Source organism: Shewanella sp. SM20 (assembly GCF_025654545.1).
Lineage (GTDB): Bacteria > Pseudomonadota > Gammaproteobacteria > Enterobacterales > Shewanellaceae > Shewanella > Shewanella oncorhynchi.
Window position 1 is genome coordinate 1 of sequence record NZ_JAKKRK010000023.1, and the last position, 57,671, is coordinate 57,671.

Here is a 57,671-nt window from a genome sequence, read left to right on the forward strand (position 1 = left end):
TGAAAGAGATTGCACGATAGATTGTCCTGTATGAGCTGCAAGTTGAGCCGCCAACTGTACAAGCCGTTTGGTCCTTCGTACATCCCCTAATTGTGCGCGCTGAAAAATGCTTTGTGCCCAGAGTGATGGTTCACTTAAAAACATGGTATGTGGTATCTGAAACAAAAGGTCAGGATCAGATCAGGGTAATTGAAAATGGTTCAAAAAAATCCCTCGGGGCAAACCGAGGGATTTGTGTAGAAGAGACAGGCAGGAATACAGGGCTTAGGCTTAGGCTTGGATTTAGAATTAGCTCAGTGCGGCAGATTTAACAAATTACGCGATCTGGCCGAAACGCCCTTCTTGGTAATCGCGAATCGCCTGCTGAATCTCCGCTTGGGTGTTCATCACAAAGGGACCCATCTGGACGATTTTTTCACGGATAGGTTTACCCGCAAACAGTAACATCCCAGCGCCACGCTCATCGGCTTTAAGCTTAAGCACACTTTGGCTATTGAGCACTAAAAACTCGCCCTGATGATGTTGATTTGAAGCAGATGACCACTGTGAATCTTCACCTTTACTTAAGTCACCTTGGTACAAGTACAAGGCGACAAACTCATGTTGAGACAAATCGAGCGTGGCCTCAGCATTTGGCGATAGACTTAAATCAGCAATAGCAGCCTCACCCGCCAATCCTTGAATAGCTGCACTAATAAGCGGTTGATCTTTAAAGCCCCAATCACCCGCTAAGGCTTTTAAGCTAGCACCTGTATCATTGGCCACTTCAACGTTTGCGCTACCCGCAGTATCTTGATACTTCGCTGGACGCAGCTTGTCTTTGGCGGGCATATTGACCCAAATTTGAAATCCATGCAGACCATCAACCGCATCGGCCAGCGGCATTTCAGAGTGCACGACCCCGAACCCGGTACTCATCCACTGCACATCGCCGGCACGAATCGCCTTCACATTACCCATTTGGTCGCGATGCTCAAAACCGCCCTTACGAATATAAGTGAAGGTCTCCATCCCGCGATGGGGATGTGCGGGGAAGCCACCGATAAAGTCTTGTTCATCATCGGATTTTATTTCGTCGATCATCAAGAAAGGATCAAATTTAGTCGTCACAAAATCGGCGACACGGCGAATATTGACCCCATCGCCATCCATCGCGGCTTTGGCGGAAAACTGACTTAATACTTTCATTGCTGCTCTCCTATCAGTTGAGCAAAGCGATACGTGAAACGCCAAGATCATACGGCTAACACAAGACGCAAACGCTTTGCTGATGGAGGCAGAATAACAAGGAAGTTTACAAAAGAATAACGCGAAATCACGACCTAAACATTCGAAAAAATAGAACGGTATGCAGGAAGGAGCGAGTAACCTAGTGTTATAACTGGATAATAAAATAGTGGTTTAGTTGCCAAATCTCGCACTTCGGATTTGAACTCGTGGCAATCAAAAATAGCGTTAACATAAAAATCAAACCTTAAATCTGAATGAAATAACTTCCATTCATTAAAAATGTATTTCCGCACACTGTATACGAATACAACCAACACAAAAAATACTATAAAAATCTAATTTAGTTCATTTAGAAACAATGAGGATTTAACAATAATCACTGTTTACCAAGTAAAATACATAGCGAATTACTGAAGTCTAATAAGAAATAATAAATTATTACATTTGTTTCAATATAAACTTACAGACATCTGTCTACTTATCGGGAGACCATACGAAATAAATAAAAATCAAAACATTTACAATTAGCAACCAAATCTGTTACTTTTAGCGTTCATGGATTAATGTGATTACAGGAAGTACAATGAAACGCTTATTTATACTTTTAGCTTTACTCATTTCCACTACAGCATCTAGCGCAGACGAAACCCATGGTTTCTCTGCAGGCTTGGGTTTAGGCTTAACAGAAGACTATGGGGGGATTACCCATTATGACTTTGCCTATCGCTATCAATTCACCCCAGATTGGGGAGTAGAAGTAGGTTACACACCATTTCAAAGTGAGCCTTTTACCGCAGCAATACATGGTGTTTTTGACGATTACGTGTTGGAGAACTCTTATTCCTCTCGGCTTGCTGGCACATATACATACCAAATATCAGCAAGACATAATGCGATATTTAAGGCCGGATTATCTCAATCTAAAGCTAATTATCAATTGAATGACTACGGAAATAGTAGTGATGATGTTATAACTATAGAGGAGTATTCAGACGATGGATATGGCTTATATGCCGCATTAGGTTGGCGTTGTCGTTTTTATAATGGCTTCGAAATTATGACAACATTAGCCTACCAGGATTCTGGAGTATTTGAAATGACGAGCTTCACTGTAGGAATAGGCTACAGTTTATAAAGCTATAAATTTAAAACCTTAATGCCAGTAAATACTGGCATTATGTTCCCAATAAAAATTTAATTTAGAATTCTAGAAAAAATCCATTTTTATCATAATTAATTACGTTATTTCTATTAACGCTATATAAAACTTATAGCAAATGCTGAAGAAAAATATCCCATTCCACAGCTGATTAAACTATATCCTATAACTATATCTCCTAAGAATAGTCATCTTATATTGACTGAAGACACTATTTTAAGAAAATACCTACACATAAAAAACGCTATTGCAGATTGGCAATAGCGTTATATTTGAGATGACAAGTTAATAAGTCTAAAGTCTCATCATTATTCTATGGGTCATCGAATTTATTTTTAGTAACTTACTCCGCCCATTTACCCATAGTGCATCTGTCATTACTGCCAAAGTCTCGCACTGTAGCGACATTCTCATAGCCCAGTTCAATAAGCTTAGCTCTGAGTTTCACAGCCTGCTCAAAACCATGTTCGAGCAGGATATAGCCGTTAGGCTTTAAGTAATCTCGAGCTGTGTTGGCAATATAATAAAGATCGGCAAAGCCTTCCTCGGCGGCGGTTAACGCGCTTTGGGGCTCGAAACGCACGTCACCTTGGTGCAAGTGTTCGTCAGCTTCATCAATATAAGGCGGATTTGAAACGATTAAATCAAAGTCCCGCGACTTTACGGCACTGAACCAGTCACTCTGGAGAATTTCGACCTGTGGCAGCTTTAAGTTCTCGCGATTCGCGATAGCCAAAGCCACGGCATCATCGACTTTATCGACCGCGGTGATTTGCCATGACTCACGCTCAGACGCCAACGCCAGCGCAATTGCCCCAGTACCAGTGCCTAAATCGAGCACTTTGGCGTAGGTGGAAAGCGGCATGTTCAAGGCGGTTTCGACCAGAATTTCCGTATCAGGACGAGGGATCAAAGTCGTGTCGTTGACGATAAAAGGCAGCGACCAAAATTCGCGTTCACCGACAATATGTGCCACAGGCACGCCCTTTTGGCGTTTCTGTACCATTTGCTGGAAACGTTTCCACTGCTCAACCGTCAGGGATTTTTCAGGCCAAGTATATAAATAGCTGCGACTTTTATTGAGGCAATATAACAACAAAACCTCTGCATCCAGATGAGCGGATTCAGAGGTTGATGCTAACTGCACATAAGCCCATTGCAGGGCTTCGGCTATGCTAGATTGATCTGACAAAACTACCCCTGCTCGTCAGCCAGTGCGGCTAACTGATCGGCTTGATGCTCTTGCATCAGAGGCAATAAAATAGCATCGAGATCGCCTTCCATCACTTCGTTCAAGCGATATAAGGTCAAGTTAATGCGGTGTTCGCTCACGCGGCCTTGCGGGAAGTTGTAAGTACGTACACGTTCGGAGCGATCGCCACTGGCAACCAGACTACGACGGGTCGATTCTTCGGCGCTACGGCGTTTTTCGTCTTCAACAGCTTGAATACGTGCGGCCAGTACACTCATGGCTTGGGCACGGTTCTTGTGTTGCGAACGTTGATCTTGGCATTCCACCACGATCCCAGTTGGAATATGGGTGATTCGAATAGCTGAGTCAGTTTTGTTAACGTGCTGACCACCTGCACCTGATGAACGATAAGTATCAACTTTCAGATCGGCTGGGTTGATTGAAATCGCTTCAGCTTCAGGCACTTCGTGAAGTACCACTACAGTAACTGCTGAAGTATGCACACGTCCTTGGGATTCGGTTTCTGGCACACGCTGTACACGGTGGCCGCCGGATTCAAACTTAAGTTTGCCGTATACGCCGTCACCACTGACCTTCATGATCACTTCTTTAAAGCCACCATGTTCACCTTCGTTACAACTCATGATTTCGATCTGCCAGCGATTCGCTTCAGCATAACGGCTGTACATGCGGAATAAATCACCGGCAAAAATAGCCGCTTCATCGCCGCCTGCACCAGCGCGGATCTCAACGAAGGCGTTTTTATCGTCGTCAGGATCTTTTGGCAATAATAGAATTTGCAATTCGTCTTCGAGCTGCTCGAGTTTGGCCTTAGCGGCTTTCATCTCTTCCTGCGCCATTTCACGCATTTCAGCATCGTCTTCTTCCAGCATTTCTTTGGCAGAATCGAGATCGGCCTGCGCTTGCTGATAGGCTTTAAAGCCAGCAACAACGTCTTCTAACTGGGCATATTCTTTCGATAACGCACGAAACCTGTCTTGATCAGAAATGACGCTAGCATCACCCAGCAAAGCCATGACTTCTTCATTGCGCTCGAGCAAGCCTTCCAGCTTGCGGATAACGGATTCCTTCATTTAACTCGCTAACCTTAGTTTTTATCTAATCCAAGCGCTGATCTTAACTGACTGAGAGTATTCAAATCGCCCTGACGACTCGCTGCCGTGAGGGCCTGTGTCGGTGCGTGGATAAGTTTGTTGGTCAGGCGATTGGCTAGTTCAATCAATACCTGCTCAGTGTCTGAGCCCTGAGCTAATTTATTCAAGGCGCGTTCCACTAACTCATCTTTTACCGCCATGCTCTGGCTGCGATACTCGCGAATACTGTCGACCGACTCTAAAGAACGGATCCAATCCATAAATAGGAAAGATTGTTCTTCAGTAATTACTTCAGCTTGCTCGGCGGCTTCTTTTCGAGAAGCCATATTCTGTTCAATAATGCTATGCAGGTCGTCCACTGTATACAGAAACGCGTCATCCAAATCGGCGACTTCCGGCTCAATATCCCGGGGAACTGCTATATCAACCAATAACATAGGTTGATGGCGACGCTGCTTTAGCGCTTTTTCGACCATGCCTTTACCTAGGATAGGCAGAGGGCTGGCGGTAGAGGATATCACGATATCGGCTTTTGGGAGATAATCTGGTATCTGCGCCAGTGTAATTGCTGTTGCGCCAAACTCCTCGCACATGCCTTGGGCACGTTCTAACGTCCGATTTGCTACGACCATTGAAGCCACGCCGTTATCTTTAAGATGCTTCGCAACCAGTTCTATGGTTTCACCTGCGCCAATCAACAGTACTTTAGTGGTCGATATCGATGAGAAAATATGTTTCGCCATGCTTACCGCGGCAAATGCCACAGAAACTGCAGCGGCGCCAATTTCAGTGTCAGTGCGGACTTTCTTAGCGACTGAAAAAGTGTTCTGAAAGAGTCTATCTATGGTTAGTGCAACCGTACCAGCCTCTTTGGCCTTAACAAACGCTTGCTTTACTTGACCGAGAATCTGCGGCTCACCCAAGATCAACGAATCGAGCCCAGAGGCCACACGCATCAAATGCCTTACGGCATCTTGACCGTGATAATTATAGAGACAAGGTGCTACATCCTCATGATCTAGGCCGTGATATTCTTCAAGCCACGCAATAATGTCGGCCTCATCGCCGTTGTTGCAATACAACTCAGTGCGATTACAGGTTGAGACAATAACGGCTTCACCCGAGCGTGTACGACTGGCCAGACTCTTCATAGCATCATGAATTTTGTCCGGAGAGAAGGCAACTTTCTCACGCAGGTCTACCGTGGCTGTTTTATGGTTAATACCGATTGCTACAAGGCTCATCTGACTCTTTCTAGATTCTTGGCGACTCTCTTAATAAGGGCATTCTACTGAATTGGCCCAACTAAAAACAGAATACGCTTAACAAAACCGAATAAAGGTCTAACTTCTTACCTAAATTTTCTATCAATAATAGGTAAGGCAAAATTTGCCCCAAGGGAGCAAATCTAAGTGACCGCCGATGGAAATTTTACGTTTGGCATTGGTATTCTTTCCAAGCCCTCGTATCATAAGGACTTTGGTATATCAGTCATAGATGAATAATTTGAAGCGCCTCACAAAAACCATTTTCTCTTGTTTTACCTTAAGCGCCCTACTCTTGCTGGCGGGGTGTGAAACCTTGCCGCCGATGACTGACTTAAGCCCAATCACAGTCAATGATGCGCGCCAAGCCAAAGCTTGGGAATTACAGGGAAAACTAGCGATAAAAACTCCCGACGATAAACTCAGTGCCAATATCTACTGGCGCCACAGTGAAGATCGCGATGAACTCACACTCACGACTATGCTAGGTACAACTGTGTTGACGCTTAATTCAACCTCGAACTCTGCCCATTTACATATCGATGGCAAAGATTTTCGCGACGATAACGCCCAGCGTTTACTCGAGCGTGTCAGCGGTTGGTCCATCCCCTTGGCCGATTTACCTTTATGGATCACCGGCCAAGTTGGCCCGAATGATCAAGTACTTGAAAGCGATAGCCAAGGCAAACCTAAACAGCTCACGAACACTCAAACCCCACCGCCTTGGCAGGTCACATTTTTGAGTTGGCAATCCCAGAGCGGCGCCAACGTGCCCCATCAATTAAAGCTTGAGCGTGGTGACTTACAACTCAAACTACAATTGAATCAATGGCAAGCCCTCGGCAAGCCTGCAATCATACTCGAAGAGAAACCTTAGCATGCCCGCAGCAATTTCACGCCATTGGCCAGCACCAGCCAAGCTTAACTTATTCTTACACGTGAATGGTCGCCGCGCAGATGGTTATCATGAACTGCAAACCTTGTTTCAGTTTATTGATTACTGTGACATGCTCGATTTTAAGGTCACTGAAACCGCAGAACTGATTTTGCACTCCAATATCTCTAATGTTGTCGCCGATAGCGATAACTTAATTCTGCGAGCCGCAAAATCATTACAACAAATCACAGGCTTTACTGGCGGCGCCGAAATCTGGTTGGATAAACGTCTACCCATGGGCGGAGGTTTAGGTGGCGGCTCGTCAGATGCTGCCACCACCTTAGTGGCACTGAACACGTTATGGAACACCCAATTATCGACCGAAGAACTGGCTAAAATCGGCCTTAAACTTGGTGCCGATATTCCTGTTTTTATTCATGGTTTCGCCGCTTTTGCCGAAGGTGTAGGTGAACGCTTGCAAGCGGTAAATCCGAGTGAGCCTTGGTACTTGATCATCGCACCCGATGCCCATGTTTCCACCGCTGAAGTATTCCAAGATCCACTTTTACCACGTGATACCCCGAAACTGGCCATAGATACCTTAATGAACCAACCTTGGGCAAATGATTGTCAAAAACTAGTCGTTTCTAAATACCCTCAAGTTGCCAAGGCATTAGGCTGGCTGCTAGAATATGCGCCGTCGAGAATGACAGGAACAGGCGCATGCGTGTTCGGGGAATTCACACAAAAGCAACAAGCTCTCGCAGCCTTGGCGAAATTACCGTCTGAAATGCAAGGATTTGTTGCACAAGGGATGAATCTTTCGCCGCTCATCACGCGACTCAGTCACCCTTAAACTACTTTCTTCTAGAGTAACCACTTAACGATAACGCCTCGGGTTCCTCCCGTCCCTACATCGTCGTTACTCTAGCCACTAAAATATAAAGCAAACGCCTGAGGTTCATACAGTGCCCGACATCAAGCTCTTTGCTGGGAACGCCACCCCCAGTCTCGCTAAAAAGATAGCCGATCGTCTATTTTGCAAACTCGGAGACGCAGTGGTTGGTCGTTTCAGCGATGGTGAAATCAGTGTCCAAATTAACGAAAATGTACGTGGGGCCGATGTGTTCATCATCCAATCCACTTGTGCGCCGACAAACGACAACCTGATGGAACTCATCGTGATGGTTGACGCGCTGCGCCGTGCATCTGCTGGCCGTATCACAGCTGTTATTCCTTACTTTGGTTATGCTCGTCAAGACCGTCGCGTTCGTAGCGCCCGTGTACCTATTACTGCAAAAGTGGTTGCCGATTTCCTGTCTAGCGTGGGTGTTGACCGCGTTCTGACCTGTGACCTGCACGCTGAGCAAATCCAAGGTTTCTTCGACGTTCCTGTTGATAACGTATTTGGTAGCCCAGTGCTACTAGAAGATATGTTAGCGAAGAACTTAGATAATCCAGTCGTTGTTTCTCCAGACATCGGTGGTGTTGTTCGCGCTCGCGCAGTAGCAAAACTGTTGGATGATTCTGATTTAGCGATCATTGATAAACGTCGCCCACAAGCGAACGTTGCGCAAGTTATGCACATCATTGGTGATGTTCAAGGTCGTGACTGCATTATCGTTGACGATATGATCGACACAGGCGGCACTCTGTGTAAAGCGGCTGAAGCCTTAAAAGAACATGGTGCGAACCGCGTATTTGCTTACGCAACTCACCCAGTGTTCTCTGGCAAAGCGGCTGAAAATATCGCTAACTCAGTGATTGATGAAGTGATTGTGACTGACACTGTTCCTTTAAGCCCAGAAATGTTGAAAGTGGCTAAAGTAACTCAGTTAACTATGTCTGCGGTACTGGCTGAGGCAATTCGTCGCGTAAGCAACGAAGAGTCTATTTCTGCCATGTTCCGTCACTAATAGTTCCGTCACTAATAGTTCCGTCACTAATAGTTCTGTTACTGAACGTTCTGACTAATCTGAGCGGTTCCAATGCACAGCTTGCTGTTTTAACGAATCACTAAGCTTGCAGAGCTAATTACTCAGACATAAAAACGCACTCCTCGGAGTGCGTTTTTGTTAGTGTATTTTTTAAGCCAGCTTCTGATCATCAGATGTAAACTGGCTTCTACGCATTAGATTTTAAAATTACTCACCGCACGGAATAAGAACTCAGCCTGCGCCTTAAGCTCATCCGATGCGGACGCATTTGCATCTGCCGCATGGGATGACTCCTCAGCGATATCGCGGATCACCACCACGTTCTTGTTCACTTCAGCCGCCACCATACTTTGCTCTTCAATAGCCGCCGCAATTTGAGTGCTCATGTCCATAATATTACGCACGTCGTTATTGATAAGCTTCAATAAAGCGCCAGCACTTGCCGCTTGTTCAGCGCTTTCAACGCCTTGTTTTTGGCTAGATTCCATCAATTGCACAATCGATCGGGTACGCGTCTGCAGGGTTTGAATGATGTTAGCAATCTCTTGGGTTGACGATTGCGTCCGCATCGCTAAGTTACGTACTTCATCGGCAACCACAGCAAAACCACGGCCCTGCTCACCCGCACGCGCCGCTTCAATCGCGGCGTTCAAGGCTAAAAGATTGGTCTGCTCAGCAATGCCGCGGATCACATCTAACACGCTACCGATAGTCTCGCTGTCACGTTCCAATTCATTAACGACCGCTGCTGAGCTATTTAGCTGCTCAGCAAGTGACTGGATTTTATGTATCGTTTGCTCAACCTCTAATTGACCACTTTGAGCATTATCGTGGGTCTGACCCGCTTTTGATGCCGCTAATTCGGTTGTTTTAGCGATTTCCTCAATCGTTGCGCCCATCTCAGTGATTGCTGTTGCGACCATGTCGGTCTCATTAAGTTGTTGACCCACACCTTCGGAGGCGAGCATGGCATTTTCTGAAACACGTTTACAGGAAGTGTTAATCGTTGCGACCGACTCAATCACTTGCTCAATCAGCTGTTGGAAGCTACTCACCATGCTATTGAAATGCTGTGCAATTTCACCGAGTTCATCTTGGGTAGAAGCATCACACCTCAATGTCAGATCTTTACTCACCTCAATGCGAGAAATGATCTGCGTGATACGCTCAACAGGCGCGATAATACTGCGGATAATCAAGTAGGTAATGATTGATAGTAGTAACGCAATAAAGATAAACACAGTAATACCGACATTAACACTACTACTCTCAGCATCATCAATGGCCTTAAGCGCTAGGTTATGTAAGTCATTCGCACTACTTTCAGTTTCTAGGTTAGCAGCGATAAGACGCGCCATAGTGCCATCCTTCTCTGTCAAACCAAGCTGCTGCTCCTTATTAATTAAGCTTTTGAAATCTTTCTGATACTGAGTAATAAGCTCTTCAATTTTCCGTTGAGTATCAACATCAATACTCGAAGCATGGAGCTTGTCATTAAACTTACCAATATTGGTATCGAAGGTTTCAACATAACTTAACTCACGACGCAGCATAAAATCCTTTTCGTTACGCCTAAGTTGTAGCATAGCCACTTCGAGTGCGGGCTGATCAAATTCCTTCAGTAACGTTTCAACATTATGTACCGCAGTACGCAATGTGCCGTACAAACCTGTTTTAGGTGTTAAGCCAATTTCCTGCTGTAGTAACACCACTTCAGAGAAAGCGGCTTGATACTGATTTAAATTACTGTCGAAACTTTCAAGCGATGCCGTCGACATACCGTAGTCTTTAAACACTCTCTCTAACTCGGGGACAATACTGTCGATTGCCATGTGGCTTTGCTTATGCAGCTCGACATATTTTAAATCCTTACGAGCGAAGAAATCCTTTTCGTTTTTACGCAGCATCAAAACATCGCGCTCTAACTCAAGCACACTTTGAGCTGCATGAGAGAGTTCCGAATCAACCGAATTTGAATAGAGTTGTAATCCAAACATGGCAATTAGTGCCGAAATAGACACTGCAGCACTGAGTAACAACTTTGAGCGGATTAACATAGAAAGTCCCCGAATATATAATCTATCTTAAAAAGATAGCTGGAAATTAAGCCTTTAACAGCGCAAACATAGCAATACATTAAAAGTTCACATCAAATACTTTGATAGCTTGTCGATTTAAGCTCCCATACTGTGAGTAGCGCATTATTTTTAACTTATTTTTAGCTTGGTGCTTCAGGGTGATACCCTATCGTTCCTACAAAGTATTTCGTTTTAATTACGTTAAATATACCGTCTCAAAGCAGATGTAAGTGTCATAATATCAATTGATATAAAATTAATTACTTCATTAGCTTAGCTGTACTTTCTCGATGGGATTCTACTACAAATAACAAAAATATTACGCTGGATAATTAATCTAAATAAAATATATTTTTTAAGGTTCCAAACCTTTTGTAGCGCCCACAGCGTCAAAACTACAACACTCAATCATTATGGCAGGAAATTACAGTGACAGCAGGGATCCTCCCACTCAATGGCTCAATGTCTGACTTTGAACTGGTCACCTTAGCGAGCCAAGGAGACAGAACTGCCTTCAAGTTGCTTTATCAAAGCCATTACCAACGTATTTACGCCCTATCACTGCGCCTTTGCGGCCATAGCGCTATGGCCGAAGAAATTACCCAAGAGTGTTTTATTTTAGTGTGGCAGAAGTTGCCACAATTTCGAGGTGAGAGTCAGTTTTCCACTTGGTTACACAGTATTTGTGTCAATCAAGCATTGAGCAGCATTCGTAAACAAAAGTCCTTTTGGTCACGATTTATTCCGCTGGAACAAGAAACTGAACCCTTAAGCTCTGATAGCAGCTATAGCGGATTAGATAAGTTAATTTTCAAACTGCCAGAACGCGCTCGCATGGTTTTCGTACTCTGTGCAATCGAAGGTTATCAACATGATGAAATCGCTGACTTACTTGGCATTGCCGTCGGCACCAGCAAGACCCAATACCATAGAGCTAAGCAACTACTACAGGAGATGCTGTAATGACGTTAACGCCGCTTTCCCGTGAACAACAGCTTGAGCAATTGATCAATAGCGCGCCCAAAGAGATGTCGCCTACACATGATCTGTGGCAAGGCATTGAAAAACGCATGGATAAAACGCTGATACCCCAAACGTACAAATCCCAGAAGAGTCACACTTGGGCGATAGCGGCTTCGTTTATTATTCTAGCGGCATTGGGATATACCCAATTGCCCTATTTCAACTCATTAATAATACAGCAGACAGAGCTTGCCCAGAACCAAGCTATGCCAGAGCAACCAGGGGATGCGGCCTTACATTTATTACTCACCCAAATTGCAACATCACACCAAGCGCAAGTGGACAACCTAGAACAGGCGCCAAATGCGCTAATGTGGCAAACGAGCAGCTTCAGCGCACCCGTGGAGCAAGGTTTAACTGAGCTAAGGCTCGCGGCAACACAAATTTACCAAGCTTTACAAGCAAATCCAACCGATAAACAACTTTGGCAACTCTGGCTTTGGGTGCAGCAGCGTGAGCTCGACCTATTACAACAGGGCCAAAAATTACCCATTAGAAACTCGACACAAGGAAACACCCTATGAGTAACCTCAATCTCACTAAAGCTAGCATATTGGTTTCGACACTCTGTTTAGGCTTAATGGGCAATGTGTTAGCAGCACAAAGCGTTGATAAACAGTTAAGTGTCAGCAGCGACACTCAACTGCAGATCAAAGTCCAACGCGGTGATGTGACCATTCAAACATGGGACAAGAGTGAAGTGAGTGTCACTGGCACATTAGATGAATTGAGCGAAGGCTTTGTGTTTGAGCAACAGGGAAATAGTCTCAATATCGAAGACAAAATGCCTCGCCACTATAATGGCAATAATGACAAAGGATCACAGCTCACCATTAAAGTCCCAAAAACGGTTAAACTCAGTGCAGATACCATATCTGCCAATCTGCAAGTTGCCGAAACTCAAGGTGAACTAGATTTGAATACGGTAAGCGGCAATATCAACGCCAACAACTTAAGTGGTAAACCTGAGTTACATACAGTCTCTGGTGATATCACGACCAAAGCTCTTGATGGAAAAATCAAATTAGAAACCGTATCCGGCACGATTCAGGACACTGACAGTAAAGGAGAAATGAATTATCGCCTCGTTAGCGGTGACTTAAAAAGCCACACTCAAGCAGAAAAAGTCACGATTGAACAAGTCTCAGGTGAAGTGAATGCTAACTTTAGTGTCACCAAGGAAATCGAGCTCAGAACCGTCAGCGGAGATTCACAAGTGTCACTCGCTAAAAACTTCAACAAAGCGAATTTAGAAAGTGTGAGTGGCGATATTACCGTGATCTTTAATGATGTTCCCGATGCAAGCTTCAACTTAGATGGTGGTCCTGGTGGAAAAATCAACAACGGTTTAACCCAAGATGTACCGCAAAAACAAAAATATGTACCAAGCACAGAGTTATCATTCCAAACAGGCTCTGGTGCAGCCAACGTGAAGATGAATACCATCAGCGGTCATCTGATTTTAAAGAAACAGTAATAAAAGCTATTTAGCACAAATAAAAATGCCGCCAAAGTAAAACTCGGGCGGCATTTTTTATATCAAACTCATCAGACTGAAGCTATCTCTTCAGCCGTCAAATATCGCCATTCACCCAGTGCTAAGGTGGGGTCTAATTCAATTTGCCCTACACTTTCACGATGCAACCCTTGCACATGATTGCCCACAGCGGCAAACATACGCTTCACTTGATGATACTTACCTTCGGTGATGGTTAATCGCACTAATTGTGGTTCAATAATCTCCAGTAACGCTGGCTTAGTTAGACCATCTTCACCGCGCAATTCAACGCCAGCGGCAAATACCGCAATCAAACTAGCATCCACAGGCTCAGCGAGTTGCACTAAATAGCGTTTGCCACATTCTTTCTTCGGTGAGGTGATCTTATGCGACCATTGGCCATCACTGGTAATCAACACGAGACCTGTAGTATCGGCATCTAAACGACCAGCAATGTGCAAAGTTTCTGGCTTAGGCACATCCACTAAGCTCAATACCGAAGGGTAGGTTTCATCTATCGTCGAGCAAATAGTGTCTACCGGTTTGTTAAGCATTAAATAACGCTCGCCCACTAAGACAATCGGCTCGCCTTCAAGGCAAACACACATACCTTCAGTCACTTTAAAACCCGAGTCTTTAACGACTAAGCCATCACAAGTAATATCACCGCGGTGCAGGGCTTTTTTCGCTAATGAGCGAGTCAGCGAGGTACTCTCACAGATAAATTTGTCTAAACGCACGTTAATACTCAACTTCAATAAAGAAAACTGCCGTATTATGAAGCCGACCAGTTCAAAGGGCAAAGAATTGCTGCTCAACGCGAGCTGTGTTTCTATTTAGCCCTTACGTATTGACAGTAATCACCATAGGGAAAGATGCTATGACTGAATTCCAAAAGATGATCACAGGCCAAGAATATGATTGTCTTGACAGCGAACTCTTAAGTTTAAGAACACAACAGCAGCGACTGAATCGACAATTAAATCAAACGATTGCTCAAAATAGCACTGAGTACACCCAACTCTGCCAACAACTTCTGCCCCTTAAATCGCCTGCTGCAACTATCTCCACGCCGATTTTTATCAGTTATGGCATCAATCTCACTCTTGCTGACAGAGTGTTCATCAATGTCAATGTCACCTTGCAGGATAATGCCCCCATTTTTATTGATGAACAGACTATGATTGGTCCCAATGTACAGTTTTATACCTCAAGTCACCCACTTGATGCCGAGCTACGTTGCTCAGGTTTGGAAACCGCTAAAGCGATTCACATCGGTAAACGGGTATGGATTGGCGGCGGCGCAATCATAATGCCAGGAATCAATATTGGTGATGATGCCGTCATTGGTGCTGGCGCCGTAGTAACTAAAAATGTCGCAGCCAAAACAGTGGTTGCAGGCAACCCTGCAAAACTAATTAGGCAACTGAGTTAACCCTATTTTAAAATGATAAATCGAAGTGCTCGCTTACCTGAAAAGGCCTGCATACGGTAACTTTACAGCTACTGACTTAAATATGCTAACTGGTAACCTTTAGTTACATATCACTCAAGATAAATCCACGATAAACACTGTAATGACCTTGTTTCGATTCCTAGTAAGGCATTAACATAGTTCATTGCGCCTGAAGCAATCCCATTTTGCCAAAATAACAGCCCCAATAATGGGCACAATAATAAACTCGAAGGAAACAACATGAGAAAAGTACTCATTGGGGGACTGTGTGCCTCACTTATCGCAGGCCTGACTGCCTGTAATGACAAGGCTGCCGAAGTTAAAGCACCTGAAACTGCTAAAACAGCCACCGCAGCGGCAGTGACTCAAGCACTAGGTTCTGGAATTGAATTTGCTAATTTTGATAAAGCGATTCGTCCACAAGACGATTTCTATAAATACGTTAACGGCACTTGGCTAAAAAACACTGAGATCCCAGCCGATCGCACTAGCATTGGCGCTTTCTACGATTTACGTGAAAAATCACGTGACGACGTAAAAGCCATTATCGAAGAAGTGGCTGCAACACCCAACCTCGCCGTTGGTACAGATGAGCAAAAAGTGGCCGATTTATATCGTTCATTTATGGATACTGAGACACTCAATAAACTGGGAGTCACACCAATCCAAGGCGAATTCGATGCTATTAATGCCTTAAAAGATAAGAATGAATTAGTGAAGTACTTCGCCCACAGCCAAATCGCTGGCGCGGGTACCCCAATAGCATTTTATATCGATATCGATGCGAAAAACTCTAGCCGTTACGCAACACATCTCTATCAATATGGCCTAAGCCTGCCAGAGAAAGACTACTACTTTAACGAATCAGAACGCTTCGTTAATATCCGTAAGGCATATGTCGCCCATATCGAAAAAATGTTTACCCTTGCGGGTCTTGCTAACCCTAAAGCCAGTGCTGAAGCTATTTTAGCCTTAGAAACGGCGATTGCTGCTAAGCATTGGGATGTGGTTGAAAATCGCGACAGCACTAAAACCTACAATCTATATCAAGTCAAAGATCTGCCAACACTGGCACCAGATATCGATTGGGCAGGCTACTTAGCCGCTCTTGGCGCTGACAAGCAAACCGATATCATAGTTAACCAACCTAGCTATATCCAAGGGTTAAACGAAGTTTTAAAAACGACTGAGTTAGCCACTTGGAAAACCTATATGCAATGGCAAGTGCTGACGCACGCGGCGAGCAATCTGAGTGAAGCGTTAGACAATGAAAACTTCGCTTTCTTCTCTAAGACATTGAATGGTCAAGAAGAACAAGAACCTCGTTGGAAGCGTGGCGTTGCAGCCGTCAATGGCGTTCTTGGTGAAGTTGTGGGTAAAGTGTATGTCAAACGTCACTTCACTCCAGAAGCCAAAGACCGTATGCAAGCACTGGTTGAAAACCTGCGTGGTGCTTACGGCGACAGCATCAAAGAATTAACTTGGATGAGCGACAGCACTAAAGTGGCTGCGGCGGATAAGTTAGCAAAATTCAACCCGAAAATCGGTTACCCGAACAAATGGGAAGATTACAGTAAGCTGACCATCAAGGCAGACGACTTAGTCGGTAACGCTATGCGTGCCAGTGAAGTTGAACATGCTAAATCATTAGCCAAACTGGGCGCGCCAATCGATAAAGACGAATGGCACATGACGCCACAAACGGTTAACGCTTACTACAACCCAACCATGAATGAAATCGTGTTCCCTGCTGCCATTCTGCAACCACCATTCTTCAATTTGGCGGCTGACGATGCAGTCAACTACGGTGGTATTGGTGCGGTAATCGGCCACGAAATGGGCCATGGTTTTGACGACCAAGGCGCTAAATTCGATGGCGAAGGCAATATGCGTGATTGGTGGACAGAGCAAGACTTGAAAGAGTTCTCTGCTCGCGGCAAAGCGCTAATCGCGCAGTACGATGGTTACGCAGTGTTTGATGATCTGCATGTCAACGGCAGCTTAACCTTAGGCGAAAACATTGGTGACTTGTCAGGTGTGACTATCGCTTATCGTGCTTATAAGAAATCGCTTAACGGTAAAGATGCACCCGTTATCGATGGCTTAACGGGCGATCAACGTTTCTTCATCGGCTTCACGCAAATTTGGCGCGCAAAAGCTAAAGAAGAAGCAATGCGTAACCGCGTAGCGACCGATCCACACTCACCTGCGGAATTCCGCGCACTGGGTGCACTATCTAACATGCCTGAGTTCTACACTACGTATGATGTAAAACCTGGCGATGCCATGTATATCGCACCAGAGAAACGCGTAAAAATTTGGTAAGCCAAATTTAAATCACTGTTCAGCGGCATAAGCTGGCCAACAATGGCGCTCACTGTTAAAAGTGGCGCCATTTTTATTTCCTTAAACCACTGAGTTATGAATGTGAACCCATGCGCAAGATGAACAAGTCTTCATGGTTGGTTCAGCTTTAATTAAGCAATAGAAGCCTATGGTGGATGCGTGACCTGAATAACTCACCCATAAGGAAGTAGGCCGCATGACTAAGTTATTTCGTACCTTTTTTATTTTTCTACTCTTATTATCGAGCCGCGCTGGTGTAGCAAATCCTATCGACATCAGTGACAGTAAAGCAGAACGTGGTAATTACAGTGCAAGACAGGCATCAAGCCATGACCTACAAGGTCTATATGCACTCAGCAGTCAGACCTTCGATGCGCCTCATCAATCCTCGAATGACTTATCCGTGCTCCATCACCAAGCCTATGATGCACAAGCTGAGCTCGCTCAATTACTCACCAAGATTGCCCATTATTCACAGGCACAAGTGATTGTTCCGCCAGTAAAGAGTTACCAAAGAGCAGCCGATAAAGTGGCCACAAAATTTAACGGTGATGCCAGCCAAATTACCGACCTTGCAAGGGCAAGTATTGTGACCGACAGCATTCAAGATCTGATGCAGGCCTACCAAACTTTGAATGAGCACACCCAAGTTGTGAAACAAAAAAACCGCTTTGCTGAACCTAAAGCCTCCGGCTATCGCGATCTCAATCTACTGGTACGCTTACCCCAATCAGGCATGATTGCTGAAGTGCAATTACACCTACAGGATATCGCTGATATTAAAAATGGTCCTGAACACAAGGTATATGAAAAAGTACAGAGGATTGAGGCCAATGCTCGTAAACAACAACGTTCACTAAGTGAGTTTGAACTCGCGCAGATTGCCCAATTACGTCAAGAATCACATAAGTTGTACCACAAGGCATGGCTTAACTATAAACGGGTTGATGAAGCCAGTTTATTAAGAGCCTCAGTCGCTTAACTAAAAAGCTTCCACTCTTGCGCTGGTTATCTGTAAAGGTACCAGCGCTTTTTTATATTTTACAGCGCCTGAAACATCATCTTAATAAGGTGTAAAAAAGCACTCTCTCGCATCAAAGTGCCATTTGAGTATATAATCCCGCGCCATAGCCCTATCAGCAGGAAATGCCATGCACGACATTATTGAGCAACTCCAAGAACGCAGCGAAACTGTTCCTGTACCACTCGAATTACCCACATTTGAGCAGCTCGTCGAAGTCGAAGAGCAAATCCTGATTTCATTGCCAAGGGAGCTAAAAGAATACCTGTTGTATGCCAGTGATGTGATTTACGGCACGATAGAGCCAGTAACAGCATCAGATCCCTACTCGCACACCTACCTGCCCGAAGTGACTTGCTATGCGTGGTCCATCGGTATGCCAAGGGACATGATTGCCATTTGTCAGCAGGGTGATGCTTTTTACTGTATCGACCAAGATGGTCAAGTACATTTCTGGAAAAACGGCGACTTTACCGATATCTATTGGGAGTCGTTTTGGGAATGGGTTGAAGAAATCTGGTTAAAGATCAAATACTAATTTTACTTTTATTGCATTGAGAACACGATTATGTCTAAGAACATTGGCTTGAATGCCATCGAAATGAGCTACTTACGCCAGTCACTCAGCTTAAGCGCGGCTCAAGTTGGTGCTCTGACTAACCATAGCGAAGCCGATGTACTCGCCTGGGAAAGCGGTGAACAACTGGCACCTGAGCTGGCACAAAAGAAACTGCTTGATATTGATGACATCATTGAGATGCAAGTGCTCAACACCTGCGATGGTATCGAAGAACTATTTAAGAAAGAACCTAAACGTCACTTAGCCTTCGTGGTCTACCCCACTCAAGCGGTTTACACACAATACAACCCCGAATTCTTAAGTTCACTGCCTTTTACTGAGCTGTACAACACGGCCGCTTGGCGCATTAAGAAAGAGTGCAAACTGGTCCTAGAAGTCGACGTCAGCCTAGTGGCTCTCGACGTGGAGGCCTACAAAGCCTTCCGTGAACCAACCAAAATGAGTGAAAGCCGCGAAAGTCGCGCAAAGTGGGCAGCGACTCAGTTATAAACTCAACCGTCACAAGTTTAACCCTATAAAAATAAAGGCCAATATCATTATTGGCCTTTTTTATTAGAGATCACACCACTCATCATAAATGACGCGCCATTCCGAATGAAATGACGCTAAGCGGTAGTTAGAAGTTCATCGTGAATTTAGTGTAAATGTAGCGGCCCATAGGATTATGTACTGAAATAACATAGCCGTAGAGATCCGTATCACCGTCACCGATAGCAAATGGTGGCTCTTCATCAAATACGTTGTTCACGCCTAGTGTCAGCTTGAACATTTCATTGAAGCGATAAGTACCAGACATGTCGACCAATAATTGAGAGTCGATCATACGAGACTTATTACTTTCAAAATCAAGTACACCATCGAAATTGATATCTGGGGTATCTTCAAATTCACCGATGTAACTCAAATTAATATTGGCGGCAAAATTATCCATAGTCCAGTTAGTGGTGAGTAACCAGCGATGTTGAGGGAACTTATACTCACCCGTGTAATCCAGACCGTCTTTCTCAAAATTATGTAAGTAGCTGTACTCTAAGCCAAACTTCAAATCCCCATAGCTATCTAACTCAAAACCATAATGACTAGAGACATCCATCCCTTGTACATCTTGAGAGCTTAAGTTGATAAAGCTTGAATGGATAATACTGATCGGACCTAAAGTTTGACCTAGCTGTGGCGCTAAGCGCTCGCACACAGTGCTATTTTGATCGTTACAATTTGCAGTATAGATATCGCCTAATGGCTGTTTATCAATTTTGTTGTCTTGCGTGATGCTAAAGATATCAAAACCCACATCAAACGTCTGACTCGGCGCCCAGATCATACCGACGTTCCAAGTTTCGGATTCTTCAGCATCCAGCTCAGAGTTACCTTCAAATTCAGTGTTGTAATCTAAGGCTTCACAGTCAACATTATCGGCAGCGCAACGGTAAGTATCGACAAAGAAACTACTTTCGCGAGATGGACCAAGACCTATCTGCGCTAACGAGGGTGCACGGAAGCCCGTAGACCAAGACGCGCGCGCCGTTAGCTCGTCAGTCACTCCCCATTGAAAGGCGACTTTAGGGTTAGTCGTTGAACCAAAATCGCTGTAATGATCATACCGACCAGCGAGTTGCAACTCGAAGTTATCCGTGACTGGAATAGATAATTCCATATAAGCGGCATATTGCTCACGGGATGCCGCAGCAGAGACAGCTTCAGTACCAAAAATCAATCCACGTTGGAATTGCTCATCGGGCACATCACTGACATCTTCTTCGCGATATTCAGCTCCCGCCGCCATCATGATGTCGCGACCGGCCAAGGTAAATGCTTGACCAGATATGTTAGCCGCATAAGATGTCATGTTTGACAAACCTTGGCGTACTAAACTGGTGGTAATAGCGTCAATGACCTCTTGTGAGTTCATCGTGCCGCCGAAAGGATTGTAACGACCCGCATCAATTTCACGTTGCAAATAATCTGTTCTTACCCAGCCTTGGCTGCGATCACCCGTTTGAGTCGACTCACTGCGACCTTTTTGAACAGAAGCTTCCCAATTCCACTCTTTTACTACACCGCGTAAACCAGCAACTAAACGTAAACTATCGGATTCAATATCCCAACGTCGCGCCCCTGCATCAACGGTACGGAAGCGACCAATTTCAATATCTTTCCCCCAAGGATTATTCGGGTGAGATCCAGGTACAGTTAAACCAGCATCCTCGTCAAGTGGTGTCGGTGCTCCACCTGCGATTGAAGTATTGTGCTGCGCCGCTAACTCTAAAAATGCTGTTAAATCATCATTAAAATGATAGTCAAATTGGCCAATAGCCCCTACGCGCTCCGCAGCCGGCGCAACAAAATTGTATGAGCCGTATTCAAATAAACAACTTCCACTCGCGGTTGCACTATCAGCAGGACAAGCAGGGTCGATAGTTTTAACACCATCAACATAGAAATACCCAGGAAAACCACGGGAAGAACGAAAATCTTCACCACCATAAGGTGATTGATTTGAAACACCAAAACGTCCTAAATCAGTCGCAGCTAAAGTATCATTTTTGAAATAGTCGAGGATAACGGAAGCACTGCCCTTATCGGACTTCATCCCCCACACCATATTCGCTGTAGTTTCATCGTAGCCAGTGCCTGAAGCATCACCGTAGCCAAGATTGACCTCAATGCCTTCAATATCTTTTTTCAGAACAATGTTAACCACACCCGCGATCGCATCAGAACCATAAATAGCCGATGCACCGTCCTTCAGTATGTCGATACGTTCAATAGCTGATACCGGAATATTATTGATATCAACAAAGGAATTAGTGATACCTTCGGCAAAAGCACTCGCCGCAACACGACGACCGTTAATTAACACTAAGGTCGCGTCTGGGCCTAAACCACGTAGGCTGATAGATGCGCCGCCGTTGGCGGTTGAATCTTGACTGTTTCCTCGGGTAGAAAACGCGCCAGCACCATTGGCAGGCATGCGTTCAAGTAATTGCTGCAGGTTATCAAATCCCATATTGGCAATATCGTCTTTACTGATCGATTGAATAGGGGAAGGGCCTTCAATATCGGTACGTTTAATACGGGAACCCGTTACTTCAATACGTTCAACTTTTTCTGCACCTTTATCGGCAGCATGGGCCACTGTTGGCGCACATGCCATAGCAATTGCGATTGCACAAGCACTGGGTAGAATCTGAGGTCTGTTCATACATTTCCCTTGTTTTATTTATCTCATTAAAATTATTTTAACAATAAGAAAACCCTAAATTAACAATACACAAGGTAATGAGTTACAAACCAAAGTCAATGGCAGAGAAATAAAAGTTAAACTTTTGTTACATTTGAGGCAGTGTATTTTCCTCATACGAGAATCAAAGAAGGTCTAAGCACTAAAAATTCAACCTACAAGACAAGTCGCAGTATTTGAATATCAGAATTTAAGGAAGAAAGATGGAAGACAAGATTATTTATCAAGCAGAGTTTGAAACCCATTTAGGTTGGTATTGGTTGCTTTCAGGCGCCGCCTATTTCAGCCTAAGCATAATAGGTATTCCCTTGTTATTACTTTGGTTTCCAATCGGGCTCTGGGGGACTCGCCGCTATATTCGCAATATGAGTGCGCAGCTCACCAGCAATAAACTTATTGTCAGGAGGGGCATATTAACTCGTACTGAAAACACAGTGCCTTTGGACAAAATTACCGATATGGCATTGATCCAAGGCCCAATTATGCGCCTATTTGGTCTGCATAAACTCACGGTAGAAACCGCAGGGCAATCGGGCGCAGGCGCATTGATAAGCTTAGTCGGCATAGTCGATGCGCCTCGATTTAGAGCCCGCGTATTAGAACAAAAAGAACGGCTTACCCAACCCTTGCACCCAACAATCCCATCGGCACAGCCAGATAATACGCTGTTACAAATCGTAGTCGAAATGGCTGCAAGCTTAAAACGCATTGAAACTTTACTCAGCCAAAAATTAAACAGATAAATTGAATAAAACGACTTTTAGTTCAATCACTTTACCTTTAATGTTGAGCCACTCACTTAGCGTTAGCGCAGCTTTTACATGAGCGCAGCCTTCGCATGAGGGCTTATTCGATTCCCCAGATTAATTTTCAACAGGCATTTTTAATAACGACATGACAGAACCTTCAGTAACTTCTCCTTCATCCCCTTGGATGACACACCTAACTCTCGGCATTAAAGCCATGGGCCCAGGTGTACTTATGGCCGCCGCGGCGATTGGCGCATCCCATTTAGTCGCCTCGACTCGGGCGGGCGCCGAATTTGGTTGGCAACTGGCTTGGGTTATTCTTGGGGTGAATTTACTTAAGTATCCCTTCTTTGCAGCTGGCGCACGCTACACAGCTGCCACAGGGGAGAGTCTACTGCACGGCTACCAAAAACAGGGCCGAGGTTACTTACTGCTGTTTACTGGGCTCAATGTGATCGCCGCCATTGCCAGTACAGCAGGGGTGTGCATGTTAACCGCCGCTATGTTGACCCAATTTATTCCGCTCCCCATCGATTGGTTAGCCCTACTGGTATTGCTGAGTTCTTTGGCTTTACTGATTTTAGGCCATTATCAACTGCTTGATAGACTCACTAAGATCATCATGTTCGCCCTAACCTTAACCACCTTAATTGCCGTGGCCTTAGCTTGGGATCACGCTCAACCATTAGCGAGCAATTTTGCCTCTCCTTCACCTTGGCAATGGGCCCATGTGGGATTTCTGGTCGCCATGATGGGTTGGATGCCAGCCCCGATTGAAGTCAGCGCTTGGAATTCTCTCTGGTTGCTCGAAAAACAAAAAAGCCAGACAGTGACGAAAGCGCAGGCGCTGCTCGACTTTAACTTAGGCTATATCATCACTGCGATCCTCGCGATCGTGTTTTTGTCCTTGGGCGCTTTAGTGATGCATGGCAGTGGCGAACACTTTTCAGATTCCGGCGCGCAGTTTGCTAATCAATTGATTAATCTTTACAGCCAAGTGATGGGCGGCGAGAGTCGTTATCTTATTGGTATTGTCGCTTTTCTGTGTATTTTCAGCACAACAGTAACAGTGATCGATGGCTATAGCCGTACCTTAGATATGGGCTGGCAGTTACTCACCTCAAAGACCAGTTCAGACAAACGTCTCACAGGGATCATGCTCGCCATCAGTGCCTTTGGCTTATTGCTGATCCTCTTCTTTAAAGGTGCACTCTTACCGTTACTCGAGTTTGTGATGATCTTGGCCTTTATGACCACAGTCATTTTTGCTTGGTTAAATTACCGCTTAATGACCAGCAAACAGCTCCCCGAGGCCGATAGATACGGCACTAAGATGAAACTCCTCTCTTGGTTTGGCCTGATTTATCTACTGATTTTCGCGGCACTGTTTATCTATTGGTACAACATCATTAAAGGTTAATTGCCCAGAATGTTTATGCCGGAGCAATAAATGGCCTTAACTAACTGCCATTAAATTCCCGCTGAATTCTGCAATTAAGGTGGTTTGGGTATATAATGCGGGCTCTTAAACCAGATAGCGCAGCCGCGCCAAGAGATGACCATGATTAATAATGATATTTTGCGCCGTTTGCGCTTCGTGTTTGATTTTAGCAATGCAAAAATGATTAAAATTTTTGCTAAAGCTGGAAGAGAAGTGCCTGTCGAAGAGATGATTGATCTTCTACGTAAAGAAGAGGAAGAAGGTTATAAAGCTTGTAACGACACGACCTTATGTCAGTTTTTAGATGGTCTTATCATAGAGAAGCGCGGTCTACGTGAAGGTGCAGAAATTCCAGCACCCGTTTCACGTTTAAACAACAACCTCATCTTTAAAAAACTGAGAGTTGCCCTCGAAATGCGTGAAGAAGACATAGTAGCAGCTTTGGCTTTAGCCGAAGTGCAAATGTCAAAATCAGAGCTAAGCGCCCTGTTCCGCAATCCAGACCACAAGAATTTTAAAGAGTGTGGCGATCAAATACTGCGTAACTTTATCCGCGGCTTATCACTTAAGTATCGCGGCGTATAACGCTAAACTTATGACATAAAACGCAGCTTAGGCTGCGTTTTTTTATATCCGTTTTTATCTACACCTGAGCTTGTTTGGATATAAACAAGACCTTAACAATTCCATCTCAACAGCCTCAGAAATCCTGTTTAAAACAGCTGACTTTTTTACTGCTGCAAAAAAAACCACAAATACCTCGTTCCACGGACAACAAAGATCACATTTCATGATAACCTTACGTGACTTACAGCACGTATTGACCACTTAAACAATAACTCAAAAGGTTACCCATGGACGATAATAAACGCCCCCTCTATCTTCCGTTTGCAGGACCTGCCATTCTTGAAGCCCCACTGATTAACAAGGGCAGTGCATTTTCTGAAGAAGAGCGTATTTTCTTTAACCTCGAAGGCTTAGTCCCCTATGCCATTGAAACGATTGAGGAGCAGGCTTCTCGCGCCTACGATCAATTTAGAAGTTTCAATAACGACTTAGACAAGCACATTTACCTACGTAATATCCAAGATACAAACGAGACCTTATTTTATCGTTTAGTGCAAAATAACATCAGCGAGATGATGCCCATCATCTATACGCCGACAGTAGGTTTAGCTTGTGAACGTTTCTCGAAAAACTATCGCCGCAACCGTGGTTTGTTTATCTCCTATCCGAACAAAGATAGGATCGATGACATCCTCAATAACTCGACTCGTCAAAAAGTTAAAATTATCGTAGTCACTGATGGTGAACGTATTTTAGGCCTTGGCGATCAAGGTATTGGCGGCATGGGGATCCCTATCGGTAAGCTGTCACTCTACACTAGCTGTGGCGGTATCAGTCCAGCTTATACCCTGCCTATTACCTTAGACGTAGGCACAGATAATCCGCAGTTGTTAGAAGATCCTATGTATATGGGTTGGCGCCATCCTCGCATCGGTGGCGAAGAATATGCCGAGTTTATCGAAGCCTTTATGCAAGCCGTCCACGTGCGTTGGCCGGATACTTTGATCCAGTTCGAAGACTTTGCCCAAAAGAATGCCATGCCGATCCTAGAGCGTTATAAGGATCGCTATTGCTGCTTTAACGATGATATTCAAGGTACTGCTGCGGTTGCCGTTGGTTGCTTGCTCGCCGCGTGTAAGGCTGCGGGCACTGAATTGAATCAACAACGTATCGCCTTCCTCGGTGCTGGTAGTGCCGGTTGCGGTATTGCCGAAGCTATCGTTGCACAAATGGTGTCTGAAGGGATCAGCGACGAGCAAGCTCGTACTCAAGTGTGTATGGTTGACCGTTGGGGCTTATTGCTCGACAACATGCCTAACCTGTTGCCATTCCAGCAAAAATTGGCGCAAAAATGCACCAACATCCAAAATTGGAGCAATTTCAGCGACAATATTTCACTGCTCGATGTGGTTAACAACGCCAAGCCGACAGTGCTGATTGGGGTATCTGGCGTTCCAGGTCTCTTCACCGAAGAAATCATCCGTGCTATGCACAGTCATTGTGCTCGGCCGATTATTTTCCCTATGTCGAACCCCACCAGCCGCGTAGAAGCGACACCGAAGGACATTTTGCATTGGACCTCAGGTCAAGCACTCGTCGCTACTGGCAGCCCGTTCGAGCCAGTCGTTGTCGATGGTGAAACCTATGAAATTGCCCAGTGCAACAACAGCTTTATCTTCCCAGGTATTGGCTTAGGCGTATTAGCTTCGGGCGCACGTCATGTATCCGATGCCATGTTGATGGCTTCAAGTCGCGCACTTGCCGAATGTTCGCCACTGGCAATCGATGGTACAGGTCCACTACTGCCTAAACTCGAAGATATCCATGCGGTGAGTAAGCATATTGCTTTCGCCGTAGGTAAAGTCGCAGTTGAACAAGGGTTAACGCTGCCAATGAGCGATGAGATCTTACAGCAGTCGATTGAAGGCAATTTCTGGAGTCCAGAATATCGCCGCTACAAACGCACTTCGTTCTAAGCATAGCGTTGCCGCGACCCAAGTCGCAGTAAAGCAGCTTAGTTGAGCGTTTGTGCTAGCCAGCAAAAAGCCCGTTACTTTGCAGTAACGGGCTTTTTAATTTTCTGACTCTGTGCTGATTTCAATAAAAACTAAGGCGCCATCACCTGTTTAAAGCTATTGAGCAAAGCACGATCGGTACGCGCTTTCTTCAACTTACGTAGGCTTTCTTTGAGCGATTCATCGGCTAAGCGCGTAAAAATACCGTTATATTCTTGCTCTTGGATTGCACTATCGGTATCGGCTTGCTCAGAAATTTCTTGGGCGACACGACTCAATTGCAACCAAGCATTCGCGATATAGAAACCGTGGAATGCGGCTTGTTCCATTAGATTACGTGCACTTGCAGGTAAAGATGCCCAAGCTTGGCTAAATTTACCTTCCCTGTCTTCCAACAGTTCGGCACACAAACCTTGGTACGCTGCGAATAAGTCGCCCGGTAATTTAGCCATTGGTAACACTTTATTCGCAACATTGTAAGAAATCTGCTCGGCAGTTTCGCGGTAAACAGCTGATAATTCGCTCATAAAAATCTCGATTCGCATCCCAAAAATAGACTTAAAACTGGCCACTCACATATAAACCATAAACGCCGTTACCCGCAATCGGCGTAACTGTAATCCCCTCATAGGGTTGAGTAAAATACCAACCCGCCAGCGCTCCAATCGCCGCGCCAGCTAACACATCCTCGAGGTAATGCTGGTCGCTCGCCACTCGGGTATAGCCCACATAAGATGCGGCAACATAGGCAGGTAAACCATATTGCCAACCATAGCGCTGCTGAATAAACGTCGCCGCCATAAAGCTGTCTGAGGTATGACCCGATGGAAACGAATCATCGCCACTATCGTCTGGCCTGTCTTTACTCACACCATACTTAAGACCTTCAACAATTAACCGACTCGACACCGCTGCCTGAATTAACTGCCAACTACCGTCATAACCCTCTTCATAAAACAAGGTCGCGCCCATCGCAGTAGCGGGTAATAATAAATGTAATACATCGCCAGAGGTTTCTAAATCTGAGCCTGCCCAGCTAGTGCCACTCATCATGAATAATGCAGCACAGAGTAATTTCTTCAAGGGTGATTCCTTTGTGGGATAATAACCAAGGCGGAGTTTATACCTTGATCATTAACCGAATGCAAAATTGCTATACATCTATATTAAAAATGAGCAAACAAGTTATGCTAAGCTAATAATTAGCTATTGATTTTAATTCGAACAGGAATCTTTTTTGCTACATCAACTTAGGTATTTATCATTCTCCTTATTGCTGCTTCTACTGCCGCTCAGCAACGCTATGGCAGAAGAAAAGACTCAGGTTGATAAAATATTTGCAAGATTTGAAAGCGGCGTCCCTATGACCCGTGAAGAAATCGAAAGCAATCTAGTGTTATTAAGCAAACTAATTTCGACTGACGATGTCACCCGTCATGAAAAGCTGCAACTGCTTAAATGCTGGGATCAGAATACAGAAAACGACACCGCTATTGCACTGGCACTTAAAAATACTAACCAAGCACTGAGCAATATTCCGCCAACCGCCTCCCCCCATTTCATTACCGACCTCACGCTCTGCCGCTCTTGGTTTCTGCAATTAAGTGGTGACATGGATGGCGCGATGGAAGGCTATAATCTCAGTGTTAAACGTGCCTATGAGCATGAAGACCTAAAGCTAATCGCCGACTCGCGCAGCATTCGCGGCGCACTTTACTCTTATATTGGCGATTTTTCTGCGGCATTAGACGATCTCGTCACTGCGCAAGATCTCTATGAATCACTCAATTTAAGCGGTTGGGCTAACATTAACCTTGCCGATGTTGCTACCAGTTTTAGACGTTATGGCGATCCCCAAAGTGCAATCCGCTATTACACCAAACTCAAAGCTCTCTATCTAAAAAACAATAACCAAGAACAGGCAATGTATGTCAACTCGGACATTGGCCTTGCCTTAGATGAACTCGGTGAACATCAACAGGCCGTAGATAATTTCTTAGTAAGTTATCAATACTTCAAGGAACATCAGCAGGAAAAAGTGGCAGCAACTATGGCAACGAATATTGCCTACAGCTTAATCAAACTCAATCGTCTGACCGAAGCCGAAAAGTATTTAATCGAAGCCGATACTGTTATTAATGAAAAAGATCTGACCGATTACAGCTTCATGAAGCTTTTTATGGCCGATATAAAGTTTCAACAAGCTCGCTATAAAGAGGCGCTTACCGAACTTGAGCAAGGGGAAAAAGCCTTTCGCACTCTGCAGAATAATCGGGGACTCACTCAACTGCTGCAGCTTAAAAGTAACATATATGTGGCTATGAATGATTTATCTGCTGCCTACGGAGCGCTGCAAGAATTTGTTACCCTAACAAAAAAAGTCGATGGTAATTCTCTCTCCCATCATACGACAGAATTAAAGGTCAAGTTTGATACCAGTCGGATTGAATCTGAAAATCAACGCTTGATTGAAAACCAAAACCTTAAAGAACAAGAGCTCGCGCTACTTGAAAAGAACAAATCACTGCAACACATTATCCTATTACTAGCGGGCTTTATCCTGACGATAGTTTCTATATTCGCTTATAAACAAGTACATAGAAATCGCCAACTGCAAGTTATTGCCCTCACGGATTATCTTACCAAACTCCCTAATCGTCGGCATATTTATGCCCAAGCCGCGAAATATTTTCAGCAAGCCTTAAAACATCAAAGCCCTTTTTCAGTGATTATTTTTGATGCGGATCACTTCAAAAAAATCAACGATAACTTCGGCCATGAATTAGGCGATCGCGCCCTTATGACCATTGCAAATGCAGGCCGAGCCTTATCGGGTAATAAAGACCTCGTTGGCCGCATCGGTGGTGAAGAGTTTTTAATCCTATTGCCTAACACTGATGCCACAGGTGCGTTAGCGCTGGCGCATCAATTGCAGAACCATATTAGCCGCCTTAGCGCACAGAATTTACCAGCAGAACTCAAATTGACCGTTAGTGCTGGTGTCGCCACTTTAGAACCACAAAATAATACGGAAGATGCATATCAAGATAAAGATTTTGCCACCCTGCTAAAGCGGGCCGATAATGCTCTTTATGAAGCTAAAAATGCGGGCAGAAATTGTGTGAAATCAGCCAAGAATGAGGCTTTAAGAGAGGATTAAACGGCCTTATGCCAAAACACTTGATGTTGTAATGGCGGTGGCAAAGTGCCAAACCATGTCTGATACAAACGACTAAATTCACCTGAGTCTTTCATTTTCTCAAGCTCTGTTTGCCAACTGATAACGGTTGCCGCCGATGTCCCTTTAGAAAAAGCTAAATAGAGATTAATCTCCGATACTACAAACACTTGGCGGATATCTGTCTCACTCGCACCCACTTCTTCGAGTATCTGCTTTACCGCAAGATCCGCCTGGCACCAAAAACGAATTCGAGAAAACAGCAACTGTTTCGCCGATTGCTGCGGAAAACTCGCCACCAGCAAATTATCCACGCCCGCTTGTTGTAGCAACTGCGCACCCGCCGATTCCCGATAAACCCCCACAATATCTGTCGATTGAAGTTCAGCAAGTTGATCGAGAGCGACGGGATCTGCCGCCCTTGCGTACAATGCAATTTTACTGGTCGCAATAGGACCGATAAAATCAAACTGCTCAGCTCGCTCATCATTAATTGACGTAGCAAAAAGTAAAACGTTCGCTGAGGTATTGGCAATCGAATACGCCCGAGCCCAAGGTAACACATCGATTTTTTCACTCTGACCCAGTCTTGATTGCAAGGTATTGACTAAGTCCACCGCAAAACCTTGCGGCACACCATTTTGCTCGTAACTCATGGGAGGCCAAGCTTCGGTCACCAATTTCAACTTGTCAGGCGCCGCAAAAACAAGATTAGGCATCAGGCCTAATAAGCTCATCGCAAGAAAACACGCCCTAAGGGGAAACGCACTCAGCATACGAATACCAAACGATAAACATTAGACCTAATCATAGACTCAATCCCAACAGCAAATAAACAAATACCCCAAAGAAAATATCGCCTCATGCCCCCTTCTGAGTAAACTCGTCCTCAATAAGTGAAAACTGCTATCATATTGCCACCTAGCCAAGAGCCTCGCTGCAATCAATTCATGTCAACTTTAGCCAATCAAACCCCAAGCCAATCCTATGCCAGCATGCTGTCGCGGCTCGCTCTGCAAATTAAAACGTGGGGAAAAGCACTCGGATTTGCGCAGGTTGGCATTTGCGATACGGATTTAACCGCTGAAGAAGCCAAACTCCAAGCATGGCTAGACAAAGGTTTTCATGGCGAAATGGCCTATATGGCCACCCATGGCATGATGCGCGCTCGCCCGCAAGAACTGCATCCGGGCACAGTGCGGGTGATCTCCGTACGGATGGACTATTTGCCACCCGAAGCTGGCTTTGCAACGAATCTCACCGATCCCAACTTAGGTTATATTTCCCGTTATGCCGGAGGTCGCGACTATCACAAGTTGATCCGCGCTCGACTTAAAAAGCTCGGAGATCAAATCAGTGCAGAGTTAGTTTCTCTCGGTTTCGATGCCGCTGACTTTCGCCCCTTTGTTGACTCAGCCCCTGTACTTGAGCGCCCCTTAGCCGAAAAAGCCGGCATAGGCTGGACAGGTAAACACTCACTCATACTCAACCATGAGGCTGGCAGTTGGTTCTTTTTAGGTGAGCTACTGATCAATTTGCCTCTACCTGTGGATATTCCCATTCAAGAAGGCTGTAACACTTGTGTCGCCTGCATTACCTCCTGCCCAACGGGTGCAATCGTAGAACCTTATGTAGTCGATGGCAGACGCTGTATTTCCTATCTCACCATTGAACTGCAGGGCGCTATTCCCGAAGAATTTAGGCCACTCATGGGCAATCGCATCTATGGCTGCGATGATTGCCAACTCGCGTGTCCCATCAATCGCCAAGCGCCGCTGACTGAAGAAACTGACTTTCATATTCGTCCGCAGTTAAAGCAACCTGACCTTCTCAGCCTTTTTGCTTGGAGCGAGGCCGAGTTTCTTAAACAAACTGAAGGCAGCGCCATTCGTCGCATTGGACATAAACGTTGGCTACGTAATATTGCAGTAGCACTGGGTAACGCTCCCGCAAGCCCAAGCATTGTTGCCGCACTTAACGCCCGCAATCACAGCGAAGATATCGATGAGATAGTGCGTGAGCATATTGAATGGGCGCTTAATGCCCAGCAATCGCGCCTTGCTGAAAGCACCGCAACTGAACAACAAAAAGCCCGCCGCAAAACCGAGCGTATGGTGCGCATTATCGAAAAAGGCTTACCGCGAGATGCTTAAGTCAGTCGGCAATAAATAAAAGACAACGGATGCATAAGCATCCGCTGTTGCTAACTCAATAAGATCAATAAAAAATATTTCACTCAAGCATAATATTAACCAAGGCGGTGACGTAGTTCTCGCGTGGCATCGACCATGTTTTTCAGTGCAGGTTCAACTTCATCCCAAGTACGGGTTTTTAGGCCGCAATCTGGATTAACCCATAGCTGACGTACGGGCACTTTTTGCGCCGCTTTCTCGATTAAGTGCACCATGGCCTCCACACTTGGGGTGTTTGGCGAGTGAATGTCATACACACCGGGGCCGATTTCATTGGGATATTCAAAATCTTCGAAGGCATTGAGTAACTCCATCCGTGAACGCGAAGTCTCGATAGTAATCACATCGGCATCCATGGCGGCAATCGCGGCAATGGTGTCATTAAACTCGCTGTAACACATGTGGGTGTGGATTTGAGTCTCATCAGTCACGCCAGCAGCGCTGAGTTTAAAGGCATTCACCGCCCAATCTAAGTAGGCTTGCCATTCACTTTGTTTCAATGGCAGACCTTCACGGAAGGCGGGCTCATCGATTTGTATAATACCAATACCGGCATTTTGTAAGTCCACCACTTCATCACGGATCGCCAGCGCCAGCTGAGTCGCAATCACATCGCGGCCGATATCTTCACGGGCGAATGACCAATGCAGAATCGTCACAGGGCCAGTCAGCATGCCTTTTACAGGCTTGTCGGTGAGACTTTGGGCAAACTCGGCCCAATCAACCGTCATCGCCTTTGGACGACTAACATCACCATAGATCAACGGCGGCTTAACACAGCGTGAACCATAGCTTTGCACCCAACCATTTTTGGTAAAGCCAACGCCCGCAAGCTGCTCACCAAAGTATTCCACCATATCGTTGCGCTCGGCCTCACCATGAACCAGCACATCGATACCGAGTTTAAGCTGGCGGTCGATAGTATCGCGGGTGACTTGTTGTAATTGCTCTGTATATTGTGCATCACTCAGATCGCCCTTGCGCCAACGACTGCGTAGTCCACGGATTGCAGGTGTTTGTGGGAAGGAGCCAATGGTGGTGGTCGGCAACAGAGGTAAACGGTATTTCTGCTGCTGCACTGCTTGGCGTACGGTGAAATCACTGACGCGCTCATAATCGGCAGATGTCAACGCGGCAACGCGGGCAATCACTTGACTGTCGGCAGCCTGCGCTTTCGCCTCGCGGCGCGCCAAACTGGTTTGCACAATCTCTTTTGCCGCGATAGATTCAGGTGCCAGTAGCAATTGGCGCACATTGGCCAGTTCAAGTAATTTTTGCTTCGCAAACGCGAGTTGTTGACGCAGCGCGGGCTCAAGCGTGGCTTCCACATCTAAATCCACAGGGCTGTGCAGGAGTGAGCAAGAAGTACCGATCCACAAGCGATCTCCGAGATCACGGGCAACCGCGCCTATGCGTTCGGCAATCAAATCCGCCTCTGCCGCCCACACGTTGCGACCATTGACCACACCCACCGACAAAATTTGATCTCGACCAAGCGCATGGGCAAAGACAGCCAATTGATCCGGCGCTGTGACTAAATCGACATGCAACCCCGCGACCGGCAAGGCCGATACCAGCGCTTGATGGTGTGCGATACCGCCGTAATAACTGGTAAGAAGGATCTTCACCTTCGCAGTGCTGAGGGCTTGATACGCCTCAGTCATCGCCGCTTGCCATTCGCCATCCAATTCCAATGCGAGAATAGGCTCATCGAGCTGTACCCATTGCACTCCCAGAGCAGCAAAACGCACCAAAATGTCAGCATAAGCAGCTAATAAATTGGGTAATAAGCTTAACTTATCAAACTCTTGGCCCACGGTTTTAGCAAGGAACAAGTAGCTAACAGGGCCGAGTAGCACAGGTTTTGCTTTATAACCTAAGGACTGCGCTTCGCTAACTTCATCAAAGAACTGCTCATAGGCAATCGAAAACTCTTGGTTTTGGCTGAGCTCAGGTACCAGATAGTGATAGTTAGTATTGAAATACTTGGTCATTTCAGAGGCTGGCGCATCTTGGCCCGTTGGCGCTCTGCCGCGGGCAACACGGAATAAAGTATCGAGATCGATTGCCCCTTCACCACGATGACGATCAGGAATGGCATTTAAAGTCGCGCTTAAGGTCAGCACTTGATCATAAAAGGCAAAATCACCTACGGGAACTTGCTCAATGCCAGCAGCAGCTTGCCACTGCCAATGGGTGCGGCGAAGTTCACTCGCCACTTCACGTAATTGTGCCTGAGTGCTCTCACCACGCCAGTATTTTTCTAAGGCAAATTTCAATTCACGACGACGCCCAATACGGGGAAACCCAAGACTATTTAATTGCATACTCTATCTTCCTTTATTTGAGATAAGCCATATTCGGCACTTACACCCACCAGATTGTTTTCTCTTGGCACTTTTCAGCACTTCAGCCTGATAAATAACAATGGGCGTCTGGACGTCTAGAAGTTTATTGTGTTAGTCTCTATTCCAGCAACCGAATTGATTTCAAGCACAACATGAGCGAAATTCACTTGGAGTGAACATGATCGAACTAAGACACCTGCGAACCTTAATGGCCCTGAGAGAAAGCGGCAGTTTGGCGGGCGCAGCCAAAAAACGTTTTGTCACTCAATCCGCCCTCTCCCACCAGATTAAGGAGTTGGAGCAAAGGATTAACTCGCCCATTTTTGTGCGTAAGAGTAAGCCACTGTCATTCACCCAAGAAGGTGCACGCCTGCTGCATCTGGCCGAAGAGATTTTGCCTAAGGTGTTAGAAACCGAGACAGATTTGAAGAATGGGCTGGAAACCGAAACCAATCAGTTGCGAGTCGGCATTGAGTGCCATAGCTGTTTTCGCTGGTTAATGCCTGTGATGGAGCAATTTAGACAAGATCATCCGACAGCCGAGTTAGACTTGTCGAGCCGCCACTTGTTCGACTCGCTCAATGCCTTAGAAATGGGTGAACTGGATATTGTATTAACCTCAGATCCTGTGCCTGGGCATTCACTCGCCTACCAGCATTTGTTTGATTTTGAAGTGAAGTTAGTGGTTGCTAAGGATCATCCTTTAGCGAAAGAAGCCTATGTCACCCCTAAGCAATTAGCACACTTGCCTATTATCAGTTATCCAGTGCCGTTGACACGTTTAGATATTTATCGCCACTTTTTAGAGCCTGCGGGCATAGAGGCAGGCGAGCAAAAAACCTGTGATTTAACCATGATGTTATTGCAACGCATCGCCTGTAAAGACGGCATAGCCGCACTGCCAAGTTGGTCGATAAATGAAGGACATGGACTGAGTCTCGCTACGGTAAAACTCGGCCAAGAAGGCTTAAAACGCCCGCTATTTGGCGCCTATCGCCGCCACAGTGCTAACTCTGCATTGATCCAAAATTGGTTACAACTGGTGGCGAGGGAAGGTTTATCCCGCCAGCAGAAGACGAATTAATGCGGGTGACATAGAGTAAAAAGCCTGCGAATGCAGGCTTGTTTATTGAGTCAAATGACTATTTCATAGCATCGACAAATTACAGCGGATTCATCAACAATCCACGCATAGACAAGACACGGCGCAGTATCAACCCTGATGAATTAGGATTACGGGTCTGACGCAAATTATGGGCGATCATAAATTCTTGACGCAGATCCTGATCGAGATCTAACGCCTCGAACGCTTCGATGGTTAAGGTCTGTTGTTGATTATCAATCAATGACTTAATCACACTTAAAGGAAATGACTGTTCGGCATTAGCATTTAAATAGGCAAATGCGGTCAGTGCGATAATTTGGCCGAACACACTGAACAGAGCTAAGGTTTGTACTTCGTCAGCATCAACCTCCACACCTTCCATATCCGCTAAGCTATCTACCGCATCCGTTGCAATATCTTCAGTCAGCTTCCAATAACCTTGGACCAACTTTTTATAGGGCTGTGGCAGTTCATCGAGGCGTTCTTTTAAATAGAACGTAAAGGCGTAGCGATAGATATTAACTTGACCTAAGCGGATCAAAGCTTCTTTCAACGAGCGAGTTTTGTGATTTTCCACTACAGCAGCCTGTGCGGAATTACTGCGCATAAGCATGTGCGCTGCCAATGCGGGATCGCTCGAGATAATGTCAATCACATTACGAATGTCGCCTTCAGCAAGGATCGCTTTTTTGAGTGGAATTAGAATCCCTCGGCGGCCAATCACTTGCTCTTCGTTCGCTATGATAGCTCTAACTTGAGTAAAAACCTGTTGCTCAAGATCAGTCATAAGACACTTTACACCTGTTTATTAACAATAAGATGATTCGGTTACAGCTCACATCATACCTAAAATACTAAGAATTTCAGCCATAAACAGCAGAGTAAAATATAAATTACTCCTATTTAGTAATGACTGCCCGCTAACACTATAGATAACGACAATTAAACCACTCTACTAAAACGATATTCAAGACTATACCTATTTTAAGATTTATTCTTTGAACTCAGCGTAAAAAATAAAAAGCCAGACTGAGTCTGGCTTTGTTATTAGATAGCTCATTAATATTTAGAAGCGGTAGCCCACAGTGAAACGAATATCGCGACCTCGACCAGAATAGTAACTATCCCCCCAATCGCCACCGTAATAACCTGCGCTAACATAATCTTTATCGAATACATTATCGATACGCAGACTGGCAAGCCAAGCATCACGATTATAATTCAAGGCTAAATTACCAAGCACGTAACTTGCTAGCTTATCACCTTGATTAGCGTTATCGCCTTCGATAAAACGATCCCCCGTGTAGATAGCTTCGGCAAATACTTGGAAATGCTCAGCAAAATCCATGCTGACATAACCGCGTCCCGTGTGTTTTGCCACCCAAGACAGCTCTTTGCCATCGTTAGCACCATCGGTAAATTCGGCGTCGGTATAGTTATATTCCAGCCCTAGCTGCAGCGCTTTAGTGATCTGCCAATCCCAATCGGCACCCGTGCCATAACGACGAGAAGCGTCGGCATTTACGTTTGCACCGTTGAAATTTCCACCTATGGGTTTAACTGCACTCGAGTCATAAACAATTTCATCCTCTAAATCGAGACGATATAGGCTGACTCGCAGGGTTTGACTAGCGACAGCCCAATCCCAACCCGCCTCATAGGAACGGCCTGTTTGCGGCTTTAAGCCAAATACGCCCGGCGATGTATAAGCTTGCTCATCCACTTTGGCAAAACGGAAGTTATCATCAGCGCGCACATAGAGTCTGTGCTCCGCAGTTGGGCGGTAATTTAAACCCAGTTCGAATGCGTGGGCATTTTCGTCTAAATCCATGCCATTAGGATAGACATTGCCATCGACTAACTCGTCGGTCACACGCGCATAACGGCCACCCACAACGTAACTTAAAGTATGGCTTAAAGGCACTGTAGCTTGTAGATAGGCGCTTTGCATTTGCTGCACATTACTGCGCGCCATAGTGTCAAAATCAGCCTTACCACGGCTGATATCTAAGCCAGTCACTAGGTTTAGCTCGCCTTGACGCGTACTGTAATTCGCTAACGCTTTAGGGCTAAACATTAACAGTGAGCGTGTGTTATGGCTGTTCGCCCCCCAATTAAGAGAAGACACTAAGGTATCGCTGTAATCTAAATCCGCCGCCAGCGCCCAGTTTTGATTAAGCTGATGCTGGTAACCCGTTCGCGCCGCAGTGGTCATCTCGTGGGCATACTCTACCTTATTTGATGAAGCACGGGGATCGTCTTTAAATTGCTTTTCAGTAAGCGAGCCCGGATTTTCACGATCGTTATCGTAGTAGCTGGTTTCAACAAAGAACGAGTCTGTGGCTGTTTTATATTGAATGCGGCCAAGAATAGAGCCGGTTTCGTTGGCATTATGCTGGCGATAGTTGTCACCTTGGTTGTAACTACCGGTGAAAAAGTAACGCCAATCTTTGTTGATCGCGCCAGACACATCACCACGACCTTCATAGGTATCAAAACTGCCGCCGGATAACTGCACGCTGCCGCCAGTATTTTCAGGGGACTTAGTGACAATATTAATCACCCCGCCCACGGCTTGATCGCCATAAAGTACACCTGCACTACCCGATAAAATTTCAATACGATCCACTTGATTAAGCGGAATGGCATTAAGGCTAGGCGCTGCGATATCGATATTATTGAGACGACGACCATCAAGTAAAATCAGCGTGTTATTAACGGCAGTGCTGGCGCTAAAACCGCGCATCGCAAAGCTAGTTCCAATATTGTTATCCGAAATTTGAATACCGCTTTGACCGCGTAAGACGTCGGTCAAATTAGTCGCGCCACTCATTTCAATTGCCGCGGCATCAATCACATTCACATTGGCGGCAATATTTAACGGGGTCTTATCAGAGCGGCCGATCACGACAAGATGCTCGTCGACTTTAGCTGTGCTGGTATCGTCAGCCGCCACAGCGGGCGCGATAATTGAAAAACTGCATAGGCTGCCGATCAGCAGCGCGATTTTTGTTGGATTTGTTCCCATTTTACCTTTAACTCCTGCAAGGAAAACGGGGCATTGACGCCACGATACCGTTAATTCAGTCGTAAATACTGACGGTGATTATCGCATTTTGAGATCTGCCCACCGAAATCTCAAAAACACCTTTAGGGCCGGTCTCCGGACTTAGGCTATGTTAATCCATTAAAAGTTAGATTAACGCGAGACTGACCTTTCACATTCTGACTTTCGGGTTCAGTCTTGAACACACCAATCAAACGCGGTCTTCTCTCACCTTTTACCGTTGCGGGGGCAGTGCCAGAATTTCACTGGCTTCCCGATTATCTCACGACACTATCATCGTAAGCACCACAGAAGGTTGACTCAAAATTAGGTTAAAAGGGCGTACAACCTGTTAACGCCCAACAAGGCTCAGGGCATATCAGACCTGAGCGCGCGCATTATAGACGTCTATACGGATGAAAGTCCATTAATCTCAGATTAGCGAGAAAACTCACATGAGCTAGAAAACACCATCCCAGTTTTTTGCCGCAGGTTTTGGTCTGTCTTTGCTCAAAATCGCCTGACGCTGCTCAGGGGTTTCACATTGGGCAACGGGGGTAAAATCCAGCGGTTTAATCACTAACGAGTCAGCAGGTTGCACTGGCGACTTGTCGAACATTGGCAAATTCATCGACCAAGAGACCAACTCCCCCTTTTCGCTGATGCCAACATAACCGTCATTTGCGCCATCTAACCAAGTAAGGCGCGGAATACGTGCAATCAACTTCTCCACATTTTCACGGTTGGCGCGATAACCAACAGGCACCACTTTGCCATCGGGACGCGTAAACACAAAGGAGGCTGGCCCTCGAGTAATGACGCTGCCTTCCTGCCAATATTTATCAAGAATCTCTTGGGCATAGTGAAACCCAAACATATGAGCGTAATCAGTATCGTCGGCCACTATTTGCGGCACGGCCTTATCCCGCAGTAATAAAAAGCCTGAGCCAATGCTGATAATCTCTTTTACCCCTGTGATATCGGTTTTTTTAATCCAATCGACACCACAGTTAATCCCATCGCCCCAAAAATGCGCATCCCCCGTAGGGCTTAAAATCGCAAAGGCACAATTGTTTGCCGTCATACTCGCCACATCCTTTAAGGCGCTGCGGATCGAGTAAGCATCACTGCGCCAACCCCAACTCACCACAGTGCCGTCCTTTTTCAAGGCGGCATAGGTGTGTTGAAAATATTCGATCTTCGCTACATCCGTAAGCTGCGGGAGTAACTTTTTCATATTGGTCGACTCTTCAACCTGCCCCCAAATCACAGCACTGCCCTCTTTTTTGAGGGCGACAAAACTGCGACCTCTGGCAAAGATATCGACAACATCAACTAATTGATCCTGCACATGTAAGCTATTGCCGCCGTAGGGGCCATAACCCCAAGTATGCACCTTGCCATTGGCATCAAGGGCGGCAATGGCCTCTTGATTGGTGAACAACTTGGTAATATTGGTCATGCGGTTTTGTAGGGCTTTGTCGAGGCTATATTTCCCCGCATTGCCCCAGTACACCACAGTGCCATCTTGACGTAACGCGGCAAACCCATCCTTGACTGGGACGATTTGCTTAACTTGCTTAAGCTGCTCCGTCACCTCCCGGCTATCACCGCCAGCATAACTGTCACCCCAAGTGATCACCTCACCAGATTGTGTTAACGCCGCAAAGGCCGAACTGTTGGTGACCACAGTCTCGACTGCGGGTAAATCACAGGGAATATGGCGATACTGTGGACTCGGATTTTCCTTAAATTGGATGAGTTTACCGTTATCAAACTGCAATAAGGATTCCTTATCATTTTCGAACACGGTTAAGGGTTTCGGCTGACTACAAGCCGTTAATTGCAGGGCGATTAAAACTGACACGAATGCCAAAGGGCGAGGAATTGAATAAGACTGCATAACTTATTTCCTTGTCGTTGCTGAAAACGTGAGTTGCTGAATATGTTGCGCTACTTTATCCGATAATGACTCGATTATCGGCCTCAATGCGCGCTGAAAACCATGATTCATATCTAACCGAGACAATAGTGCTTGTGCATGTTTATCAGTGGTCTGCGCGCTATCAAGGCTGAGGGTTTGAAGCGCCATCGTCTGGCCAAATGCCGCTAAAATCACCGCTTGCACAGGGCTAACACTTGGCTCCGGCGCGCTACGCGTATCATCGAGCACCCATTTAACTAACCAAAGTAAATATTCGATACGGGCTGCAAGGTCGACACTGCATTTTTTTTCATCCTCCAAGCCAAAACTGAGCTCCTTGGCATAACAAAGTGCCTCCAATGCCTTGAGCTTTTCTGCCGATAATGTCAGTGCAAAAGGGAGCTGCGCAGTGCGAGTCATCAGCACAAAGGTTGCCAAGGTTCTTGCTGTTAAGGCTTGATTGCAACGGGCTAACATCGCGAGCGCTAAGTCGTGAAACCCTAATGAAATCAAGCGATAAAAGCTAATCATCACAATAGTTTCATCTATCGATTCCAGCTGTTTTTTGCTTGGTGCAGATTGCATTTGGGCAAATAAGGCAACAAAACTTGGGTATAACTCAGGGCAATGGCCAATATGGTCGGCCGCTTCCCATACCAGAATATTAGCGGCTGGGTGGCGCCTGTAGGTTTCAAGCAAATTGATAATTCCAACGTAATCTTGCTGATCCCCTAAACGCTTGAGTATTGGGATATAACGAGACTCAGCCCAGCAAATTCTTAAAGGAGTCGAACAGAAATAGCCCACCAGCAAACCCAATAATAAGCTTGCAGTACCAAAGGCAAAGTCCCACTTGGCGAGATCGCGGGTTAATTTAAGGTCTGCACTTGCACGGGTTGGTGCATCAGGAAGGTAGCTCACAGCACTTTGCGCATAATGGGGCCCTAATGCCCACGGCGTATCACCCTGCGGCGGAGCTAATTGATAAGTCGCACGGCAATCAACACCATCAAGCCCCCACTGACGAATCACCTCGCCCTCGGCGGTGTGATATTCCACTAAGCAAACCAATCTTTGGCGAGAAATGCCGTTCGAACCTCGTTCACTCCGATACTCAGTTTCAATCACCCGGCCAATGGCAACATCGCCACGCACTTCAAGCTGATTGACCAAATACCACTTTTGCCATCCTTCAGTGATAAAAAAGGCCGCAAGACTCAAGATTAAAATGGGAGGTAAGGTAAACAAGAGTACTTCGAGCCCCCCCCAACCTCGCTCGGGTGCGCTAGAGGTTAACTTACTGCGATTAATCAACACGCCAAAACGTCCTTATCATTCCATGATGCTTAAGCATTAAATGAATTTTGTTTGTGCCTACAGCGGGGCGCAATTTTAGCAGCTTATTGATAAAAATCAGAAAAAGCTCACAGTTTACTGTAAAGACACCATCACACTCATCGCCCCCCCGCTTGAACATGCTATTCTAAGCCCCCATCACCGCTGTTTAAAGGAGTAACAGTATGACTCGCCCTATTATTCTGGATTGCGATCCCGGCCATGACGACGCTATTGCGCTCATTTTAGCTCTCGCCCATCCAGAGCTGGTTCCACTGGCCGTCACCACCAGCGCCGGTAACCAAACGCCGGATAAAACGCTCAATAATGCCCTGCGGATCTTAACCTTATTAAATCGCAGTGATATTCCTGTCGCTGGCGGCGCAGTCAAGCCATTAGCTCGCGAATTAATCATTGCCGACAATGTCCATGGTGAAACCGGACTCGACGGCCCTGCATTGCCTAATCCAAGTTTTAGCCCTCAAGCCATTACCGCAGTTGAATTAATGGCGCAGCAAATTCGCCAAAGTCATCAGCCAGTAACCTTAATTCCCACAGGGCCGCTGACTAACATCGCCCTTTTACTGGCGAGTCATAGCGAGTTACACGATAAAATTGAGCGCATAGTGCTAATGGGCGGCGCAGCCGGTGTCGGTAATTGGACCCCAGCCGCCGAGTTTAATATTTTTGTCGACCCCGAAGCCGCCGATATTGTCTTTAAATCCGGTATTCCCATCACTATGTGTGGGCTCGATGTGACTCATCAGGCACAAATCATGGATGAAGACATAGAACGCATTCGCGCGATTCAAAATCCAATTGCTCAGTGTGTCGCCGAATTATTGGATTTCTTTATGATTTACCACAGAGATCCTAAATGGGGCTTTATTGGTGCGCCATTGCACGACCCCTGCACTATCGCTTGGTTGCTTAAACCTGAGCTATTTGAGGCGCAAGATTGCTGGGTAAGTATTGAAACCCAAAGTGAGTTGACTTTAGGCATGACAGTGGTCGATCGCTATCAGCTAACAGGTAAAGCCGCCAATGCGACAGTGCTGTTTGGGATCGATAGGCAAGGCTTTGTCGATTTACTGGTAGACAGTTTACGCGTCTATGATGCAACTTATCTCAATCGCAGATAAAAATGACAGTGAGTCTTCTATGAGCCAGATACTCGTTATCGGCAGTGCAAATGCCGACCATGTGATGAAATTTGAGTACCTGCCCGCTGCAGGGCAAACCTTAATGAGCCGAGATTACCGCCTCGAACAGGGCGGCAAAGGGGCCAATCAAGCCGTCGCCTGCGCGCGCTTAGCCAAATCAGGTTCACGCACTGATTTTATCTGCCATCTCGGCCAAGACAGTATCGGCGATGATATGCGTCAAAGCTGGATGAAAGATGGCATCAGCGCGGAAGGGATCCGCCAAATAGCCGGACTGAGCACTGGCACTGCCATGATTTTTATCGGTGATAACGGTGAGAATACGATTGGCGTTGCCGCAGGTGCTAACGCCAGCCTTTCACCCGATGACTTAGAAGCTCATTACGCCCTATTTGCTAATGCTGAGTACTTATTAACACAATTAGAAACGCCCGCTGCCACAGTGGCAAAGGCGCTGCAAATAGCCAAGAATCTTGGCGTGACGACTGTACTAAATCCCGCTCCAGCGACGGCACTTGGCCAAGATGTACTCAAGTGGGTAGATATTATTACCCCCAATGAAACCGAAGCAGAAGCCTTAACGGGAGTTGAGATCAACCATCTTGATGATGCACACATGGCAGCGCAACTTCTCCACCAGCAGGGAGTAAAGATTGTGGTCATCACCTTAGGTAGCCGTGGCGCATATATCAGTAGCCCAGGTTTTAATGGGCTAATACCTGCGTTTGAAGTGCAGGCCATAGACACAGTCGCCGCAGGAGATACCTTCAATGGCGCCTTAGCTGTGGGCTTAAGCGAGGGCATGTCGATTACTGCAGCCGTGGGATTTGCCAATGCAGCCAGTGCAATTACTGTCACTCGCCCAGGTGCACAACGTGCGATTCCCTATCGACAGGAGCTTTCGTACTAAAAACGTAAGAAGTTCAGAAGTAGACGCCCTGCGTTAGAACCTACAAATTATCATTTATAAATCAAACATATAAATAATAACTTCTGAGTACTTAGTTCACTCCAACTAAGTACTCACCTATGTTTACCGCTAACAATTTTGCCGCCAATAACGATGCAAGCTTTCAACCGAAAGTTGCATATACATAATTTACACGCTGATTTCATTCCCATTTAATGAAGATTGCTTATGCTGGCAGGTGCATGTCCGAGTCAAAACGGCTCGGCTACCCTTGTTCAAATAAGGAAGTACCAGATGAAAGCAAAAAGCACAGCTTTACGTAACGTGACCAGCACTAGCCTAATCGGCCTAGGATTATTATTCGCTAGCCAAGCGAGTGCCAACGAATGTGAACTGAAAATTGCCGCCACTGATGCAATGCAATTTGACACTAAAGAGCTGTCTGTACCTGCAAGCTGTAAAGAAGTGACCTTAACCTTAACCCACTCAGGCACCTTGCCAAAAGCAGCAATGGGCCATAACTGGGTATTAACTAAGGCAGCCGATATGTCAGCCGTAGCGACCGAAGGCATGAGTGCCGGTCCTGATGCAGCCTATGTCAAAGCCGGTGATACGCGCGTTATCGCACACACAGATTTAGTGGGCGGTGGCGAATCAACGTCGATCACCTTTAGCACTGCCGGTATGAGCGCTACCGAAGCCTACCAATTTTTCTGCAGCTTCCCAGGTCACTGGGCGATTATGCAAGGCAGTTTCAAGTTAAAAGCTTAAGGTGAATGGCTTAGCCTAATGTTAAGTGATAAAAACAAAAAAAGCGGATCTTAGGATCCGCTTTTACATTTCAGCCATTGCATTTAGCCGCACTAATCCATCATGGTCTTGGTTGGATGACTAATGGCGCAAAGCTCGTCATCGCATTACCGTTAGCGCCGTTCAAGTTGGGATAGTCCCCCCCTTCCTGCAAGGTGTAATACACGTCGACAAAGTCATCGTCATTGGTGAACCAAGCATCCGGCATCACACTTAAAATACCATTGGTGATTTGTGGGATCAGCGCATAACCCTGAGCTTCAGGATCGGGGATCGACTTTAAGATCTGCTCCGCTGCTTCCAACAGCTTAGTGGCCAACACTTTATAATTAGTGCCATCGTCATGCTCCATTAGGATCATGTCCGCAGCCGCCCAACGATAACGCTCCCAATGTATGATGATTTGATTCGGATAATAGGTCGTATCCGCATAATCTAAATAGGGCATTTCGACGATATCGAGCACAGGTTCTTCACGGCTCGGGTCAACCCCAGTCACTATGCCGTAAATCTCGGCTCGACCAGAAATCCACGGCTCATGGTCATCCTTCAAGGATATTTGTTTGATCACTGTGGTTGAAATCGACTTGTCTGCCACCGCCTGTGTTTGCGCACGGCTCAGTAGCGCGCCATCTTTTTTCGCCGATTGTGCTTCGGCAAATGTCGTCCGCATCACCTCTAAGCCAGCCACAAAGGCTTTTTTACTATCGATACCGACCACAAACACCGGCTGCTGCGGTAGGTTATACACATCTAATTGATGCACTTGCCCATGAATATCAAAGGCTTCAATATAATCCCACTGACTCTCGTCACCATCGGGCTCATAGGCAAATAGAGGAGACTCACCTTGCTGCCATGGGGTTAACATGGTTTCATCCGCCAGACGCACTTGCACCAGAGAATCTGCTTTGGCACTTAAGCCCTTCACTCGGCGAATCGACGCATCGGCTTTGGTGATCACATTATCATTGAGCCTATGCTGAGACAGAATGTCATCGGCATTTACTGCCAACTGATACTGGTTTATTTCAGTCTGTAAGATAGGCGCAAGCTGCGCATATTGATGGCTTAAATCTAACGCCAATGCCCGCTTAGTATTGGTTAACTGCGCTTGTGCATCCAAAGTCGAATCCTTTAGCGACGCTTGTAGTAAGCGTAACGCCTCTCCATCTAAGGCTTGGCCATAACTCAGGGTTGCCGAAGCCGACAAACACAGCAATAAACTGGATTGAAGTAGTTTCATAGGAGTTCCCTTACCTTGATAAAGTTAAACGTGCGTTCGAATTCCTTACATATGAGCACAGAGCAGCATCTAAGTAAATCAAATGATAATAGTTATCGTTAATTATTAATGGTATAGAGTACGTAATCCCGGCTAAATACGATAAAAACAAGCTAATGACAGCATCAACAGATCAGTCCAGCCGAACAGTGTGTATGAAGATAAACGAGGAAATAGAATGAAATGAATTGATATGCACAGTTTCGCGAGCGACAAAAACACAAAAGGCAGATCTTAAGATCTGCCTTTTGCTGTTCATCGCCAGAGTGACGTTTCAGAACGCTTTGAACGCTCCCTTACGATCACACTGGCTTGATAAGACAAGGTTAAACGAATGAGTGTTACTCTTCGTCGAAATCATCTTCATCAAGATCTTCGGCATCAGTAGCCGCTTCAGCCGCTAATGCTGCGGCTAATTTTGCTTTAGCTTGTTTCTCTGAGCGACGTTTATTGCGCTCAGTTAACGTGCCTAAAAACACTTGTAATTCAGTTAAGCCCCAAGCTTGCGCTTCGGCTTCGGTCGCAAAGCCATCGTGGCTCTTAGACACAACAGTTTTAGTTGATGTCATGCGACGAGTGATTTCAGTTTTCCAACCGTTGTCGCCCTGTGTCACGCGAAAATCGTATTTTTTGCCCTTGCTCATTCTGCTCTATTTCCTAAATGATGCTTGTCACGTTTGTCTTATCAAGCGAACCAAACGCTCATCATAAAACAAAAGGAGCGCAGTGTACTTGATTTCGGCCCAGAAAGATCGCCCAGATGAAAATATTCATGCCAGTTTCATCGACTCGCCCAGTGGAGTCAATTCTCAAGTCTAAAACAACACTGCGCATATATCCCGCTCATCCTCTGTCTATGGCAGTTTATCGCGAGCTAGCGCAAACAAACATGCCTAAGATAATCGTCGTGCAAACGGTATATATTCTTGTTTATGTCATAAAAATAGGCTTTTTCAGTCACATTAACACTTTAGAGTTTCTGATTAATATTAATAATTTACATCATTACTCATAGGTAAATCTGATGAAACTACGCCCTATTTCGTCGCTCTCACTCGGCCTGTTAATTGCCACGAGCGCTTTATTAGCTGGTTGCAATAATGACGATGATAACGCCGCTATCACGCCACCCACCAGCAAACCCGTTCCTGCTCAAGTGGGAGAAAGACCCTTATTCCTCGTACGTCAGATGCAAGACAGCACACTTAAAACCCGCTTAGAACAATGCACCACTGACAGTTTTTATCGCAGCGAATTTTCCATAGGTCACCGTGGCGCGCCAATGAAATTCCCTGAGCATACAAAGGAATCCTACCAAGCGGCTATCGATTCGGGCGCAGGCATAGTCGAGTGTGATGTCACCTTCACCGCCGATAAAGCTTTAGTTTGCCGCCACTCACAGTGCGATCTTGCCAGCACGACCAACATTTTAGCCGTGCCTGAACTGGCCAATAAATGTTCGAGCCCATTCACTCCTGCTGATGCCGCCAATGGCGTCAGCGCATCGGCAACCTGTTGCACTAGCGATATCACCCTCGCCGAATTTAAAACTCTCAAGGGTAAGATGGAAGGCAACAATCCGAAAGCGACCACTGCGGCCGAATTCATCAATGGTACCCCAAGCTGGCGCACCGATCTTTATGCTGGCAATGGCACCTTGATGACCCACGCTGAAAGTATTGATATGTTTAAAAAAGCCGGTGTGAAGATGACGCCTGAGCTAAAAGCGGCGAGCGTATCTATGCCCTTCGATGGTTTTACTCAGCAGGATTACGCGCAAAAAATGTTGGATGAATACACTGCGGCGGGCGTCGATGCTTCGCAAGTATTCCCTCAATCATTTATCTTAGATGACATCAAATATTGGGTCGCAAACGCACCTGAATTTGCGAAGCAAGCTGTGTTTCTCGATGACAGATACGATTATAACAGCGCCTTTGATCCGCAGAACTCTGCCACTTGGTCACCATCAATGGCGGATTTAAAGACCCAAGGCGTCGAAATTATTGCGCCGCCACTCTGGGTATTAGTCGCCTTAGATGCGGACAAAAAGATCATTCCTTCGGAATACGCTAAGGCCGCCAAAGGCGCTGGGCTTAAGATCATCACTTGGTCGCTAGAACGTTCTGGTTTATTAAAAAATGGCGGCGGCTTTTACTATCAAAGCATTACCGAAGCGATAGATAATGAAGGCGATACCTTTGAATTACTTGATGTACTTGCGAAAGATGTCGGCGTGATTGGAGTGTTCTCCGACTGGCCCGCTACTGTGACTTACTATGCTAACTGTATGGATTTATAAGTCATCGATATAGAAAAAAAATGCGTTAACGATTCATCGTTAACGCGTTTTTTGTAGCGACAATATTCTAAGCTCGCCGCGAGCGACCTCTTTAACCCGAGTTCAGGTTATTTAAACAGGTGCTGAATATTCTTTAAATCGCCCTTACCTTCGGCAATTTCTTCAGGCGTTAAACCTGTGACTTCGTGCGGGAAAACTAACCAGTCTTCAGAGGCATGAATGTAATAGTCGGGTTTTAAAGGCACTGCGGTATTTTTTGGCTTGTAATAAGGGCAAGCGATACGGATATCGGTTGGCATATTCAGGCGCATCAGTTGGCTGAGTTTTTCTTTTAATGCATGGATACTACGGCCAGAGTCAAACACGTCATCCACAATCAATAAACCGTCACTCGCGTTCGCATTTTCAACGATGTAATGCAGGCCATGAACTTTGATTTCTTTGCTTTGTTTGTCGGTGCCAATCCCATAATAAGAAGAGGTACGCACGGCAATGTGATCGGTTTCAACTTGTTTAAAATCGAAAAACTCCTGTACCGCGATACCGATTGGAGCACCGCCACGCCAAATACCCACGATAAATTGCGGACGAAAGCCACTCTCATACACTTGCGAAGCTAATAAAAATGAATCTTCCAGCAATTGCTGCGCGGTAACAAAATACTTTTCTGACATGACACAGTCCCCATCACATTGATTTTATTCTTAGGTCGTTAAAGCTTATGACCCCAGTAAGGTCTGTTCGGCGGGTAAAGGTTCCCAAAACACTAGAACAGCTTTGCCTTAGCAAGTGTAGGCAGCCGCCGAATTTTGGGAGCGAATTTTATACCAAAAAAATGCGATGTGCTGCAGTAATAGTAAGAACTTGCGTGACAACAGACATTTATTTTGCCTTTTAAAGCCAAAAGCAACAAAAAGGCCACCCTAAGGTGGCCGATAAACAAGCGAACAATACCGCATTAAACGATAGGCGTAATCACATGCTCACCTACTTTTGTCTTAACGCTATAACCACGGGCCGTTGCGACTTGGAAATCCTTCGACAAAATGGTATCCACATAATGCCAGTCGCTGCGCACCTCATCAGCGGTAAAGGTGAGCGTCATAAAGCCTCGGTCTTTTAAGTTAGCGTACTTAAGATCTGGCACTAACTCGACGATTGCCGCCTCGGTCGCGGGGATCTGTTCCGCTGGCAGATTCAAGTAATATTCAAGGCCTGGCGATGATACTGAGCTAGTCGCAAACTCCACCCCAACGGTATCGCCATTCACGTCTTTAAGCTCGTTAGCCCATGCATTATGGGTGTCACCCGCGATCACAACTAGGTTAAGATTTTTCGATTTAGCCGTACCTAAAATCACTTCACGCTCATAGGCATAACCATCCCAAGCATCTAAGTTGTACGGGATTGCAGGTAATTGCAGCAGTCCGATCACTTCTGGCGTGAGTAAGACTTGATTGGCTTGAAGATATTGCAGCTCTTGGGCGGTCAGCGTGGGATCATTTGCCGCCGCACGGGCCGCTAACTTAGCTAAAGCCCCTAACATGGCAAATTGGGGAATGCTCATCTGCTGAGTGGCAATCGCCGCCGGCAATGACATCTTACCCATTAATACCTGCTGTCCCAGTACCTGCCACTTGCCTGTCGACTGTAGCAATGTGCCCTGCAGCCATAATAATTGCGTCAACCCCAGCATAGTGCGAGTGGTCGAAGTGACATCAGCAAGGAAACGATCTCCCGCAAACGAGCCCGTGGTAGGATCCATATAATCGGCATAATCGAGCTGTTTATCACGGGCTAATACGCGAGTATCCAGCATATGCAGATCGATGAGATTGCCGTAACTGAAGCTGCGGTAAATCTCTTCATGGTTCCCTTCACGCCATGGGCGAATCGGTAACCACTCGAAATAAGCTTGTAGTGCAGCTTCTTTACGAACGGCAAAATCCCCTTCGCCTTCGTTGTGATTCTCGGCACTATCACGCCAAGTATCATTGGCCACTTCATGATCATCCCACACTGTGATAAAAGGCACTTTCGCGTGTAACTTTTGCAGACTCGCATCGGTATGGTACTGACCATGGCGAGTGCGGTAATCACTCAACGTCAGCAACTCATTGGCGGGTAACACTTCACGCCCCAATTCGGCAGCATGCTCACTGGCATAACCACCGCGGGCATATTCATAGATGTAATCGCCTAAATGCACCACAGCATCTAAATCATCCTGCGTCGCCGCTAACTCATAGACGTTAAAATAACCGGCAGGAAAGTTAGCACAGGACATCACGGCTAATTTGACTGAGCTAACGTCACCCTCAGGCAGAGTGCGGGTTTTACCCACAACTGAGGTTTTATCACCCGTCATAAAGCGATAAAAGTAGGTTTGCCCGGCACGTAAACCGCGGGCATCAATCTTAACCGTGTAGTCACGGCTCGCATTAGTGACAGTCTCACCTGTGGTCACTAATTGACTAAAGGCCGCATCACTTGCCACTTGCCAACTCACTTTTACATCGCCCTCAGACTCAGGCGTGACACGAGTCCAGAGGATCACGGCATCGACTGCCGGATCGCCACTGGCAATTCCATGTAAAAATTGAGCGGGTACAGAATTATCATCATTACTATCACTACAGCCCATCAAGCCGTAAGAGATCACAGCAACACCAACACCTTTGGCCGACATAGCCAAAAAATCACGACGAGTTACGGTACGATTCATTATTATTATTCCTTGTTAGATAAGGCTTCACTGGTATGAGGTCTAATAAGACCACGATTGTGAGATATCACTGTTACATATTTGTGACATCTTTGTCAGCCTTTTATGATATCTATCAATTCAAACACTTATACTGGATAGCGTACTTTATTTGTGCAGGACTGGCGTAGCTTACAGAGAAGCTGCTAACATCGGTGCAGGCTAACGCAGCGTGTGAAATGCACGCCAGAGAATGGCAAGAAAAGGAATTTATACAATGAAAGTCAGCGATATTATGAGTGATCAAGTCATTTGCATCAGCGATGGCGCCAGCTTGAAAGATGCCCACCATCTGATGCAAACCCGTGGCGTACGCCACTTACCCGTGATTTCTGAAATTGATGGCACCCTCGTTGGCGTACTCACCCATAAAAAAATGATCGCCAGCGTGATGTCTATGCTAAACAAATACGGCCAAGGCGCGCTCGAACGTAAAGAGCGATACACGCCAATCACGACAGTGATGGATAAAGAGTATCAGCATCTAACCGCCGACGAGCCCTTAACTGTGGTGGTGGAATATTTTATTGAAAACAAACTCGGCTGCTTGCCCGTCGTCGATGTAGATAAAAAGGTACTCGGTATCGTCACTTCATCGGACTTTATTAAGCTGTGCCGTACCCTGCTGCAACAGCAAGCGTAACGTTTTACGCTCCCTTTCTGCCACGTCAGCCTTTTGCTACGCAAGGCTGACGCTGTCTTTTTTATAAACTGTGTTTTCTATAAAAAGAAAGGATTCCCTTGGCTAAATTACTCTCACAAGAACAATTTATTCGCGCCTATGAATGCGCAGAATTAGGCTGTATTGCCAATCAACAACTACTCGCCAAATTACTCGCCGATCCCGATTATGACGCTTTACATGAATACAGCGCCTACTTTGGCAAAGCAGCGACGCATATCACCTGTATCAGTGACTTACAAAGTATGGAGGAATTGCATTTTGTCGCGGGGAACTTGAATTGGGACGATCATGACCCAAACATGGTCAGGGCGATTATTGAACATCCACTCTGCGATGCAGGTACCGCCTTATTACTTTACTGGTACGGACAAGGCTTTTATTACTCCACGCCGGAGACGCTCGACACACCTTTTGGACAGCTATTCAAAACCATAACCGATAGATTTGTTACGCGCGGCTATGCCAGTTATAAAATCCATTTTGACCCGATTAAAGAATGTTTTATGCCCTCATTAGAGGACGTTCTTACTAGAGGATGCCAAATTCCAGGGGCTATTTTTGCCCCTTATAGCACTATGGAAATCGAAACCGATGAAGGGCACCCAAGGTATCTACAATTTAAAAATGAACTACTGAAATCGGGCAAATGGGGCAACCAATAAGTGCTGACCTTTTGTTATCAGCGCGGTTTAAGCTAGGGTTACTGGCGGAATACGCGTAAAACGCTGCCAGCGACCCGAGCGCCAACGGTGCACCATAATCAATCCACGCACCCACTCATCTGCCGCAACGGCAAGCCAAGCAGCAAGCACGCCATAACCTAAATGCAAGCCAAAGAACCAAGCAAAAAATACCCCAATACCCCACATGCTAAAAAGACCTATACGCACAGGGAACGCCACATCACCCGCGCCCTTGAGCGCCGAGATAATCACCAGATTAAACACTCGCCCTGTTTCAAGCGCTATGGAACCCGCAAGCAATAACGCTGTTAGTTGGATGACTTCTTCGTTTTCACTCAACCAGCCGACAATCAGGAAACGCTGCCAGTAGAAGACTAATACTATGGTCAGTGAAGCGACAAAGCCCACCAAACAGTAACGCTGCACCCGAGTGGTGATTTCATCGAACCATTGTTTACCTACATAGTATCCAGTCTGAATTTGCGTCGCCTGCCCGAGTGCTACCGCAAAACAATAGATAAAACGGCTAATATTCAAGCCATAGGTGTAGGCCGTGAGCGATAAAGTGCCCATCTGACTGATAAAATAGATAATGGTCATCTGAGCTACATTGTAAGACAGCATCTCGCCGGCATTGAGCAAACCGATACGCATCACGCTCCAATAAGTGCTGCGCGGCAGTAACTTAAGTCGTTGCAGTGGCAGCGGAATTTGCTTGTGCCGGATCACCATCAGCATGATCACAGCGCCGATGATCTGACTGGTGACGGTGGAAATTGCCACCCCTGTTACCCCATAAACAGGCAAGCCAAAAGGAGAATACAGGGCAATATAATTACCGATCACGTTCATTAAGCCCGTGCTCGAGGTGACTAACATGGCCGAGCGGGTAAAACCGTAACTACGCAAAATAGCGGCGAAGGCAATGTTCATCACTAGCCCTATGCTCAAGCTGCCGCAAATCACTAAATAGTCATATCCAAAACCAGCCACATCGTGCTCAAGCGCAAATAAGCCGATAATGCTCTTAGCACCAAAGAACATAGATGCGCCCATGACCAAGGCTAATACCAAACTCAATACGACACTCGCCACCCCGATATCGACAGCCTGCTGCGGTTTGCCTGCCCCATTGCTTTGGCTAATCAAAATACTTGCGCCCGTACTCACCATCATGGACATGACCATCATGAAGAACATCAGCTGAGTCGTGAGTCCCACTGCGGCAACCGCATTATCGGAATAATGGCTCAGCATAAAGATATCGCTGATCCCAAGCAGAGATTGCAACAAGGTCTCGATAAAAATCGGCCACGTCAGGGCAACTATGCCCATGCGCTGTTGCAATGTTTTGGGTGCTTTTGCCACGAAAGATTCCTGCAAATAGAGAACGAATAACGAGTGTGATCGCTGGCTCAATGTGTCGCTCAAACTGCATCTTGGCAACCTATATTTTAGCCAAGAGACTGAAACCCACTTTCACAAATCGACATCAAAGCGCTATCGAACGCACAATCAGGCGGACATTTAAGCGCATTAAGCCTGACAGTCAATTAAGTTGGTAATTTTCTTACAAGACACCCTACAACTCAATCTGTAATAGTGAAAAAGATGCCGACTGCAACCGTATTCATTACTAAGTTAATACCAAAGTTAATTTCCGCAATCATGATAGAGCTCATGGCTGAGTGTGAATCTAGGCTACCAATTCAATTAAGCTGCCGATAAACTCAGCCCATTGCAGAACAGCCGAGCGCACTAAAAATTGAGGGAGTATTAAATGAGCCAACTCTATTTAGAAGAGGGAATTAAACAATTGGTTAGCGAGTTTATCGCGGCGGGTTGCCCATCGGTACGAGAGCAAAGCATTGAGCAACGTCGGCAAGGTTATATCGCCAGCACTGTACTCGCGGGTGAGCCTGAAGAGGTGTTCGAGGTGCGCGCAATTTCCATCGATGGCGCAGAATTAACTCTGTTCAAACCCTCGGCGGCAGACAATTTACCTATCGTCATTTACTACCATGGTGGCTGTTTTGTCAGTGGCGGCGTTGAAACCCATAATCAACAACTGCGAAAACTCGCCAATGATTCTGGCGCACTGGTGATCGCCGTTCGCTATCGCCTCGCCCCAGAACATGTTTATCCCGCTGCCCACGACGATGCCTGCCATGCCGCAGAAGTCATCTATCAACATTGTCACCAATGGGGCGGTGATAACACTAAGATCACCCTAATGGGCGACAGCGCCGGCGGCCATTTAGCCCTAGTCACTTGCCTGCGTTTAAAAGCCAAAGGGCAATGGTTGCCACAGAAACAAGTGCTTATCTATCCTATGCTCGATGCCACCGCGAAGAGCCAAAGCTATAGCGACAATGGCGAGAAATACATCATCACCCGCGACACCTTGCTAACAGGTTTCGATCTGTATTTAGATTGGCACCCCAGAACCGATGCCGAAGCCAGTCCACTTCGCCGTGATGACTTAGCAGGCTTACCGGAAACCCATATCATCACCGCCGAATTCGATCCACTCGTCGATGAAGGTGAACAGCTATTTAGGAATCTATTAGAGGCGGGCGTCAATGCCCACTGCCGTCGTTATCTTGGCGTCATCCATGGCTTCTTCCAACTCTCGGGCGTGAGCCGTTCCGCTCGGGATGCCATGGTGCAGGTGACTAATATAGTGAAGACAGCCTAACGTCATACTTGATGATTAATTCATAAAAAAGGCTTTCTATCTAGATAGAAAGCCTTTTTTAACCGTTTGATATTTAGATTTAAACGGTTTTCTTTCGATACGCCAAGAACAACAAGACTATACCTACGGCTAAAAACGGTAAGCTCAGAAGTTGTCCCGCACTTAAGAAAGTTTCAGAGTAAGCAGCTTGGCTAACTTTAATCGACTCAATCGCAATTCGCGCACTAAACACCGACACCAGAAACAGACCGAAAATAGCCCCATGTCTTTGTTTAATCTGCGTGTATTCATACAAAGCATACAGACCAATAAAGATAGCTAAATAAGCGAAAGCCTCATAGAGCTGTGCTGGATGTCTTGGCAACATGTCGACACGGGCAAATATAATGCCCCAAGGTTGAGTCGTAGGATCGCCTAAAATTTCTGAGTTGGCGAAGTTTGCCATACGCACAAAAAAGCCAAAAATGGCAGTGGCGATAGCGAGTCTGTCCAACAAAAACAGGAAGGGTAGCTTCACTTTACGTTGGTAATAATACAAGGCCAGAATCGCGCCTAAACCACCACCGTGGCTGGCGAGTCCGCCTTCCCAAATCGCCAAGATCTTAAGCGGATGAGCAAAGTAATAAGTCGGATCGTAGAACATACAATGGGCCAAACGCGCGCCCACAATAATGCCAACCACACAATAAATCAGTAAATTATCAAGGGACTCAAGATCGAGATTTTCCTTGATATAAATCCGCTTCATCACCTGAAAACCAGCAGTAATAGCAACAGCAAACAGGACTCCATACCAATGTATTTTTAGTCCCATAAACGAGATTAATACAGGATCGAGCTCCCACACTAAGTGTTCCAAATTCAATTACTCCATAACACTTGGTACATAGAGGTACGCCAAAAAGCATGTTTTACGTGGTTAAACGCCAATAGACAAGCCTTGTCGCGGGGATATCTTACTATTGAGTCAAATTTAATGACTCAGAACGACCTTGGTTTAGCCGAATGAGGCAATGTCAACCAAGTTACCATTTAACGAATCAACTGGCTAAATTTAACTGACTTTAGCGCTCCCCTAACGGCTCAGACGTTGGATGATGTCACTATGCTGTGGATATTGGGCTAACAAAGTTTGTTGGCTAAACAGCTCAAAATCATCAAAGGTAAAACCAGGCGATACCATGCAGCCCACTAATGAAAAACCATCTTGATTCATGGCTGAACCAAAGATACAGCCCTTAGGGACTAAAAACTGTGGCCGCTCGCCCGCAGCTAAATTAAGCCCTAATTGCGCCGTCGTTAGCACCCCATCAGGATCAATCATGTAAATCGTCAGCGATTGCCCCGCATGGAAATACCACATTTCATCAGCTGTCAGACGATGGAAATGGGAAACCTCTCCCGTACGCAGCAAAAAATAGATACTGCTCCATAATGCCCGAGTCTGATCAAATGCCGTTTCTGAACGATAGGATGAGCGGTAATAACCTCCTTCAACATGCTGCTCTAGCGCTAAATGTTCAATAAAATCATCTGCAGTATGCATTATAAATCCCTGTGTAAAATTAAAACCACAATTAAGGCCCTAGATTCTACTCGAAAATCATCTGTCCACTAAACACAGCAATGAAGCTTTTTGAACATAAGCACAAACGCTAAAGTTCAGACATCACGACTGACCAAGGCTTAGGTTTTAAGCCTCAACAGGGATACAACTCTGCGCCATCGAACGCTCTGATGCCTTGGTAAAATCGCGACGACAAATAAATTGTACGGCATATTGTTATGGTTTGTTGTTACCCACAAAAGCGGCTAAATTGTAATGAGTTCGCAGGATGCATTCGCGGCTAAAGCGCCAAAGAGTAGTTTATCTATGATAACTTGGACACGCGGACTTAAGGTTGGGTGATTTTCCACAGGGATTTTAATCGATGATCAAAATAGAAGAAATGGCTTTAGTCCTTGATGCACTTCCTGATCCTACTTTTGTTCTGTCAAAAAGTGGTAAATACATTGCCGTCTTCGGTGGTAAAGATGACCGTTATTACCACGATGGTAGTGGCCTAATCGGCTTGTATCTTAGCGATGTGTTAAAGGCTGATAAACTCAAATACTTTTTACAGGTTATCGAGAGTGCATTAACCAGCCGAAAATTACTGATCGAAGAATATGAATTGAGCAATAAAGATGTCAAAGGCTTACCCGATATAGGCCCTGAACAACCCATTTGGTTTGAGGGACGCATTCAAGCACTAGACTTTCTGGTTGATAATGAGCCTGTGGTGCTTTGGGTCGCCAGTAATATTTCCAAGCGGCATGAGCTTGAACTGCAACTACGTCAGCTAAGCGATACCGATCAGCTGACAGGGTTGTATAACCGTCGCCGCTTAGAACGTGATTTAACCTTTCAATTCGATATATTTCAGCGCCACCGTATTCCCACCTCAATCTTG

50 protein-coding genes and 1 riboswitch (1 of these 51 running past the window's edge) are annotated in these 57,671 nt (G+C 45.8%); of the genes, 27 read left to right on the top strand and 23 right to left on the bottom strand.

Annotated features, from left to right (window positions below; all coding sequences use genetic code 11):
• On the bottom strand, positions 1–144 hold a 144-nt coding region (locus L5M18_RS11155), incomplete at its 3' end, for a transposase (protein WP_263196006.1).
• A 171-nt stretch (positions 145–315) separates the two neighbouring features.
• On the bottom strand, positions 316–1,188 hold the full coding sequence (locus L5M18_RS11160; RefSeq protein ID WP_263196954.1) for a pirin family protein: 873 nt from the start codon (positions 1,186–1,188) through the stop codon (positions 316–318).
• Positions 1,189–1,813: 625 nt separating this feature from the next.
• Between L5M18_RS11160 and L5M18_RS11165 the strand changes: the two genes are divergently transcribed.
• Positions 1,814–2,365: a porin family protein gene (locus L5M18_RS11165; RefSeq protein ID WP_263196956.1), complete on the top strand. Its 552-nt coding sequence runs from the start codon at positions 1,814–1,816 to the stop codon at positions 2,363–2,365.
• Positions 2,366–2,732: 367 nt separating this feature from the next.
• Here the strand turns inward: L5M18_RS11165 and prmC are convergent, their stop codons facing one another.
• The 3 genes from prmC to hemA are packed head-to-tail and all read right to left on the bottom strand — an operon-like array spanning position 2,733 to position 5,940.
• Positions 2,733–3,581, bottom strand: a complete 849-nt coding sequence (gene prmC, locus L5M18_RS11170; protein WP_113939044.1) for a peptide chain release factor N(5)-glutamine methyltransferase — start codon at positions 3,579–3,581, stop codon at positions 2,733–2,735.
• Between the two features lie 2 nt (positions 3,582–3,583).
• A complete protein-coding gene (prfA, locus tag L5M18_RS11175) occupies positions 3,584–4,675 on the bottom strand; it encodes a peptide chain release factor 1 (protein ID WP_131523734.1) in 1,092 nt (363 codons plus the stop codon).
• A gap of 14 nt (positions 4,676–4,689) precedes the next feature.
• Positions 4,690–5,940, bottom strand: coding sequence for a glutamyl-tRNA reductase (gene hemA / locus L5M18_RS11180; RefSeq protein ID WP_263196958.1), 1,251 nt, complete (start codon positions 5,938–5,940; stop codon positions 4,690–4,692).
• Positions 5,941–6,193: 253 nt separating this feature from the next.
• Between hemA and lolB the strand changes: the two genes are divergently transcribed.
• From lolB to L5M18_RS11195, 3 genes are all read left to right on the top strand, one after another.
• Positions 6,194–6,838, top strand: coding sequence for a lipoprotein insertase outer membrane protein LolB (gene lolB / locus L5M18_RS11185; protein WP_113939046.1), 645 nt, complete (start codon positions 6,194–6,196; stop codon positions 6,836–6,838).
• Between the two features lies 1 nt (position 6,839).
• Positions 6,840–7,694 carry a 4-(cytidine 5'-diphospho)-2-C-methyl-D-erythritol kinase gene (gene ispE, locus L5M18_RS11190; RefSeq protein ID WP_173242894.1) on the top strand — a complete coding sequence of 285 codons (855 nt, stop codon included), beginning with the start codon at positions 6,840–6,842 and terminating at the stop codon, positions 7,692–7,694.
• Between the two features lie 112 nt (positions 7,695–7,806).
• Positions 7,807–8,754 (top strand): ribose-phosphate pyrophosphokinase, encoded by a 948-nt coding sequence (locus L5M18_RS11195; RefSeq protein ID WP_006080255.1) that lies wholly within the window; start codon positions 7,807–7,809, stop codon positions 8,752–8,754.
• 215 nt (positions 8,755–8,969) lie between these two features.
• On the opposite strand, the gene L5M18_RS11200 is transcribed toward L5M18_RS11195, so the two are convergent.
• Positions 8,970–10,832, bottom strand: coding sequence for a methyl-accepting chemotaxis protein (locus L5M18_RS11200; protein ID WP_263196960.1), 1,863 nt, complete (start codon positions 10,830–10,832; stop codon positions 8,970–8,972).
• A gap of 450 nt (positions 10,833–11,282) precedes the next feature.
• Here L5M18_RS11200 and L5M18_RS11205 point away from each other — a divergent pair, with 450 nt between their 5' ends.
• From L5M18_RS11205 to L5M18_RS11215, 3 genes are read left to right on the top strand one after another with little or no spacing between them, the layout of a single operon-like run.
• On the top strand, positions 11,283–11,816 hold the full coding sequence (locus L5M18_RS11205; protein WP_113939254.1) for an RNA polymerase sigma factor: 534 nt from the start codon (positions 11,283–11,285) through the stop codon (positions 11,814–11,816).
• Positions 11,816–12,400 (top strand): anti-sigma factor, encoded by a 585-nt coding sequence (locus L5M18_RS11210; protein WP_263196962.1) that lies wholly within the window; start codon positions 11,816–11,818, stop codon positions 12,398–12,400. The genes L5M18_RS11205 and L5M18_RS11210 overlap by 1 nt, the downstream gene beginning before the upstream one ends.
• A complete protein-coding gene (locus L5M18_RS11215; protein WP_263196963.1) occupies positions 12,397–13,353 on the top strand; it encodes a DUF4097 family beta strand repeat-containing protein in 957 nt (318 codons plus the stop codon). Before L5M18_RS11210 ends, L5M18_RS11215 begins: the two co-directional genes overlap by 4 nt.
• A gap of 71 nt (positions 13,354–13,424) precedes the next feature.
• Here L5M18_RS11215 and rsuA read toward each other — a convergent pair whose 3' ends face one another.
• Positions 13,425–14,177, bottom strand: a complete 753-nt coding sequence (gene rsuA / locus L5M18_RS11220; protein WP_263196964.1) for a 16S rRNA pseudouridine(516) synthase RsuA — start codon at positions 14,175–14,177, stop codon at positions 13,425–13,427.
• A 77-nt stretch (positions 14,178–14,254) separates the two neighbouring features.
• Here rsuA and L5M18_RS11225 point away from each other — a divergent pair, with 77 nt between their 5' ends.
• The 5 genes from L5M18_RS11225 (at position 14,255) to L5M18_RS11245 (ending at position 19,266) form a co-directional block, all read left to right on the top strand.
• Positions 14,255–14,809, top strand: coding sequence for a sugar O-acetyltransferase (locus tag L5M18_RS11225; protein WP_263196965.1), 555 nt, complete (start codon positions 14,255–14,257; stop codon positions 14,807–14,809).
• Between the two features lie 261 nt (positions 14,810–15,070).
• Entirely contained in the window at positions 15,071–17,155 is a 2,085-nt protein-coding gene (locus L5M18_RS11230) for a M13 family metallopeptidase (RefSeq protein ID WP_131523741.1), read from the top strand.
• A 217-nt stretch (positions 17,156–17,372) separates the two neighbouring features.
• Positions 17,373–18,158, top strand: coding sequence for a RelA/SpoT domain-containing protein (locus tag L5M18_RS11235; protein ID WP_263196966.1), 786 nt, complete (start codon positions 17,373–17,375; stop codon positions 18,156–18,158).
• A gap of 169 nt (positions 18,159–18,327) precedes the next feature.
• Complete coding sequence (locus tag L5M18_RS11240; protein ID WP_113939053.1) at positions 18,328–18,735, top strand: SMI1/KNR4 family protein; 408 nt, start codon at positions 18,328–18,330, stop codon at positions 18,733–18,735.
• Positions 18,736–18,765: 30 nt separating this feature from the next.
• A complete protein-coding gene (locus L5M18_RS11245) occupies positions 18,766–19,266 on the top strand; it encodes a DUF4447 family protein (protein ID WP_198571879.1) in 501 nt (166 codons plus the stop codon).
• A gap of 127 nt (positions 19,267–19,393) precedes the next feature.
• On the opposite strand, the gene L5M18_RS11250 is transcribed toward L5M18_RS11245, so the two are convergent.
• On the bottom strand, positions 19,394–21,979 hold the full coding sequence (locus tag L5M18_RS11250; RefSeq protein ID WP_263196968.1) for a TonB-dependent receptor: 2,586 nt from the start codon (positions 21,977–21,979) through the stop codon (positions 19,394–19,396).
• 242 nt (positions 21,980–22,221) lie between these two features.
• Here L5M18_RS11250 and L5M18_RS11255 point away from each other — a divergent pair, with 242 nt between their 5' ends.
• From L5M18_RS11255 to L5M18_RS11270, 4 genes are all read left to right on the top strand, one after another.
• Positions 22,222–22,761 carry a PH domain-containing protein gene (locus tag L5M18_RS11255; protein WP_263196969.1) on the top strand — a complete coding sequence of 180 codons (540 nt, stop codon included), beginning with the start codon at positions 22,222–22,224 and terminating at the stop codon, positions 22,759–22,761.
• 151 nt (positions 22,762–22,912) lie between these two features.
• Positions 22,913–24,187, top strand: coding sequence for an Nramp family divalent metal transporter (locus L5M18_RS11260; RefSeq protein WP_263196970.1), 1,275 nt, complete (start codon positions 22,913–22,915; stop codon positions 24,185–24,187).
• A 141-nt stretch (positions 24,188–24,328) separates the two neighbouring features.
• On the top strand, positions 24,329–24,793 hold the full coding sequence (locus tag L5M18_RS11265) for a DUF1456 family protein (protein WP_168824742.1): 465 nt from the start codon (positions 24,329–24,331) through the stop codon (positions 24,791–24,793).
• 269 nt (positions 24,794–25,062) lie between these two features.
• On the top strand, positions 25,063–26,751 hold the full coding sequence (locus L5M18_RS11270; protein WP_105250164.1) for an NAD-dependent malic enzyme: 1,689 nt from the start codon (positions 25,063–25,065) through the stop codon (positions 26,749–26,751).
• 131 nt (positions 26,752–26,882) lie between these two features.
• Here L5M18_RS11270 and L5M18_RS11275 read toward each other — a convergent pair whose 3' ends face one another.
• Together L5M18_RS11275 and L5M18_RS11280 are read right to left on the bottom strand one after the other, a co-directional pair.
• Complete coding sequence (locus L5M18_RS11275; protein WP_113939255.1) at positions 26,883–27,317, bottom strand: DUF3069 domain-containing protein; 435 nt, start codon at positions 27,315–27,317, stop codon at positions 26,883–26,885.
• 31 nt (positions 27,318–27,348) lie between these two features.
• Positions 27,349–27,873: a phosphatase PAP2 family protein gene (locus L5M18_RS11280; protein WP_113939058.1), complete on the bottom strand. Its 525-nt coding sequence runs from the start codon at positions 27,871–27,873 to the stop codon at positions 27,349–27,351.
• Between the two features lie 220 nt (positions 27,874–28,093).
• On the opposite strand from L5M18_RS11280, the gene L5M18_RS11285 reads away from it, so the two are divergent.
• Complete coding sequence (locus L5M18_RS11285) at positions 28,094–29,950, top strand: diguanylate cyclase (protein ID WP_411569271.1); 1,857 nt, start codon at positions 28,094–28,096, stop codon at positions 29,948–29,950.
• On the opposite strand, the gene L5M18_RS11290 is transcribed toward L5M18_RS11285, so the two are convergent.
• A complete protein-coding gene (locus L5M18_RS11290) occupies positions 29,947–30,744 on the bottom strand; it encodes a substrate-binding periplasmic protein (RefSeq protein ID WP_263196975.1) in 798 nt (265 codons plus the stop codon). The genes L5M18_RS11285 and L5M18_RS11290 overlap by 4 nt on opposite strands.
• A 174-nt stretch (positions 30,745–30,918) precedes the next feature.
• On the opposite strand from L5M18_RS11290, the gene queG reads away from it, so the two are divergent.
• On the top strand, positions 30,919–32,121 hold the full coding sequence (queG, locus tag L5M18_RS11295) for a tRNA epoxyqueuosine(34) reductase QueG (RefSeq protein ID WP_263196977.1): 1,203 nt from the start codon (positions 30,919–30,921) through the stop codon (positions 32,119–32,121).
• Positions 32,122–32,216: 95 nt separating this feature from the next.
• On the opposite strand, the gene metE is transcribed toward queG, so the two are convergent.
• Positions 32,217–34,487 carry a 5-methyltetrahydropteroyltriglutamate--homocysteine S-methyltransferase gene (gene metE / locus L5M18_RS11300; RefSeq protein WP_263196979.1) on the bottom strand — a complete coding sequence of 757 codons (2,271 nt, stop codon included), beginning with the start codon at positions 34,485–34,487 and terminating at the stop codon, positions 32,217–32,219.
• 199 nt (positions 34,488–34,686) lie between these two features.
• Here metE and L5M18_RS11305 point away from each other — a divergent pair, with 199 nt between their 5' ends.
• Complete coding sequence (locus L5M18_RS11305) at positions 34,687–35,592, top strand: LysR family transcriptional regulator (RefSeq protein WP_263196981.1); 906 nt, start codon at positions 34,687–34,689, stop codon at positions 35,590–35,592.
• A 79-nt stretch (positions 35,593–35,671) separates the two neighbouring features.
• Here the strand turns inward: L5M18_RS11305 and L5M18_RS11310 are convergent, their stop codons facing one another.
• The 4 genes from L5M18_RS11310 to L5M18_RS11325 all read right to left on the bottom strand — a co-directional run bounded on the left by L5M18_RS11310 (position 35,672) and on the right by L5M18_RS11325 (position 41,900).
• Positions 35,672–36,400, bottom strand: coding sequence for an HDOD domain-containing protein (locus tag L5M18_RS11310; RefSeq protein WP_105250172.1), 729 nt, complete (start codon positions 36,398–36,400; stop codon positions 35,672–35,674).
• 279 nt (positions 36,401–36,679) lie between these two features.
• Complete coding sequence (locus L5M18_RS11315) at positions 36,680–38,641, bottom strand: TonB-dependent receptor (protein WP_263196983.1); 1,962 nt, start codon at positions 38,639–38,641, stop codon at positions 36,680–36,682.
• 108 nt (positions 38,642–38,749) lie between these two features.
• Positions 38,750–38,985: riboswitch (cobalamin riboswitch) on the bottom strand.
• Positions 38,986–39,119: 134 nt separating this feature from the next.
• Positions 39,120–40,562 carry a hypothetical protein gene (locus L5M18_RS11320; protein ID WP_263196984.1) on the bottom strand — a complete coding sequence of 481 codons (1,443 nt, stop codon included), beginning with the start codon at positions 40,560–40,562 and terminating at the stop codon, positions 39,120–39,122.
• Positions 40,563–40,565: 3 nt separating this feature from the next.
• Entirely contained in the window at positions 40,566–41,900 is a 1,335-nt protein-coding gene (locus tag L5M18_RS11325; protein WP_263196985.1) for a hypothetical protein, read from the bottom strand.
• Positions 41,901–42,103: 203 nt separating this feature from the next.
• Here L5M18_RS11325 and rihA point away from each other — a divergent pair, with 203 nt between their 5' ends.
• From rihA to azu, 3 genes are all read left to right on the top strand, one after another.
• Positions 42,104–43,060, top strand: a complete 957-nt coding sequence (gene rihA / locus L5M18_RS11330) for a pyrimidine-specific ribonucleoside hydrolase RihA (protein WP_263169443.1) — start codon at positions 42,104–42,106, stop codon at positions 43,058–43,060.
• Positions 43,061–43,079: 19 nt separating this feature from the next.
• Positions 43,080–43,991 carry a ribokinase gene (rbsK, locus tag L5M18_RS11335; RefSeq protein WP_263196987.1) on the top strand — a complete coding sequence of 304 codons (912 nt, stop codon included), beginning with the start codon at positions 43,080–43,082 and terminating at the stop codon, positions 43,989–43,991.
• Positions 43,992–44,285: 294 nt separating this feature from the next.
• Positions 44,286–44,762 carry an azurin gene (azu, locus tag L5M18_RS11340; RefSeq protein WP_028759449.1) on the top strand — a complete coding sequence of 159 codons (477 nt, stop codon included), beginning with the start codon at positions 44,286–44,288 and terminating at the stop codon, positions 44,760–44,762.
• Between the two features lie 100 nt (positions 44,763–44,862).
• Here azu and L5M18_RS11345 read toward each other — a convergent pair whose 3' ends face one another.
• Both L5M18_RS11345 and L5M18_RS11350 read right to left on the bottom strand, forming a co-directional pair.
• A complete protein-coding gene (locus L5M18_RS11345; RefSeq protein ID WP_263196988.1) occupies positions 44,863–46,047 on the bottom strand; it encodes a DUF3103 domain-containing protein in 1,185 nt (394 codons plus the stop codon).
• Between the two features lie 380 nt (positions 46,048–46,427).
• A complete protein-coding gene (locus L5M18_RS11350) occupies positions 46,428–46,730 on the bottom strand; it encodes a DUF3622 domain-containing protein (protein ID WP_105250177.1) in 303 nt (100 codons plus the stop codon).
• 380 nt (positions 46,731–47,110) lie between these two features.
• Between L5M18_RS11350 and L5M18_RS11355 the strand changes: the two genes are divergently transcribed.
• Positions 47,111–48,388: a glycerophosphodiester phosphodiesterase family protein gene (locus L5M18_RS11355; protein WP_263196989.1), complete on the top strand. Its 1,278-nt coding sequence runs from the start codon at positions 47,111–47,113 to the stop codon at positions 48,386–48,388.
• 107 nt (positions 48,389–48,495) lie between these two features.
• Here the strand turns inward: L5M18_RS11355 and L5M18_RS11360 are convergent, their stop codons facing one another.
• Both L5M18_RS11360 and L5M18_RS11365 read right to left on the bottom strand, forming a co-directional pair.
• Positions 48,496–49,062 carry a phosphoribosyltransferase gene (locus L5M18_RS11360; protein ID WP_028759331.1) on the bottom strand — a complete coding sequence of 189 codons (567 nt, stop codon included), beginning with the start codon at positions 49,060–49,062 and terminating at the stop codon, positions 48,496–48,498.
• A 284-nt stretch (positions 49,063–49,346) separates the two neighbouring features.
• Entirely contained in the window at positions 49,347–51,113 is a 1,767-nt protein-coding gene (locus tag L5M18_RS11365) for an alkaline phosphatase D family protein (RefSeq protein WP_263196990.1), read from the bottom strand.
• Between the two features lie 256 nt (positions 51,114–51,369).
• On the opposite strand from L5M18_RS11365, the gene L5M18_RS11370 reads away from it, so the two are divergent.
• Together L5M18_RS11370 and L5M18_RS11375 are read left to right on the top strand one after the other, a co-directional pair.
• Positions 51,370–51,795 carry an HPP family protein gene (locus tag L5M18_RS11370; protein ID WP_212599707.1) on the top strand — a complete coding sequence of 142 codons (426 nt, stop codon included), beginning with the start codon at positions 51,370–51,372 and terminating at the stop codon, positions 51,793–51,795.
• Between the two features lie 98 nt (positions 51,796–51,893).
• On the top strand, positions 51,894–52,499 hold the full coding sequence (locus L5M18_RS11375; protein WP_263196991.1) for a DUF4274 domain-containing protein: 606 nt from the start codon (positions 51,894–51,896) through the stop codon (positions 52,497–52,499).
• Between the two features lie 27 nt (positions 52,500–52,526).
• Here L5M18_RS11375 and L5M18_RS11380 read toward each other — a convergent pair whose 3' ends face one another.
• Positions 52,527–53,888, bottom strand: a complete 1,362-nt coding sequence (locus L5M18_RS11380) for an MATE family efflux transporter (protein WP_263196992.1) — start codon at positions 53,886–53,888, stop codon at positions 52,527–52,529.
• A 412-nt stretch (positions 53,889–54,300) separates the two neighbouring features.
• Between L5M18_RS11380 and L5M18_RS11385 the strand changes: the two genes are divergently transcribed.
• Positions 54,301–55,218 (top strand): alpha/beta hydrolase, encoded by a 918-nt coding sequence (locus L5M18_RS11385; RefSeq protein WP_263196993.1) that lies wholly within the window; start codon positions 54,301–54,303, stop codon positions 55,216–55,218.
• Between the two features lie 79 nt (positions 55,219–55,297).
• Here the strand turns inward: L5M18_RS11385 and lgt are convergent, their stop codons facing one another.
• Entirely contained in the window at positions 55,298–56,077 is a 780-nt protein-coding gene (gene lgt / locus L5M18_RS11390; protein ID WP_263197002.1) for a prolipoprotein diacylglyceryl transferase, read from the bottom strand.
• A gap of 216 nt (positions 56,078–56,293) precedes the next feature.
• Positions 56,294–56,764 (bottom strand): cupin domain-containing protein, encoded by a 471-nt coding sequence (locus tag L5M18_RS11395; RefSeq protein WP_173242850.1) that lies wholly within the window; start codon positions 56,762–56,764, stop codon positions 56,294–56,296.
• Between the two features lie 385 nt (positions 56,765–57,149).
• Between L5M18_RS11395 and L5M18_RS11400 the strand changes: the two genes are divergently transcribed.
• Positions 57,150–57,671: the 5' portion of a GGDEF domain-containing protein gene (locus tag L5M18_RS11400; RefSeq protein WP_263196994.1), read on the top strand. It continues 387 nt past the right edge of the window; 522 of the gene's 909 nt are visible here — the first part of the coding sequence; its start codon is at positions 57,150–57,152; the stop codon falls past the right edge of the window.

Bases quoted from the DNA above. Each gene is read 5' to 3' on its own strand.
- L5M18_RS11160 (WP_263196954.1), bottom strand. From the start codon at position 1,188: ATGAAAGTATTAAGTCAGTTTTCCGCCAAAGCCGCGATGGATGGCGAT.
- L5M18_RS11165 (WP_263196956.1), top strand. From the start codon at position 1,814: ATGAAACGCTTATTTATACTTTTAGCTTTACTCATTTCCACTACAGCA.
- prfA (WP_131523734.1), bottom strand. From the start codon at position 4,675: ATGAAGGAATCCGTTATCCGCAAGCTGGAAGGCTTGCTCGAGCGCAAT.
- hemA (WP_263196958.1), bottom strand. From the start codon at position 5,940: ATGAGCCTTGTAGCAATCGGTATTAACCATAAAACAGCCACGGTAGAC.
- lolB (WP_113939046.1), top strand. From the start codon at position 6,194: ATGAATAATTTGAAGCGCCTCACAAAAACCATTTTCTCTTGTTTTACC.
- ispE (WP_173242894.1), top strand. From the start codon at position 6,840: ATGCCCGCAGCAATTTCACGCCATTGGCCAGCACCAGCCAAGCTTAAC.
- L5M18_RS11200 (WP_263196960.1), bottom strand. From the start codon at position 10,832: ATGTTAATCCGCTCAAAGTTGTTACTCAGTGCTGCAGTGTCTATTTCG.
- L5M18_RS11210 (WP_263196962.1), top strand. From the start codon at position 11,816: ATGACGTTAACGCCGCTTTCCCGTGAACAACAGCTTGAGCAATTGATC.
- L5M18_RS11215 (WP_263196963.1), top strand. From the start codon at position 12,397: ATGAGTAACCTCAATCTCACTAAAGCTAGCATATTGGTTTCGACACTC.
- L5M18_RS11225 (WP_263196965.1), top strand. From the start codon at position 14,255: ATGACTGAATTCCAAAAGATGATCACAGGCCAAGAATATGATTGTCTT.
- L5M18_RS11230 (WP_131523741.1), top strand. From the start codon at position 15,071: ATGAGAAAAGTACTCATTGGGGGACTGTGTGCCTCACTTATCGCAGGC.
- L5M18_RS11235 (WP_263196966.1), top strand. From the start codon at position 17,373: ATGACTAAGTTATTTCGTACCTTTTTTATTTTTCTACTCTTATTATCG.
- L5M18_RS11240 (WP_113939053.1), top strand. From the start codon at position 18,328: ATGCACGACATTATTGAGCAACTCCAAGAACGCAGCGAAACTGTTCCT.
- L5M18_RS11245 (WP_198571879.1), top strand. From the start codon at position 18,766: ATGTCTAAGAACATTGGCTTGAATGCCATCGAAATGAGCTACTTACGC.
- L5M18_RS11250 (WP_263196968.1), bottom strand. From the start codon at position 21,979: ATGAACAGACCTCAGATTCTACCCAGTGCTTGTGCAATCGCAATTGCT.
- L5M18_RS11255 (WP_263196969.1), top strand. From the start codon at position 22,222: ATGGAAGACAAGATTATTTATCAAGCAGAGTTTGAAACCCATTTAGGT.
- L5M18_RS11260 (WP_263196970.1), top strand. From the start codon at position 22,913: ATGACAGAACCTTCAGTAACTTCTCCTTCATCCCCTTGGATGACACAC.
- L5M18_RS11265 (WP_168824742.1), top strand. From the start codon at position 24,329: ATGATTAATAATGATATTTTGCGCCGTTTGCGCTTCGTGTTTGATTTT.
- L5M18_RS11270 (WP_105250164.1), top strand. From the start codon at position 25,063: ATGGACGATAATAAACGCCCCCTCTATCTTCCGTTTGCAGGACCTGCC.
- L5M18_RS11275 (WP_113939255.1), bottom strand. From the start codon at position 27,317: ATGAGCGAATTATCAGCTGTTTACCGCGAAACTGCCGAGCAGATTTCT.
- L5M18_RS11285 (WP_411569271.1), top strand. From the start codon at position 28,094: ATGGCAGAAGAAAAGACTCAGGTTGATAAAATATTTGCAAGATTTGAA.
- L5M18_RS11290 (WP_263196975.1), bottom strand. From the start codon at position 30,744: ATGCTGAGTGCGTTTCCCCTTAGGGCGTGTTTTCTTGCGATGAGCTTA.
- queG (WP_263196977.1), top strand. From the start codon at position 30,919: ATGTCAACTTTAGCCAATCAAACCCCAAGCCAATCCTATGCCAGCATG.
- metE (WP_263196979.1), bottom strand. From the start codon at position 34,487: ATGCAATTAAATAGTCTTGGGTTTCCCCGTATTGGGCGTCGTCGTGAA.
- L5M18_RS11305 (WP_263196981.1), top strand. From the start codon at position 34,687: ATGATCGAACTAAGACACCTGCGAACCTTAATGGCCCTGAGAGAAAGC.
- L5M18_RS11310 (WP_105250172.1), bottom strand. From the start codon at position 36,400: ATGACTGATCTTGAGCAACAGGTTTTTACTCAAGTTAGAGCTATCATA.
- L5M18_RS11315 (WP_263196983.1), bottom strand. From the start codon at position 38,641: ATGGGAACAAATCCAACAAAAATCGCGCTGCTGATCGGCAGCCTATGC.
- L5M18_RS11320 (WP_263196984.1), bottom strand. From the start codon at position 40,562: ATGCAGTCTTATTCAATTCCTCGCCCTTTGGCATTCGTGTCAGTTTTA.
- rihA (WP_263169443.1), top strand. From the start codon at position 42,104: ATGACTCGCCCTATTATTCTGGATTGCGATCCCGGCCATGACGACGCT.
- rbsK (WP_263196987.1), top strand. From the start codon at position 43,080: ATGAGCCAGATACTCGTTATCGGCAGTGCAAATGCCGACCATGTGATG.
- azu (WP_028759449.1), top strand. From the start codon at position 44,286: ATGAAAGCAAAAAGCACAGCTTTACGTAACGTGACCAGCACTAGCCTA.
- L5M18_RS11345 (WP_263196988.1), bottom strand. From the start codon at position 46,047: ATGAAACTACTTCAATCCAGTTTATTGCTGTGTTTGTCGGCTTCGGCA.
- L5M18_RS11350 (WP_105250177.1), bottom strand. From the start codon at position 46,730: ATGAGCAAGGGCAAAAAATACGATTTTCGCGTGACACAGGGCGACAAC.
- L5M18_RS11355 (WP_263196989.1), top strand. From the start codon at position 47,111: ATGAAACTACGCCCTATTTCGTCGCTCTCACTCGGCCTGTTAATTGCC.
- L5M18_RS11360 (WP_028759331.1), bottom strand. From the start codon at position 49,062: ATGTCAGAAAAGTATTTTGTTACCGCGCAGCAATTGCTGGAAGATTCA.
- L5M18_RS11365 (WP_263196990.1), bottom strand. From the start codon at position 51,113: ATGAATCGTACCGTAACTCGTCGTGATTTTTTGGCTATGTCGGCCAAA.
- L5M18_RS11370 (WP_212599707.1), top strand. From the start codon at position 51,370: ATGAAAGTCAGCGATATTATGAGTGATCAAGTCATTTGCATCAGCGAT.
- L5M18_RS11385 (WP_263196993.1), top strand. From the start codon at position 54,301: ATGAGCCAACTCTATTTAGAAGAGGGAATTAAACAATTGGTTAGCGAG.
- L5M18_RS11395 (WP_173242850.1), bottom strand. From the start codon at position 56,764: ATGCATACTGCAGATGATTTTATTGAACATTTAGCGCTAGAGCAGCAT.